The sequence below is a fragment of the beta proteobacterium MWH-UniP1 genome, assembly GCA_036362785.1.
Classification (GTDB): Bacteria; Pseudomonadota; Gammaproteobacteria; order Burkholderiales; family Burkholderiaceae_A; genus Lacustribacter.
In genome coordinates, this window is record CP143625.1 from 229,045 (window position 1) to 286,081 (window position 57,037).

The window sequence follows — 57,037 nt, forward strand, 5'->3', positions numbered from 1 at the left end:
TGGGTTCTTAATCACAAACTGTGAACCCTCAAGATCCTCTTTATAGTCGATTTCGGCGCCCACCAAGTACTGGTAACTCATGCTGTCAATCAGCAGAGTCACGCCATTTTTCTCCATGCTCGTGTCGTCTTCGTTGACGGCTTCATCAAAAGTAAAGCCGTACTGAAAACCACTGCAACCACCACCCTGAACGAACACGCGCAGTTTAAGCTCGGGGTTGCCCTCTTCATCAATAAGAGCTTTGACTTTGGCTGCCGCATTATCGGTAAAGTTAAGCGGGGCAGGCATTTCTAAATCAGCATTCTCAACGGCAGCATTCATATTCAATTCCTTTCATTTACGGCAAAACTGGTACCTGGGTTAGACCAGCAGTTTCAGGCAGGCCAAACATAATGTTCATAACTTGCACCCCCTGGCCAGAGGCCCCTTTAGCCAAATTATCCTCTACCACCAGCACCACGAGAAGATCACTCTCGGGCGGGCGATGCACCGCAATACGCACAAAATTAGACGCCCTGACCGACCGTGTCTCTGGGTGAGAACCCCGTGGAAGCACGTCTACAAAGGGTTCTGCGGCGTAGCGCTCGTCAAAAAGCTTCTGAAAATCAAAGTCCTTGGCGTGGCCTAATACCCTTGCATAGAGTGTGGAATGGATGCCCCGGATCATCGGCGTCAGGTGGGGCACAAAGACCAGTTTCAAGTCGTTGGCACCCTGCGCCTTGCCGGCAGTAGAGGCAATCGCCTTAAGCCCCTGGGTGATTTCTGGCCAGTGGCGGTGGCCGGTAACGGAATAGGCTTTGAAGTTATCCCCCGCTTCCGCCAAAAGAATGCCGACCTCGGCCTTACGGCCCGCACCGCTAACCCCAGATTTGCAGTCGGCAATCAGAGATGAGGTGTCCACCAGGCCACCATGCTCCAGAACCGGCAGAAAACCCAGCTGTACGCTGGTGGGGTAACAGCCGGGCAGACCGATCAGTCGGGCGACACGAATTGCCTCGCGATTGACCTCTGGCAGGCCGTAAACAGCTTCTGAAAGCAGATCAGTGCATGTGTGCGGGGTCTTGTACCAGCGCTCGAATTCAGCGGGGTCTTTGAGCCGAAAGTCTGCGGCCAGATCAATCACCTTGACGCCAGATTCCAGCAGGCCTCTTGCCTGCTCCATGGCAACCCCATGGGGTGTTGCAAAGAAGACGACATCACACTTTTGCAGGGGCGCATTGGCTGGGTCTGTAAATTGCAGATCGACCCTGCCGCGCAGAGACGGAAACATGTCGGCAACGGCCATGCCAGCTTCTTTTCGGCTCGTAATTGCTGTGATCTCTGCGTGGGGGTGCTGGGCCAACAGCCGAAGCAATTCAACCCCCGTGTAGCCAGTGCCCCCGACAATGCCAACTTTGATCATTTCAGAATCCTTAAAAGAAAAACCCCTCGGAGATTATCTCTCGGAGGGGTCTCGGTTTGGGAGTGGAAAAGAACCCCCAAAATTTCCAACAATTAACGCTTCGAGAACTGCTTGCGCTTACGGGCTTTATGCAGACCGACTTTTTTGCGCTCGACCTCTCGGGCGTCACGCGTGACCAAGCCAGCTTTCGACAGAGCGGCTTTCAGCGTTTCATCGTAGTCGATCAGAGCACGGGTCAGACCGTGGCGAACTGCGCCCGCTTGGCCAGACTCGCCACCACCGTTGACGTTTACTTTCACGTCAAACGTGCTGTTGTGGTTGGTCAAAACCAAAGGCTGCATCACGATCATGCGGCCAGTTTCGCGGGAAAAGTATTGATCCAAGGGCTTGCCGTTGACAACGATGTTGCCCTTACCGCTTTTAATGAAAACACGGGCTACCGAGCTTTTGCGCCGTCCCGTTCCGTAGTTGTATTCGCCGACCATGGTGCTTAAACCTTTTTTGTTGAGCTTTTCATTAATGTGCCGTTGATGGCACGAATCAGTTAATCATAAGGGCTTTGGGCTGCTGTGCGCTGTGGGGATGTGCATCACCCGCATAAATCTTTAACTTCTTGATCATGGCGTAGCCCAGTGGGCCTTTGGGCAGCATACCTTTCACTGCAATCTCTAGTGCACGGCCAGGAAACTTGCCCTGCATCTTGCTGAATGTCGTTTCTGAAATACCGCCGGGGTAGCCGGAGTGGCGGAAGTACTTCTTGTCATCCGCCTTGTTGCCAGTGACACGGATTTTTTCAGCGTTCACGACAACAATGAAGTCGCCCGTGTCTACGTGGGGCGTGAATTCTGGCTTGTGCTTGCCGCGCAGGCGGTGAGCAATCTCAGCCGCCAGGCGGCCCAATACAGCATTCGTGCCGTCGACGACGTACCAGTCGTGTTGTGCTGTTTCAGCTTTTGCGGAAAACGTCTTCATATTCTCAATCTCTTTGGTCAATTTTGCCCGCTGGACAAACCGCCAGCGACCGAACGGAATTAGGGAAAGCCTTCTAGGATAACGGGTTTCAGCCAAATCAGCAAGGCAAAAAAAAGCCCCAAGCCACAGGGGCTTGGGGTGTAATCCACCAAAGGAGGAGGGTGGAGGAGACAGATTGTAGAGTAACCCGAATTTTGGTGCGGCGCAACTATTTATGAACCAAAAGTCATTAGAAAGTCAGGGGAGATGATTTGGTCTTTTTAGGGTTGGGGCAGCAAAACCACTTTAATAGCATGGTTTTTTAACGGAACCGATTTTGGGCGGTGAGTCCCTTTGCGGACTGCTCAACAGTGTGTCTTAAAAGGACTTGTCAGAAACTGCTGGGCCAGATACGCGAGCTATGAAACACGTGAAGGATCTGGACTTCTTGACCTTTCACGCGATAGGGAATGATGTAGGGGTACTTGACCAAGACCAACTCGCGGGTGCCGTGTACTCGGCCCGTGCGACCGGTCTGCGGGTATTGCGCCAGCTGCTCTGCGCTGGCTATCGCATGGCGGAAAAACTCTCGTGCCGCCTTGGGGTTGTCTTGAGCGATATAGTCGTGGGCTGCGATCAAGGCTTTGGTCGCCCTGGTAAGCCATCTAACCCGCATACTTCTTCACGATCTTGGCAAACTCCGCATCGCTTACAAAGTCGCCCGCGTCGGCTTCCTTGATGGCTTGTTTAATTTCCTTGATCTGCCAGGCCTCTACTTCAAGATAGCGCTCAATCGCTTCAGCTGCAAGAAAAGACTTTGAGCGCTTGGTGGCCTCGGCTAGCTTATCCAGTTTGGCCTTGGTTTTGGTATCGACCCGTAAAGTAAGCACAGCGCTTTCCATGAGCTGCTCCTTCGTAAGATGCAGATGTATACATTGTATAAATTTTGGGCCAAAACGCAACCGCTCGTTTTTCATTAAAAGGATTTGTTGCACGTGGGCCCGTTAAGCGGAGCGCACTTTAATAACCGCTTCGGGGTTGTGTTGAGTCACGTTGAACAGCAACAGCACTGGACTGTGGGGTGAGGTCACACAAACAAAAACCCCCGCTTTGTGAGCGGGGGTTCTCGCGGTTTCTAACTCTTTCAACAGTCTGGTGACTGTCGGGGGAGATTAGAAGCTGTGGGTCAAACCGACGCGAGCTGTGGTCCGCTTGATATCGTCAGTCGCAGGGGACTCGTCCTTGTCCGAGCCGTACAATGCCCAAGCAGAAGTACGCTTGCTAAATGCATAGTCGGCAATTACCTGGAAGCCAGGACGATCAAACGAGGCTGCACCACCAGCTGATGGCTCAGTCTTAGCTGAGGAGTAACCTGCCTTGACCGTGAAGGCTGATGTAACAGGAACTGCTACGCCAAACTCGGTGTAGCTGGACTTTGACTCGGCTCCAGTGAGACCAATCTTGCGCTGGCCAATCAAACCAGTGACTTTTGCTACTTTGAAGTCATAGCTAGCACCGATAGCGGCTGTATCGTAGCGGTATTTGCCAGGGCCGGTTTCTACGCCAAAAAGAGACACTCCTTCGGATTTTGAAACGCCGGTACCGGAATCAATATCCCCACTACCGAAATGAACTCCCACCGAGAGTGGGCCGGCAACGTAGTTGATGTTTGCTTGGGCCATTGATACGTCATAAAACTCCACTGCATCTGTTGCAGCAGCCTCGTAGGAAGCCTTGGAAGCTGAGTAAGCAACGGAGGCGGCGATACCACTAAACGACGGGGTGGTATAGGCGATCTGGTTAGCACGGGTCAAGCGACTGACTTTATGGCCCTCGTAGCCAGCGGAGTTATCTGTCAACAGGGAATAAGTATCGTTAAAGTCCGTGTCGAGGGTTTTCTTGTAACCAATTAAGGCTTGACCGAAATTGCCGCTCAAGGTCATAAACGCTTGACGAGTGGCTGCACCGAAGACAGCCGAATCGGCCGAGGTAGTAGAAGTAGAACCTTCTCCCGTTCCTGTGACTTTATGGCCATTGGTCTTATCGATTGCTGTACCGTTCGTCAGGTTCAGGCCGGACTCAAGCACAAAACCGGCCTTCAGACCACCACCCAGATCCTCGGTGCCACGGAAACCGAGACGGCTCGAGCTATTTGCGCTGTCAGCCAATCCCGTGCTTTTAACGTTGCTGGTTGCGGTTGCCGAGCCCTTCGTTTCATTTACGCCGTAGGACGCGTCAAGTACACCATAAATGCTAACGTTTTGAGCCATCGCAGGCACTGCAACAGCAGCAGCTACGGCAGCAGCAATAAGATGCTTCTTCATTAATAGTTCTCCTAAAGGGGAACTACGATTTCAAAACCTTTTTCGACCGTATCGTAATGGCTCCAACACCGCAGCAGCATTGGGTTTCAGCGTGTTGCACACCGCGTAGTGTGCGAGAAAAAATCGTGAAGATTTGTTGAAAATATTTTCGATGTTTGACGCTGCGTTTACGGTGCACTGACGCAATGAGATTGGCATTGATACAATTTCAGTTTTTGTTATCTCGCTTTTATATAGCGGTGTGCGACATTACGCTGTGCAGATGCTGTGTGCTGCAAACGACGAAAACTTTTACGCGATACGCTGCCGAACGCTGCCACGGTTAGATACGATGACGCAGATTCCTGGCTATCCCACGAAGTTGAAAATCTTTCAAACCAATGCATCACGATTTTGGCAAGTGCGTTGCTTCTTTCCGCCTAAAGCCATTATTCGCAGTCTGCGAACTACAAGTAAGCGTGAGGCGATTGCAAAAGCCAAACTCTTTTATGACACTGAGTTGGTAAAGCGTGGCTTGTTGGCAAGCGATATCAGTAAACGCTTAACGCACAGCGTGGAAGAAGTGGCAGCACTGTTATTTGATAGTGAGGCTGCACGGCTAAAACGAGACGAGATCACCAAGCAGTCGTATGTGATGCTGACTTGCCGAATACGCAAGCAGGTGTTGCCATTTTTCCGCAATGTTGCGGTTGAAGATATTGACTACACGCAAGTGGCAAAATTCTTGGCACATCTAAGCCAGCATGACTATAGACCCATGACGATCAAGCAATACATGTCTGCACTGCGTAGGGTCTTGACATGTGCACACGATCACGGCTGGGTAGAACGATTGCCAAAGTTTCCACAGCTCAAAATACATAGCTCGGCCCGCGGCTCGTTTGCTGTAGCGGAGTATCGACAATTACTGCGTACAGCCAAACAGCTTCGGCAAATCAATCCCAAACCCATTACGCTTACCCATCGCAGTACACGCGGGGGGATTTATACGGATACGGAAGGGTTGCCGTGGGAGTTTGCGTGGCTAATTGGTTTTATGGTCAATAGCTTTGTGCGTCCAGTCGATGTCAAAGTCATCCAGCACAAGCATGTGCAGGTGATACGGGGTGAGCACTGCTACTTGCGATTGGTGCTGCCTGAAACCAAACGCCATAAAAGCCAAGTTATTACACTGCCAGCAGCCCTGCACATTTATGAGCAGTTAAAGCAGCACTTTGAGCGGCAGGGATTGGCAGGCGAAGAAGACTATTTGTTTTTACCCCAAGTGCAAGATCGTGCCGCGGCGATGTGGCTGCTTGAGCGGTATTTTGGAAGACTCCTGGATGCAACGGGCTTGCGTTTTAGTGGGCCGGGGGGACGCAGAACGCTGTATAGCCTTCGCCACTCTGCCATCACTTTTAGGCTGCTGTATGGCAAGGGCATTGACTTGCTGACCCTGGCACGCAATGCCCGCACCAGCTTAGAGATGGTGGATAAGTTCTATGCAAGCGAGCTCAGTGCCGAGATGAATGTTGCCATGCTGCACAGCAGGCGGTAATGCACAGGGAGAAGGGGGTATTTTTACCGTATTCCCCATACGCCAACCCCGTCTCGCTATGCCAGCTCCTCAACCCCCCAAACTCACGCTCAAAAAACCCTAATTTAAGGTTTTAGGCGGCGATGGAAAGTTTCTGGGCGGCTTTGGCACGGCGTTGGCGTTCCCGTTCTGCTGCCAGCTGCCGCCTTGCTTGCTCCACTTGTGCTTGCAGGGTACGCAGGCGGGCTTCCTGGGGGTTAAGCGGCTTGGCTGGGGGCATAGCAGGCTTGAATTCAAAAAATCTCATCGTCTTGTATTTAAGCTGCCACCCACCCCCATTGCATTGACTACTTGCGAAAGCCTGAACGCAGGGCCCCACTTGCCAGCTCAATTTGGCTATCGAGCTCGCCAGCTTCCACAGCCGTCTTAACAACCGTCAATGCATCAATTAGCTCGGCTGCGCTGCCCACCTCGATTGCGGACTTATTTTTCGCCAGCTCAATCAGTTTGCTGCCATAACGCACATTGACACAGACCTTGCCGTTTTCCGCCACGAACCACCACGGCTTTATGCGCTTGGCGACTTCCACGGTGGTACGCACGCCATCGGCATCGCGAATGCTTTTAAGTTTCTTGCTGACAAAAGTGCTGCCCGTTTGTTGTGCCCTTGCAAGTTCAATTTGCTCCCATAGCCGCTTTGACAGCTTGTTGCGTTGGGCCACGATGGCAGGTTGGTTAATGGGCTTTTTTGCCGCAGTTAATTTGAGACTGGCTAATGCTGACATGTGTTTGCTCCTTTAAGTAATGGTTGGAAGCTTTAATTTGCGATCAGTAGCCAGATCTGGGCAAATAGTTTCGCGGCTCTTGCCTTACCCACGATAAGAATTGAAAGCGATTTTTCTGCAGCTCTTATCTCGTCAAGTTTTTTACGCTACACAATATCCAAAAAATATGTCAGCATCTCCCGCCATGAGCGGCCAAGAAAAAGACCTGCTACAAAAACTCCAAGACAAGCTTCTCAAGCTCGTCATGATTGCCCATAGCCATATGCTTACTGAAGAAGACGAGCTAGTCTATATGCCGGCGATTCAAGGCGGAGTTAGTCTGGTGCAATTTGATGACGCGCTTCTTTTAAAGCTTGTTGATCTCTCCGCATCCGATTCTGGGGGCACTTATTTTTTGAAATTTGAGGCGTTAGGCTCTCTTGCTAACGCACTGCAAGCGGGTGGGTTGGCGACAGTGTTTGATGCGTGGCTTATTAATGCAAAATTTAAAAGGATTTTTGTGATCGACGAACACTGCGATCTAGAAAAGATATTTTGGCAGGTTGTGACAAAACCAGCGCAGGCGCAAACGCCCCCGACAGTCGATCAATTAATGTTGGCACATGAAAGCTTAGACAAACTTTTGGTCTTTTATGCAATGAAATTTTCAAACTCGTAATTGGTGGCTTTAGGCAAACGCCTGAAATTCCAAGAATATTTCTCCTTAAGCCGCAAGATCATAAATAAACATGCGAGTTGCTATGGAGTTGCTAATGAGTGGCAAGTCGCCGGGTTAGAAACAAGTCACTCGTTACTAGTTACTTGCTGCGACAAATGGCAACGAGCTACCTAAAGTGGCGTTCGTTACAAGCAACCGAAACAAGTGACTTTTTCTCCTGGCCTGCGACTGCAAAAGCAACACTTGCGACTGGCGACTAACAACAAGGAGAAACACAAAATGAAAAGCAATCAAAAGCACAGCATGGCTGTGCGCTTATACGACAACCCAAAGTTCGGCAAAACATTTGGGAAGGGTCTTTATCACAACACACTTTTTAATGGCACAGTGGATTTGCCAGTGCTGGGTCTAAAGTATTTAATCGATTTGGTCCAATACGAGCAGTGGCAGCACACCGCCAAAAGCGATCAGGATATGGAGATGCTGGCCACAGCGATTGACTACCTGAAAGCCCAAGACATCGATATTGAGTCTGGGGCTAATCGCACCAATATCTTGTGCAGTTGGATAAAGCGGTTTGACAGCAATATGTTGAAACCCAAAGTCCCGGGATTTGCATTACTGGATTTGCAGAAGTGCAAGATCACGGTCGTCGTAACGGACGAACAACATGGCATCGCGTTTGGCGAGCGGCTTTGTATGCGCAGCTGCAAGGATCCGAGCAATGGGCAGCGCAGCCCTAACTACTTTGCCAGCAACTACGACGCAGACACGCGACTGCCACTAGCAGCATAAGTGCACTGTGTAGGCGCGAGGGTGGTGGTCAAAAATCACCACCCAGAAAATCCAAGTACTCCACAGCTGAAAAATGCAGCAGCACCCAAAAACCCAGCAAGTTGGCGGGTTATGTGCGCGAGCTACGCAAAGCGGGTGTGGGCAGCACTAGCCCAGCAGCAAAACCCCCTCAAAAAAGCCCTACAGCAGCTTTTTGGCTGGCTCCGAATGCTCTGGGTGCTGGGCTGTGCTGTCGTGCGCTTGTAGGGCTGATTTGCTGTGTGGCGTAAATGCCATGCAGTGCAGCGAACACATAAGGAAATACATAAACCCTTTTCGATTCCAGCTAAGTGCTTGATTTTTGGAAGGATCTGCAGCGGCCATTTTTAGGTAGGAATTTGCGAGAAATGAAAACACACTTGCAAGTGTCAATTATTTGCACACAAAGGAGCACAGCACCATGGCACAAGCCAAAACACTTACCCAAGCTGAACTTGATCAAGTACTGCGCCACTGCGCACGCACCCGCTACAAAGCACGAAATAGGGCGATGGTGGTTACGAGTTTTTGGAGTGGGATGCGGGTAGGGGAGATCGCGGCACTAAGAGTGGGTGATGTCGCGAACACGGACGGCACGATCAAGAGCGAAGTACGGCTTTTGGCGCAGCAAACGAAGGGGCACTATGGCAGGGTGGTATTTTTAAATGACAAACTTAGGGCAGAGCTTGCAGCTTATCTGCGCACTGTTCGGGTGAAAAATCTCCAGCAGCCACTTTTTTACACCGAAAAGGCGGCAGGGTTTTCAGCCAACACGCTAACGCAGTGGTTCTATTGGACCTACAAAAAAGCTGGCATTAGTGGTGCCAGCAGCCACAGCGGCAGGCGCACTTTCATCACCAACTTAGCCAGCAAAGGCATTGGGGTGCGGGTGTTGGCAAGTTTGGCAGGGCACCGATCGATTGCCGTCACGCAGGCATATATCGATGTGAACGATGACATGAAGCGGCAGGCGGTGGAGCTGGTTTGACTCACTATCAAGCCAATAATCGTCTAAGCCGTTCGATTTTATCTGCATGTTTTATCTGGTCAAATAGTCCGCCATGATCTCGATATATGCTCATGTCTTCCTGAAGTGATTTTTTTAATCGAGGATTTAGAGATGTACAAGCTTTTAGTTTAGCCTCAGCTGCGATCTGTTTGTCTGGCCCGACACTCTCTAATGCCTCGATAATCACAGCCAGAGTAAAAGCATTCTGGGCATTTAACATCGCCTCATATTGCGCATTCGGCGCGAGAAAAAGGCTTTGTCTCATAATTTCGATTGTCTCATCTGCTGCTATGAATATAGCATCTATAAATGTCGATAAGTCCTCTGGGCTATTGCTCTCCGCTTGTGCAATTATCCCCATCGCCATGGTTTTCATATATTCCATGCGTTGTGTAATCGCTTTATCGATCATTGCGGCTGCCTGGGCTTTGTCCATCCTGTATCTCCTTTTACTTAAAACCCTAATTTAAGGTTTTAGCCCTCGTAACGAGACGCTGCCACGGCATCCAGCAAACTGCTGTGTTCATCAAGCAGTGCACGCCAGTCTTTTGCGGCAAATAGCTGCTCAATCAAATCCAAAAGCTGTGCGTATTGCCTCGGCAACTGATCACGATGCCCACCAAAGGCCAGAGCGTTTGCTCGTCGTGCCGCGTCCAGTATCACCCAGGTATTATGATTTACCAGTAGCTGTGAGCTAATCGTATCTAATCGCCTCCCCGCAAATGGGTCAGGGTCAACAGCGAGATGATGCATCATGAGTTTTTGCCCGATTGGCGATTGCAGGTTTGCAGGTATAGGATTGTTTGCGTCTGTATGATACTGGTGCAAAGTCATCGTCTGGAATCGATAAGACCAATCCTGGGCTGAAGGCCCAAGATTGATAGGCAAAATATATGCATCCTTATTTCCTGCTTGACGCGTCGGTGTGGCACTGTCACAGCTGACTTGCAACAGCGAATTTGTTTTTCTCAATTCACGCTGTATGGCTGTCAGCACGATGTCCCAAGTGGGCTGCGACATTCCAAGCACATGCAACCAATCCATCCCTTTTTCAAATGCAGCCTCATCACGCATCATCAGCACGGTGGCTAATACATTTTTCACACCGCCACGCCAACCTGCAGCACCTGCCAAAGCCCAACCACCACCGCGGAACCACTTCACACTGTCCCACCAACGCTGGATATTTTGTGCATTGGTGCCTTGGATGACATTAAGCCATTTTGTTCTGCCGCGACGCTCTGCGTCGATAATACGCAGATTCTCTACCGTCATATCGATTAGCTGTTGTTCATTACAGCGATGAAAAGGTGAGGCCTTTCCAGATGCGGTCATTGCCCATAGCGGCATGTCAATCGTCATGGCGTAGTCACAATAACGCTCAAGCCAATCGATAATCCAAATCTTTGCGTCGTAATTTTCAGCCCACGCACGAACGGCGGCGGCACCGTCCATATTTGCCGTAAGTCCCTTTACGCCTTGCAGCGTGCCTGTGCCAATCTGGAAACCTCCGCTGTCACCCACCAATACAAACTCGCCAGCTGTTTTATTAAAGATGCTGCCCCGTGTATCAACACCCACACGATAACCGCCCACGGAATGCAGCAAGCACTTATGCGTCCATAGTTTGCTATTGCCACTCCAAAATGCGAGATCGGCAAGCGTTAAGCCTGCGGGCAGTGCACGGTCTGCGGGTGTTGGCAAGTCTGCTACGCGGATGTAGTTCTCGTTTAATGCGGGCAGATACACTGCCGTATCATGGGGCACACTCAGTGCAAATTGATCTGCTGTCATTTGCGCAGCCGCTTCATGTTTTCCAGTAGCTGCTGATTTTCAGCTTCGGTGGGGTCAGGCACCAAATCGTCGGGATCTTTGCTGGTTTCCAAACCTTCTGTTTGCACAGGGTTATAGGGTTCAAAGCATTGCGTGTGTCTCGTACCAGCATCATCTGCAGTGGGGATCCAGCACTCAAAGCTGTTGGCATCCGTTTCAAACTGCAGCCGTAATGCACCACTGTCTATCGCTAAATCAATATCACCCATGATGTTGAGGTCTGCTATCTGCCGCAGTGTGAACATGAGATCGGCTGAGCGTACCGTTACACACATAAACTGATTAAATTGCTTGACAGGCAAGGCAAGAGTGCGTGTTTGGCTGTAGCCCACGCCCGTGTCAAGATCAAAGCCAATGATCAATGCATTTTTATCTAAGCCCAAGCTCATGGTGCGGTTGAGATCACGATTGGCTTTATCGCCACGATTCTTCACCCATTTATCCACGAACTCGGTAGTCGTCTCACGCAGCCAATCCAGGCTAATCTGTGCCGCCCACTGTGCTGAAAATGCATCACTGCGATTGGTGACTTGCCACACTGGCGTGCCCATCGATTCGTAAAACGGGATAAAGCTCAACGGCGGGTGACTGAGATTTTTAGTCACGGCAAGTATTTGATTAGCGGTGACACCGTCTTTGCCATCCAATATCAGTTTGGTGTCTAACTTTACATACTGGGCCGCGATAAATCCGGCTGGCACACGATGGAACTTTTGATCGGAAGATGCACGGAATAAATTAAAAGCGGATTGATGCAACAATCGCCGCTCGATCGATTGCCGTGCACTCTCCATCAAGAACATGTCACCCTTGCGTTTATCCATCACGGCTTTTTTGGGGCGAGAAGTCAGCACCACGCTGCTATCAACGCCTGTGAGACTGAGCAGAAAGTCTGCGGTGTCAGCCCTGTATATCAAACGGCGATGTGCCAGCATAGCTTTGGGTTTTGCAGCCCACGGATCTTTTATGCGGCTTTTCTCTGCGAGCTTGTCGTAGGCATGTGCGATTGAGCGTGGCACATTGAGAACATGCAAAGGCTCTAACACACTGCGGACAGTGATCGGCTGTGCGGTAAAGTCATCGCGATAGGTTTTTATTAACGCTTCATCGATCAGTGTGTTGTCGTTGCTGGTGCCCACCAATGTGACTTTGCCGCTGTGTTTGTGCATGACCACCACGCTGTAGCCTGCATCCGAAGTGTGTAGTGCGGGCATATTGATGCTGGGGCGATGTTGGCTTTGGGCGTAAAACTTGCGAGCTTCATCGCGTAGCACGGGGATCAGTTCCGCTTCGTTTAGATCAAATAACAGCAGCGGTGCATCTTCGATCAGTTCCTCATCATCAGTCTGCGTGCCGTGATAGCCCGCCAATCCTGCTTTGCCACCATTAAGCTTTACGAAATGACAGATGGCTTCAACTGGCTCCGTCGCGTAATGATCGGGATATTTTTCAAACTCGTCATGGATACGACGCAAAGCTTTTGCCCATAAATCCAAGTCAGTGTCTTGTATTCGGTTGTCGTGCACCAGCCGCAGCAGTGGGCGGAAATTTACGCCGCGAGTTTTGTTGAAAGTGATGTGGTTATGCTGATAGCAGGCTTCCAGATAGCCAGGCACCGAGGCAGCTTCTCGCCACCATAAGTAAGCGTGGGCCATGATGCGGCGTTCATGCTCGCGGGTGAGTTTTTCTAAGACTGCAAAGTTGGCGACATCAAGTTGTAGTTCCGCCAGCCGTGTGTCCAGATTGAGTGTCTGTGCCATGGCCCAAAATCCTTAATTTAGGGTTTTTGGCAAGCATAACGCAGCTATATGGGATAGGTGGTTCGCACTGCCACCAAACCCCAGAAACCCAAGACGCCCGCGGAGCAGCGTGTGTCGGCGTTGAAGACACAGCTGGATCAGGCTCGCGTGGCGGCTCGGAGGCAGCGGCTAGCTGCGAGGCAGGCACGGTTGAACCAAGAACGGGCGGCTTTAACTAAAAACATTGGTCAATAAAAAACCCCCGCCTTGTGAGCGGGGGGTTTTTGTGGTTTCTAACTCTTAGACAGCGTGATCGCTGTGGGGGAGATTAGAAGGTGTGGACAATGCCGAGTGCAGTTTGGCTGTACTTGTCTTCCTTAGCATCAGCATGGGTACCCTTATCGAGCTTGGTCTCACCGGTGATCAGGTAAGCAGATGTGCGCTTGCTAAATGCATAGCTCGCACCAAGCGAGTAGCCGCTGACATTGCGGCTTTCGGTGGTTCCCGCGGCAGCCGCAAGCTTGTTCTTGCCGTCAGAGTACTGGCCCATCAAAGTGATTGCACCGAGAGGTAAACGGAGACCGACGCTCATTGCGTCTGCTTCGCCTTCACCCTTGGCAATTGCCTCGAGGTCATTGTCCAGTTCTTTCTTGCCGTATTGGAGGAACGCCTGCGCCACGCCAAAATTGTAAGAGCCACCGATCACGGTTGTCTTGACTTTTCCATCGAAAGCGGCGACAGCCTCAGATGCCACTAACGATGAGCCGGCTGTCAAATAATTGCCTATGCTTAGCGCCTCGTTCTTCTGCTTGACATCCTGGTAGGCAGCGCCAATTGACAGGGGGCCATCTGCGTACTGCAGCGCAGCAATGTAGCCAGACTGAGCTTTTGCGGATTTGTCGTTACTACTTCCCAAATTGGCATCGTCGTTTTTAGAGATTCCAACCGTGCCCTTTAGTCCCTTGACCAGAGTCTGGGACACTTGGATACCAGTGCGGCGGTTGCTGGAGAATTGGCTGTCGTTGTTTAGGACATTACCAACCATGTTCGAACCGGCCATGGCGTCATAGGCAATCGTGAAATCACGGATCGGGGTCGAGCCAAAACCAACACGAACATCGGTTCCTGTGGGGAAGGACAGGGTTGCGAAGATCCCGCGATCACCAACCACTGCGTTGTCGAGTGTGGTGCCGTTTCCGTTGTTGGTACCGTTGGCGTTCTGGGGGTTTTTCTCCAAGCCACTACGCATGTTGGTGCTGATGCCGGTCTCAACCGTAAAAGACGCCTTGAGACCACCGCCGAGATCCTCCGTGCCGCTGATACCCCAACGGCTTGAAGAGTTGGAACTAAAGCCAACAGCAGACTTCTTTGCGACCTTCACGCCTGCAGTTTCACGCTCAATCGTGCCGTAGCCAGCGTCCAACAAGCCGTAGAAAGTAACATTCTGAGCCATCGCGGGCACTGCAACAGCAGCAGCCACGGCGGCAGCAATAAGATGCTTCTTCATTAATAGTTCTCCTAAGAGGTTGTTTTACGATCGGCCGACCATTGGCCGACCGCAACAGTCAGGACTTCCTGACCGCTGGAGAGGATTGTTAATGAGTCGCCAGGATTACTCAATTCTTACGACTCGAAAAAGACAGTTTTTTGAGTAAATCGTTGCTTAAATGACACATTGGTCTCAGGGGGCTTGCAAGGCTAAAATTAGGACTGAAGCCCAATTTATATGTAAGTACTCGCTTACAAGAAACCAACGCAAGAATCAGTTGACCTCTTTAGCCCTTTTCAAACGCCTGCTTTCCTACTCCTTTCGGTATTGGACGGGCTTCCTTGTGGCCGTAATCGGCATGACCATCACAGCAGCTACCGAGACGGCTTTCCCGGCCTTGATGAAGCAATTAATGGACAAGGGCTTTCAGGGAGCAGAATCCTTCGAGGTCTGGTGGGTTCCGGTCGCAGTCTTATTCATCTTTATCGGGCGCGGAGTGGCCACATTTCTGGCTTCTTACAGCATGGAGTGGGTATCAAATAACGTGCTGCGCGACCTGCGCCAGGCAATGTTTGAAAAACTAATTCTCTTGCCGTCTCGCACTTTCGACGCCAGTTCATCTGGCCAGCTGATTTCGAAAATGATCTCCGAGGCACAGCAGGTGCTCTTCGCCGCGACCAATGTCGTGACTGTGCTGATTCGAGACAGCCTAGTTTTGGTCGGTTTGCTCGGCTGGCTTTTCTGGATTAATTGGAAGTTAACGTTAGTGGTCGTCTGCCTAATGCCTTTTTTGGCAGTGGTCACTCGAAAATTCTCAAAAAGGATGCGGACTGTCAGCCGTAACTATCTCGCTTCGGTCGGCGACATGACGGTAACCGTTGAGGAAGCCATATCTGGAAACCGCGTGATCAAGGTTTTCGGGGGCGAACCTTATGAAAAAAAACGTTTCGCAAACGCAAATGCTGCATTTCGGGGTCAGGCAATGCGCTACGCCGTAGCAGCAGCGCTGCAAACACCGATTAGCCAATTTATATCAGCAATTGGCGTTACTGTCGTGATCACCATCGCTCTGATTCAAACCCGATCCGGTGAGGCCACGATTGGTGACTTTGTTTCTTTCATTACGGCAATGCTTTTGATGTTTAGCCCCTTGAAGCACCTTTCTGAGATCAACGCCCTGCTACAGAAAGGCCTTGCCGCGGCTGAGGGTGTCTTCAAAATGATCGACGAAAATGGGGAAAAAGAAACCGGGCATCTTGATATAGGCCGTGTGGAAGGCGCAGTGGAATATCGCAATATCACCCTGCGGTATCCAACCCGCGAGACAGATGCCTTAAGCGATATCAACTTGAAAATAGAGGCCGGAAAAACCTATGCTTTTGTTGGTCCGTCTGGTGGTGGCAAAACATCCTTGGTGAATTTATTGCCGCGCCTCTATGATTTTGATAGTGGAGACATCCTCATCGATCGCGTCTCAATCCGGGACTTCACGTTAACGTCGTTAAGGCGACAGATCGCACTCGTCTCTCAAGATGTTGTACTTTTCAATGACAGCATTGCAAGAAACATTGCCTATGGATTGAGCAGTGTTGACGAACAAAAAATTTGGGATGCAGTAAAAGCCGCGGCACTTAAAGAGTTCATAGACTCACTGCCCGACGGCCTAAATACTATTGTTGGTGATCGTGGAGTGCGCATCTCTGGCGGGCAGCGCCAACGCATAGCAATCGCCCGCGCATTCCTAAAAGATGCACCAATATTAATCTTAGACGAAGCAACTTCCGCACTTGACACCCAATCCGAGGCAAGCGTTCAGAGCGCTATCGACCGCCTAAGGAGTGGCAGAACAACACTGGTCGTGGCACATCGACTTTCCACTATTGTCAATGCCGACCAAATTGTTGTATTGAGCAACGGAAAAATTGTGCAACAAGGAAATCACAGTCAGTTAATCGCTCGGCCTGGCGTGTATCAATCACTTTATGCCAAGGCCCCCACAGCATGAAACTCTGGTTTGAGCGCGGTGCCTGGGCTTCCAAGTACGCAAAAAAAGCTGCTGCCGAACTGGCACCTGAGCAAGTCCGCCGTATCGCGGTGATACGCCACGCTGCTCTGGGCGACATGGTGTTAGTCCGCCCATTTTTAATTGAAGCAAGAAGATTTTTTCCTAATGCGGAAATAGTCCTGAGTGTCGTTTCCAATTACACCTACGGTGCACCCGATGACCTGGTTGACTCTGTCCATGTGTTGCACGGGAATGACAAGAAAAATGTGTCGGCGTGGCAGCGCTTAGCCAATGCTCGAGCGCTGGGGACAGTTGACATTCTTTTTGATTTGGCCGACACCACGCGGTCGCGTTATTTAACCCTGGTCACCTCCGCGAAGCTAAAAATCGGATTTCCGTATCGCTGGTATCTAAGAAACCTTCTTTTTGATGCAGCAGTCTTTCGGTCAGATTTCACTTTTGAGGCAGAGGTAATGCTGGACACACTCAAGCTTTTGGGCGCAAATCCGGCCGTTCCATTGCGTTTCAACTGGTCGGTTCCAACCCGAGAACAGCACGGTGAGACACGATCTGAACAAATTCTTTATTTTCCGTTCGCATCTGTTCAGAGCAAGTGTTGGCCGAGGGAGCGATTTGCTGCCCTGATTGATCTCATGGCAACCGAATTTAAGCAATACACGCACGTTATTCTTGGCGGTATCAGTGACAACGAGGACCCTACCATTTTTGGTGATTTGGCTACAAAGCACACCAACGTAACTTTGCAGCAGGCCATGAATTTGGATGCCACCATCCATCTTTTAATGGATTCCAAATTGGTCGTCGCCAACGATACTGGTGTAAGAAACTTAGCGATTGCAATAAATACGCCCACTTTGGGCATATTTTTTTCAACTGTGCCACATCGTTATTGGCCCCGTTGGGGAGGATTACACGATTCGGTATTCGTGGCTGATGGAACTGCGCCTTCAGTCGAAGATGTAGCCAGCCGAGCGAAGACACTTTTGAATTCTGTTTCTCGTTCTATGGGCTTTGCCCGCTAGCTATCATACTGCTCTGATGGGGTGACCAATGCAAAACTTGATTCATCTGGCACGGTATAAATTTTTTCCATTAACTACGGAGCGCCTTGCTGGACTATTGCTTTTTTTGTTTCCGATCTGCGCCGTTTCGGTTCGCCATTGGGTCAGCGCAATTTTTTTACTGTTTGCCTTGCTAGCCATATTTAATTTGAGGTCCCTGATTCGCAGTTCAAACCTCTCGAAACATGAGGTTTGGTTGCTGGTGCTGATGGCCATTTTTTTTGTTGTCTATCTGATCTCATCTTTTGTAAATGGCTGGAGCGATCGTAGTATTCGATTGTGGGAGCGTGAACTGCGGTTTTTGTTATTCGTCCCTGTTTACCTTCTGGTGCGACAGCGACCCAACCCGCTGGCCGCCTTGGGCTGTGGGGCAGCAATCGCAGTCTTTCTTACCGCCGTGATAGCGCCTGTTCAGGCTTATCTTTTGGGCTATGGACGTGATCTTGGTGTTTATGGGCCGCTTTTTACTGGGCCGATCACCGCCCTGTTTCTAATTGTCGCGATTGCTTGGGCTCATGCTGAGGTGCCGGTTCGATTCCGTAGAGCATTGGTTGCAGCCCTGTTTATTGCAACGCTAATCGTGGCGGTGTTGACAAGTAGAAGCTCGATCCTTGGGACATCCCTGATCCTTCTTGGCTATTACCTCTTCACAAGCCGAGATTATCGATATCTGCTTGCCTTTGTGTTTCTTGGTGTGGCGATTGTTGGGGCGCACGAAGTTACAGAAGTCTCTACTGCGCCAAGGCTTGGCACAGCGTTTCAAGAGGCAAAGAACTACATTACTTTTCAGATAAATCACCCTGGTGAGATAAACCCGCACGCAGTAACTTCCGTCGGGACTCGGCTTGAAATGTTGAGATCGCTGCAGTTTTTTCTGCGTGATTATCCAGTTTGGGGGGCTGGTGGGTACAACTATCACGAAGTGATTTCAGGATATATCAGCAAGGGGCTGGTTGCTGAAAGCGTAGCGTTTCACGCACATCCCCACAATGTTTTCGCCCAGGTTTTGGTCTCGAAAGGTATTGTGGGCTTAATTATTTTTTTGGGAATTATTTTTATGTCAGCGTTCCTCTTAAGGCGGGCTGAGACCGACGGTGCAGGAACTTCGCGCCTAACTTTTGGGCTACTGTTTTTGGCTGCCCTGATTCTTATGAGCTTTACAGAGTCAGCTCTAGTACTCAAGGGGAACTTTATTGCTTGTGGGTTATTGCTTTTGTGTGTGTTTCTCGCTGACCGACAGCGCAGGGAAACTTTTTTGAATAAAAAACAAGCTTAGCCATGAAAGCTGGCCTGACTAACCGAGACGGTCCGCCAGTGAAGAGGATAGGTGTGGTATTGCTCGGAATCTTGGGAGACGTCTTGACGCGGACGCCAACCGTACGAGAGATTCGAAAACTTTATCCTCATGCTCATATCCAGTGTTTTGTAGATCCCATAGGGTACGAAGGTCTGCAAAATAGCCCAGATATTGACTCTTTTAAAATTGTTTATCGATCCAGAATCCAGAGATATCGTTACCTTAAAAGTAAACTTGACACTTTGGCATACCTTGTGACACACAAGTTTGACCTTTTTATTGACCTTTACGGAAACTCCTGGTCGAGGCTGATGGCAAAATTTGCTCGCGCTAGGACAGAAATTATCGTTGCAGACGGTGCCGTGCAAGTTCGGGGGGTAAAAGAAAAGAGAGATGCGCTCAAGTTCACTAATGTCCACCACCTTTCTAATAACAGCCTTCAGATACTTAGGTATTTTGACACCGAACAAATTTCTTTAGATCCACGGCCTGTAGTGGATTTAAAGAGCAAAGCGATGACTGTCGCCGAGAGAACTTATATCGATTGTTTAATCGAGAAGCACAAAAGAGTCTTTGTTATCTCTGCGGGGTCCGGGGATATAAAAAAAATGATTCCTGTTGGTCTGTGTGTCAGCATTGCCCGGTCGATCTCTCAGAGTGATGGGGCTCATCCATTGCTCCTGTTTAACCCGGGTTCGAGAGATATTCAATGCGAGATAGCACTGGCGCTCGACAAAGCTGGGCTAAGCTATAGCAGGCTTCAGAGGTTAAGTATTCCTGCAGTGGTTTATCTGCTAAGACAGTCAGCTTTTGTTGTGGTCTCTGACTCAGGAATTTTGCATCTCAGCGTTGCAGTGGGCTCACCATTTTTGGGTGTTTTTACACACACGCCACCTGAAGAGGTTATTCCCCAGTCTGGTATTTTTGAGACGTGTTTTAAGCCGCATCCTGATGCAATACCTTACGGAACGCGCGGCCTTGTCTATGGCGATCAATCAATTTCCGAGCAAGATGTACTACCGAAATTGGATATGCTGCTTCAGAAGATTAAGCGGCGTTGAGCCATCGCTGATAGCAATCCTCAGGTTCGATGGGGTAAAGGCCACTAACAAGATCGGTTAATTCCAAAAAATGTAAAAAGCTCACTTGTTTGTTTTTTGTTAAACGAGAGGCGGAAATAAGGGTCGAGTAAAGCCATGGTTTCGAAGTTTTTTACCCCGTGTACTTCCCCCATAATCCACTGACAGTTTTTAAGCATTGTTTCAGGGATAGATGAAAGGATTGAGAATTCCGAACCTTCCGTATCGATTTTTATTAAATCTACCGATGAGATTTTCATTGCTTCTATAAATTCGCTTGCATCGCGGATTTCGATCTTGGTGGACGGGCTGGTTTGTGTGCCAAGATTGTCTTGGTCATCTCTTAATTGGTGCAGAGAAAATCCCCCTAGATTTTTTACGTCACTGTTTGGGAATATTTCAAATTGACCAGATGAGTTGCTTAATCCAAAGTTGAAAGTCTCGATATTTTTGAAATCAGATGTGTTTCTCCTTAACAAATCAAAGTTTTCTGGCATCGGTTCGAAGCAATAGATCTTTGCCTTTGGATATTTTTGAGCGAGCCAAATCGCTGTGATTCCAATATTCGCGCCAATATCAAAGATCGTTGTGGGCGAAACCTGTTCGGCAACATAATATTCAGCGTCTTGGCTTTTCCGGATTAAAATTTCATATATCAGCCCACGATCACTTGTCCCGGGGCGATAATGAACGCTGTGCCCATTCCACTGAAATGTATAGAGTTCATCCCCACGCCGTTTCGGCGAATAGTTTTTCGCACGGACAAAATCGAGGGATTTGCTTCGTATTAGTACTTTTAGATCGTGTAGAAATGACATTTGTGATCCACTTTTAGGAGGGGGCTTGGCTACCAAACCTAACAATTACGGAGTTAGATACCCGACAATCGTATTTTTTCTGCGTTCGGTGATCAAGGTTATCGGAAATCTATCTAAACTTTTTTCTTACGTCATACATTTTTTTGCGCCTAGGCTACGGTTGTACCTTCCAAGCACTTCTTTACCATTTTTATCCAAAACCTCAAATTCTGGGGTAAGTAAAATTATTTGGCAGACAAATTTCACGGGCCGGGTGACCTTGCCTGTTTATCTGAATTATCTTTTTAATCGTTGTATGGCGCCATCTTTCGCTTATCGGTTCATGGTAACGGAGGATCGTGATCGGTTCATCAAATCTAACTTTGATCAAACCATTTACGACACGTACACCAAAATTCAAATTGGTGCCGCTCAGGCTGATTTTTGGCGTCTTCTAGTGCTCTACAAGTACGGTGGTGTCTATATGGATATTGATGCCCACTTGGTTTGGCCGCTATCTTGGATTTTAAAAGATGCGGACAAAGAGCTTTATTTGAAAATCAAAACGGGCGAGATTAGCAACTACTTTATTGCGAGTGCGCCCGGAAACCCCAATCTGTTGGATGTGATCAATCAGGTCTGTCACAACATTAATCACAGCACCTCAACGAATGTCTATGACTTGACGGGCCCGGGGGTGTTTAACAAGGTCTTCAAAGATCGAGATGTACCAACGCGTTACTATCTTTACACCTGCAACCAAGGTAACTTCACAAACGAGTACTTTCAGTACATTGATAAACTGCAGGGTAAGTGGACGAAAGAACAGCAGAAAGTGGATGTTATCCGGCGGGATTAGCCAGCATTTCTTTTAATCTGTAGAACGCATCTAACGTTTTAATGTTGCCACCACGGTGATCCACTAGCCCATATCCGGGTGCGACCAATTGGTGCCAGTAGACACGAGCCACCACACCGGATTGTTGGGCAATCCGAAGGTAATTCAACATATAGCGCTGGTATTGCTCTTGTGAGACACACTCGGTTTCACTGGTGGGCGCATAGGGCGCAGTGCCTTTTAGTGGCCAGTTAACCTCGGTAATGTAGGCTCCCTTGGTTTTAACCTTCTTGGACAGTACGCTCAAGCTGCTCAGCAAGCGCATCTTCCGGTCTGTATCAAAAAAACCATATTGCTTGTTGGTGGGTGAACCCATGCGATCAACATACAGCAGCGCTGATAGGCGGTCGAATACCACCCCGGACTGATTAAATAGCGCACGAATTGTGAAGTGGTATTCGAAGTCGATGACGGCCGGACCGATCAATCGATAGGTAGAGAATTCGGTATCGCGAATCGCCTGCACAGTCTTGAAAAAGGCAAGGTACTCCTGAACTGAAAAGAAACCCCATTTCATGCGATTAATCGCGTTACCCACTTGAAATTCATCTGAAATGCCAGAAAATGCAGCGAAAATATGGCGAATATTTTTTTGAAGCAAGTCCGGATTTTCAATATGCTCGCGGTCTTGCAAAATATTAATCAGCACGGTCTTGTTGCGCTGCTTGAATTCAGAGGCAAATTCAAGGTAGGCAGTTATGTTGCCAATATCCCAGAGCGGAACCCGGATCAGCACATGCTTCACGCCAAGCTCGTCAATTAAATCAGCCTGGGAACCGCCTTTATCAAGATTGACCCCCATACCAACGAGGTCCCGCATCGCAACAGCCGGTTCTTTTGGCTTGCTCAATGCCATATGAACAAGCCCCGCGGGAAATACCGCTGCAGATGTTGCCAGCATTTTTAGGAAATCCGGCAGGTATCGCAGTCGCATGCGCCGCTTAAAAGCGTTGTCACGAATGATCTTGGGCTGATCAGAGAACTCATCCCACTCAAACGGGGGCATCACGATAGCAGCTCCAGCATGGCAGCTTCGATTGTGTTGTAAGTATCTGCAGAGTAATCGGCACTCAGCATAAAGTTGCGCTGTCTTTGCGGCTCACTAATCGTGGCCCATCTGCGGCTGCTGGCAAAGACACTAGCGCCAAAAAAAGAAAGGGTTGGGGTGTTGACTGCGCCTGCAAGATGCATCGGGCCGGTTGAGGTACTGATAAAAAGCCGACTCTCGGCAAGAATTTGGCAAAATTCCATCAGGCTAAGCTTGCTTTGCAATAGCGTTGCGGGGAAGTCCAAGTGGCTTTGAATCCAGTCATGGCTTGCCTGGTCATCGGGCCCAAAGGTGAACATGACTTCCATTCCAGGGATTTCGGCTGCCCGCCTGCCAAGCCGAAGATAGTCTTCTAGCCGGATATTACCGTCACTGCTCCCCCCAAACCCGGGGTGTAACACCACTCGGTTTTTGGGGCTAAGATTTTCAAACTGGATAAGCGGTGGGGCAAATTCGAACTTCTGGTTTGGGAATAGCCCAGCGCCAAGATCGATGTTGTAGCGCCACTCTGTTTTTTCGACATGGCTGCGCCGCTGTGTAACGGTAGCGTTGAAAAACAGCTGCGCAAACTTTGTGGCGGGGGCAACGCGCTTCGGAATGCCGGCCCGCCAAAGTAACCAACCCAACCGACTATCAATAAAGCAGCTAATGCTTGCATCAAACTTTTGCTGCTTAATCTGCCGAAGCGTCTTGTCAAAATCGGCATCCAACAGAATTACATCATCAATAAAGTCAAGTTCTTTAGCAAACTCAAAGTTTACTTTGGAAACAAGCACCGCAAGATAAATATCCGGGAATGCTTCTTTAATTGCTTTGCACAGGGGAAGTGCCAGCACGAAATCCCCGATTTTATCGTGGCGAGTGATCAGTAGCCGTTGAACTGTCGGGGTCATTGGTTATCTCGCTGTCTGAGGGCAATAGAATTATTTTGGCCAGCACAGTTTGTTAATCATCGGCCAGTTCCCGGTTGGCTTCATAAAGTTTCATGTACTTGTAGAAGTTTGTCGCCATATGCGAAAAGGCAATGATCAAACCCACGTGGCCGTCTAAAAATCCGCGTTTTAACACATAGGTTCTAAAAAACGAATAAAAACCGTTAAGAATCGCTTTGGCGGGGCTCGAAGACTTTATGCCACGGTGACTCTGCGCAAATAGGGTGGAGTAACGGTCCACTTTGACGATGAAGTCAGAGATGCTGTGGTAGCTATAGTGCAACATGCTGCCACCTTGAAGCTCTGCGAGCTTTAGCCCGACGTCGATCAGATTTTCATGGACATGGTTGTCTGTAAACCGGGTGTTACCACGGTGGTACAGCCTCCGAATTTTCTGGTTGTTCCAGCCGCAATGTTTGACCTGATAGTTTTTATAAAAAGCTTTGAAATTTACGACATAGATGGTTGAAGGGTCTAATGTCGACTGGTGCACAGCGGTGGCTAGTTCCGGCTCGATCGCCTCGTCTGAGTCGATGATGAGCACCCAATCGTGCTTGGCGAGACTTGCGGCTTTGTTTTTGGTTGGCCCAAAGCCTTCGAATTCGCCCTCTATCAATCGGACATTGGGGAATCGCCGTGCGATTTCGGCGGTTTGATCGGTCGAGCCATTATCAAACACCACGACATCATCGAAGCTAGCAAGGCTTGACAGGCTTTGCTCAATAGTCGCTGCCCCATTTTTCACGATCATGACTGCGGAGATTAAATTGGCCATTGTGTCACTGACTATCCGGTTCAGTAGGGCTTAGTGGAGATGCAGCAGGGTCTTGATCCGCTCTTTGCGGTTAGCCCGCTGTTTATGGGCATTGGAAGAGGATATCGCTTTTTCGATTAGTGTCGTAGCAGCTTCGCCACTTGCTGTCGCGTAGGCAGAAATAATGATGTTTAAATCGTCATCGTCTGCCCACAGCATTTTAAAGTTTTCCATCCGGGCGTCCAAAGATAGCGGCCTAAATTCCATTCGGTTCACATCTACCAGGCAAAATTGCCACTGACCTGCGCCATTTTGCTTCCCGCTGGCCGTACCGCTTGATTTTGAAAACAGAATATTTCCTGGCGAGAAATCTCGGTGATAAACCTGGTGCTGATGAAGCTTCCAGGCAAATCTGCCAAAGGCTTTAAGAATCTCCCGCCGATTAGGGTGGTTTGGGTTAGTGAGTGGGTCCCGAATGGTCTGTGCATTTGGCCAGGCATGGCTGACATAAAAGCTTTCATACAGCCCTCCCGATCGGTGATGCTCAATAAACCCTACAGGGCTTGGCGTGGGAAGATCAAGTGATTGCAGCCTTACCGCGTTGTTGAATGATTTTTGTGCTTTGGACTGCCGAAAGCGCCCGTAGATTAATCGACGCAACGCGTCTGGAACACCAAAAGATTTGACAATTAAAACGTCACCGTCAACAGTAAATTCTTTTAGTTCGTTTCGGGCGTGGTAGATTGTGCTGCCTTGCTGCGCAAATGTAGTGTTCAGCGCCAACAAGAAATCGACAAATCTTTCCTGACCTGGGGCAATCTGCCAGACGGTATTATCGGCGCCAGACATAGTTGCCCCGAATCTTGCGCCATAAGCCAAATACCGTTGTTCTTGGAAAGACATTAATCCTGCGGATCTGGAATGCGTCTTGGTGCATGGCCCTTGGGCCGCTATCCGTTGCTACTGCGAACTGGTAGCCAGCCGCCATTACCTGGCGTTTGGCGCTGTCGTTTAAGTTTCCAAAGGGATACGCAAATGACAGTATGGGGTGGCCCAGGATTTCTTCTAGTACTCGTTTGTTTTCGACAATCTCTTTGCACTGCTCAGCTTCTGGAAGTTCATCAAGCTTGGCGTGGGACAGGGTGTGGCCACCAATCTCAACCCGGCCTGAGGCATCTAGGGCACGAATTTCATCGGCTGTCAGCAGCGGGACCTTGGTGTCTGGGTTGGTGGGGTGCTCTGTGTCCCAACGATTATGAGTTTCATTGCTGACTACATAGACCGTGGCCTTCATGTCGTACTTTTCAAGTAAGGGCAACATGCGGGTGAGATTGTCCCGATAGCCGTCGTCTGCTGTGATCATTAAGAACTTCTTTCCTGGTGTCAGACGGTGTATGAACCCCTTTTGGGCAAGGTCTTTAAACGTCAAGGTTTCAAATCCAAGGCGCTTGATCAGTTGCAAATGCTTTTCAAACATCTCGACAGTGATCCACGTTCCGTGTACACCCTTTTCTGCTGGGTCTCCGATAAACCGGTGGTACATCAAAATTGGCATCTCACGCTGTAGAGTCTCAACGACTGCGTCTTGGTAGATGAATTCCAATTGACCAACAACCTGGGCCAATCCGTAGTACTTGACGGCCAAGTGACGCAGATCTGGCGCGATCGGATTGTTTATAAAAGCAGCAATCTGATTGCCCACTTGCCTGAAGTCAATGTCTAACTCCTGGGGCCCAACATCACCAAAGTTGCTGGCCATTGCAAGCTCAAGATTGTCTTTTGTAACCAGCCCTATCGATTTTGCTTCCCCGATGGCAAATACAGGGGTTCCCACCATCAAGCTCTCTACTGCAACGCGGCCGGCGCCAATGACCAAGTCGCTATTGGCCATAATTTTCGCAACATTGTCTGTATAGCCGGGGAAGCTGACCCAAGACTTAAATTTTTCAAATCTTTCCGGAATAGCGCTACCGGTGATGATCTGAACCTCGGCACGATTTTTTAGCTCGGTCTTAGAGAGGATTTCGTCTAATAAACGAAAGCAGAGATCGCCTTTTGGGCCGCTAAGCCTGCCGATAATGGATACCAAGAACTTCCGATTTTCAGACGTTTGCTCCGGCGCTGCTAATGCGGATTGGTGGGGTCGAGCGTGCTGGACAAATAGTGCGGGGTCAACGGCATTGGGCAGTACCGAAACTTTATTTGGAGCCACACCTAAGGCAGAAATAATTTGATCTCGGATGTCCTCACAAACTGCGATCGCTCGATAGCCCAGCGCATGAAAGGCCTTGCGAGATGCATGAACGGGCTGGCGCCCGTGCACGGTGGTGACCATGGGCGTGTTCGTGATTTTGCAGGCCACATAGCAGCTCCAGCCTGAAGCCCTAGAATGGGCATGCACCAATTGAATCTGATGCTTCTTAATTAGGTAAATGAGTTTCGCGACATGCCACAGCCGCCTTGGTAGGCTGCGCTTGTTAAAAGTGAGCGGAATAAAGCGGCCGGTGACCGGTTTGGTTAGTGTGTCAGAGACATAGAAAATGGCATGGCCCCGCCGAGAGAGCTCGTTGCCAATGGTCGTGGCATAAACCTCGGCGCCAGTAACTTCCAGCTGGGATAGGGCCATTAGGATATTCATAAACTCCAAATCTTACCCCGATGAATTCTTTCGGAGCCTGACAGTATTCAGGATAAGTAATATACTTGTCCCAAATGAGTATCGGCCCTTCTTTGAGATCTTTCGTGTGATTGTTGACGCAGTAACCCGGTTTTTGCCGCTGATTGGATATTCCTTCCTCTTGAGTGGGTTCATCGTTGTGACGCAGCGCATTCACGCGAAATGGACTCATGATCCGGTCAACGGGTGTCAAAAAGTTCATGAGCAACCCGTCCCACGAATTGGTGGTGTGGCGGTCTATGGTGGTGCGGTGCTGGCCTACTATTTCTCTGCGCTGGATCTGCAGGTTCAATCCCTCTTAAAAGTTCTGATCGTCGCAGGCTTTGCTGCTTTTGCAATTGGCCTTGCCGAAGATCTAAGCAAGCGGGTGTCGGTGCTGACACGCCTGTTGGTCACCATGTCGGCGGGGCTTTATGCGGTCGTTTTGTCGAATTACTCCATCCAGTCGCTTGGCCTGGGGGGCTGGGAGCGTTCCCTGCTGGACTGGCGTCTTTTTTCGATCGCTTTTACGGCTTTTGCAGTTGCGGGGGTGGTCAACGCGACCAACATCATTGACGGAGCAAATGGCCTAGCGTCCGGAGTGGTGCTGGTGATGCTAGCCGCCTTTGCTTTTATCTCTGTTGGCGTAGGTGACACCACTTTGGCGCTGCTTTGCGGGCTGATGGCAGCGCTTACCGTTGGTTTTTTTGTCTGGAATTGGCCATTCGGAAAAATATTTCTGGGGGATGGCGGCGCGTATTTCCTGGGGTTTGTTGTCGCCTGGATTGCCGTGATGTTGCCCGTAAGAAATCCGTCGATCTCCCCGTGGGCGAGTCTATTGATTCTTGCTTACCCAGTCATTGAGACGATTTTTTCAATGACCCGTCGCCGGCACAGGTCCCATCACCCGGGTCTTCCAGATCGGCTGCACCTGCACAGTTTGATATGTGCCCGCGTCGTCCGCAGGCTAGTGCCCAGGTCTTGTAACGCCGTCTGCCGAAATTCCGTTTCGGGTCTTTTGTGTGTGCTGTTCGCCCTGCCGCCAGCAGCCTGGGCGTATCTTGTCCCAACGAACACCCCGTATTTGATCGCTGGGTTTGCCGTAACAGCCGTGGGCTACTGGCTGGTCTATCGGCGACTAACCCGATTTCACTGGGGTTGATTCGGGTTAGGAATTCACTTTGTTTCGGTTCTCGTAGGCATTGACCACAAAAACCCCCAACACCCCAACAAACCCACCGGCCAGTAGTGCTACCAAGGTCACCAGATTTGTCTTTGGATAGACCGGGCTGTCAGACGCATAAATCGGGGTGACTGGGCCAGTCTTGAAGTTGCTTTGCTCAAGTAGATTTGCTTCGGCCTGATTCACTTTTGCAACCAGTTCTAAGCGGCGATCATTGAGCTGCTGCTGGGCCTGATTGAAAATAATGTAGCTCAGGGGGTCGGCTTTGCCGTTGGCGGTTTGTTGGCCCTGTTTGTTTAGCTGAGCAATGGCTTGCGTAACCAAGCCAAGCTCTCTATTGGCCTGATTGATGGCTTTCGATAGCGCCCGCTCAATCGGCTCTGCCAGCACTGCATGGTCTTCTTGGAGCAATCGAATCACAGCCTCTGTGACTTGCCGGGCCTGCTCGGGGGTGGCGGCGCGTACATCAAGTTTCACTAGCTTCGTGTTTTTTACAGCAGTGGCCTGTAGTGATGCGCCATTGCCCACTGTGCTTTTTAAGCGTTGGGCAAAGCCGCTGCTGTTGGCCCGCTCTGCAAGGGTTTGGGGCGACTCGACATCAGAACCAGAACCAGAACCAGAACCAAAGGGAATGTTGCCCAGCCGACCAATCTGGATCAGGGTACTGGCTTGATACTGGTTTGGAACAAATTGGCACGCGATAAAGGCTACTGCCGCACTGGCCAAGGCCAAGCCGGCAATCCAGAGCCAGCGCTTGCGAAGTATCTCAACCAAATCAAAAAGCGAAATCTCATCATCAAAATCTTGCACATCCGGTTTCATTGATTTCCCCAAACCATTTGATGGTTATCGATATAAATTTTGGCTCTGAATATACCCGATCACCGACTTGGGTACCCAGTCTTGGATAGAGTGCTGCTGGCGGACTGCATCTCGGATCGAAGTCGATGAGACAGGGTCTTGGGTAAACCGTATCCAGTGAATCACGCCCCCGGCAGCCTGAATGCGCTGCGCTGTCTCGCCGCCTTGTGCTTCTGGCCGCGCGCATACGGCTAACTCTACATTCTTCACCAACCACTCCCAGCGGGACCAGGTCTGGAAGTCTTGCAGCTGGTCTTCGCCCAGGATCCAAATCAGTGTTCGCCCGGGCTGCTCGGCCTGAATCGCGGCCACCGTGTCGGCTGTATAGCTGGGCTTGCCGGTTTTTGCAGCCGCGATGATCTCTCGGTCATCGGCCTGCATGCGGGGGTCATCCAGTTCGCCAAGCGCGCGATTGACCATGGCCAAACGGTGCTGGGCAGGCGCCACGGCTGATTTATGGACTGGATCGCCGGTCACAATCCAGCGAATCTCGTGTAACCCAAGCTGGTCGGCAACTGCGAGTGCTACGCGTAAATGGGCGCGGTGCACCGGATCAAAACGCCCGCCGAAAAGACCAAGCGGGCCGGGATTGGAATCTGACTGCTTGCCACGCGTCTCTGGCGTTAACACCGAGGATGCTGGCTCGCTAATTCGCTTAGACGTAGGCTGAGTCAAACCCCGGCCTTTTGCGCCATGCCCAGCCAATCACGCGGTTTGATCGCCTGATAGATTTTCGCCTCTGGGCTATTTGGTTCGGGCGACCAGTTGTAACGCCAAGTCACGATGGGCGGCATCGACATTAAGATGCTTTCAGACCTGCCGCCACTTTGCAGACCAAAGTGGGTGCCGCGGTCAAAGACCAGATTAAATTCCACATAACGGCCACGGCGATACGCTTGAAAGTCCCGTTCGCGTTCGCCATAGGGGGTGTCTTTGCGGCGCTCGACAATCGGCGTGTAGGCCTTCAAAAATGCATCGCCTGTGGCTTTCATCATGGCAAAGCTTTTCTCAAAGCCAAGTTCAGAAAAATCGTCAAAAAATACGCCGCCAATGCCGCGGGCTTCCTCGCGATGTTTTAGATAGAAGTATTCATCACACCATTTCTTAAACCGTGGGTAGTACTCTGAGCCGAATGGTGCCAGCGCATCTGCACAGGTCTGATGGAAATGCACGGCGTCTTCATCAAAGGGGTAGTAAGGGGTTAGATCCATGCCACCGCCAAACCACCAGACATCTTCTTCACCGGCTTTCACACCCTTGGCCACAAAGGACCGCACATTCATGTGCACAGTGGGGATATAGGGGTTGCGGGGATGAAAGACGAGCGACACACCGATTGCTTCAAAGCCACGGCTCTGAAGTTCTGGCCGGTTTTGCGTGGCCGATGGCGGCAGCTTATCGCCGCGCACATGGGAAAATCCCACACCAGCGCGCTCGAAGATATTGCCGTTTTCTAGAATTCTGGATCGGCCATTACCTTTAAGCGGAGAGTCTTCCGGCTTTTGCCAGGCATCTTCTAAAAAGGGTTTGCCGTCGACGTCAGCAATCTTCGTGGTGATTCGGTCTTGTAGACCGAGAAAATAATCCCGCAGGGCACTGACAGATACGCCGGACATTCAAGTCTCCTAGTTAACGCCGAATCGCCCGATAACCAATATCGCGGCGTGCCTGCATGCCATTAAATTTCACTTCGTCCACCGCTTGATAGGCACGCTTCTGTGCCATTAGTACCGTGCCGCCCAGTGCGGTCACGCAGAGTACCCGGCCACCACTGGTGACTAAGCTGCCATCCTTAATCGACGTGCTCGCATGGAAGGTGACGCAGTCATCACTGTCTTGGGGAAGTGCATTGATGGCATCGCCTGTGCGAACTGTATCGGGGTAGCCATGGGCAGCGCAGACCACGCCAAGTGCCGTGCGGGAGTCCCAATCGGCCTCAGTCGCATCAAGTTTCCGCGCAATTGCGGCTTCCAACAGTATTGTGAAATCACTCTTCAGTCGCATCAGAATCGGCTGGGTTTCGGGGTCGCCCATGCGGCAGTTAAATTCCAACACCTTGATCTCGCCATTGGGTTTGATCATCAGGCCGGCATAAAGAAACCCGGTATAGGGCGTGCCCTTTGCGGCCATGCCTTTGAGGACTGGATTGATCACTTCCCGCAAGACTTTCGCGTGAATCTCTGGCGTCACCACTGGGGCTGGGGAGTAAGCACCCATGCCACCGGTGTTCGGGCCCTGGTCTTGATCGAGCAATCGCTTATGGTCTTGGCTAGTGGCCATGGGCAGTGCGGATTTGCCGTCGCACATAACGATGAAACTTGCCTCTTCACCATCTAGAAATTCTTCAATCACCACGCGTGCGCCGGCGTCCCCAAACTTATTGTCCAAGAGCATCATGTCAACCGCATCGTGGGCTTCTTTTGCGCTCATGGCCACGACCACGCCTTTGCCCGCTGCCAGGCCATCGGCCTTGATCACAATCGGTGCGCCCTTCGCATCAATATAGGCATGGGCCTTTTGCGGGTCTGCGAAGGTCTCGAATTCCGCGGTGGGAATGCCATGCTCTTGCATAAAGCGTTTGGCAAAGTCTTTGGAGGACTCCAATTGTGCCGCAGCGGCAACGGGGCCAAAGATGGCAAGGTTTTCTTTGCGGAAAGTATCGACAATGCCTGCGGCTAGTGGCGCTTCTGGCCCAACAACAGTAAGCGCAATATTGTTTTGTTTAACAAAATCTGCAACGGATTGTGGATGCTTAACGGGATCAAGCGCTAAATTTTCTAATCTGGCGTCACGCGCTGTGCCGCCATTGCCGGGGGCCACATAGACTTTTGTCACGCGCGGGGACTTGGCCAAGCACCAGGCCATGGCGTGTTCACGGCCACCGCCGCCAATCACTAAGACTTTCATGAAATCACCGCGTTCGTGTAGACCTCTTGCACGTCATCTAGATTTTCAAGAGCGTCTAAAAGTTTTTGCATCTTGGCGCCATCATCACCGGCAAGCTCGGTGTCGGTGGATGCCCGCATGGTGACCTCCGCCACTTCGGGCTTAAGACCTGCGGCCTCTAATGCTTTTTTAACGGATTCAAAATCTGCGGGGGCGCAGATGACTTCCACTGCACCATCGTCATCGGTCACCACATCCTCTGCACCGGCCTCAAGTGCTGCTTCCATGACCTTGTCTTCCGAGGTGCCGGGGGCAAAGACAAACTGGCCGCAGTGTTTGAACATGAAGGCTACTGAGCCATCGGTTCCAAGATTGCCGCCGTGTTTGGAAAATGCGTGCCGAACTTCGGCCACGGTGCGGGTACGGTTGTCGGTCAAACAGTCCACGATCACGGCTGCGCCACCAATGCCATAGCCTTCGTAGCGGATCTCTTCGTAGTCCACGCCTTCCATGGCGCCGGTGCCGCGTTTGATCGCATCCATGACCTTGTCTTTGGTCATGTTGGCGTCGCTGGCTTTGTCCATGGCCAGCCGAAGCCGGGGGTTGCTGGCTGGGTCCCCACCGCCCATTTTGGCGGCGACCGTGATTTCTTTGATTAGTCGGGTAAAGATTCGGCCCCGTTTTTCATCCTGGCGACCTTTGCGGTGCTGGATATTGGCCCACTTGGAATGACCTGCCATAACGTGCTGACTGCCTTTTATGCTGAATTTGCGGGGTAAAACCCCAAGGGCTGCATTTTACTGGAGGCCCAGATTAGCGTCTTGTGAGGCGCTCCGGCTGGATATTTCGAGTAGTTGTGGGCGACCCTAGGCGTCTCTTGCCGTCTTGGGGGTTGGGCGGAGATTTCTTAAGTGGGCAAATCGATCACAAGATAGAGCATCGAAAATGATGATTTGATGCGTTGATGATAAAGTGAGTAAAGTGATGGGAAATGTAATGGGGGATTAACGCGATGCGAACCACAGTGGATTTAGATCCGGACGTTTTGCAGGCGGTCAAAGACCTGGCCCGCGCCCGTGGGCAGACCTTTGGGCGTGTGCTGTCTGATGTCGCCCGAAAGGGCATGGTGGGCCCCGTGGGGGGTACGGGTGCCTTTGGGGCATTGACCGCCCGGGATTCGGCCACCGAAGACGTCTTCACCAAGCTTGGCTTCGATCCGCTGCCAACAGGTGGGAAGCTCGTTGGCAATACCCTGGTCGACGAAATTCGGGACGAAGAGGGGCTGTGATCGTGTCCAAACGCGCCCTGCTCGATGTCAACGTGTTGATCGCGCTCTTGGATGCCAATCATATTCATCACACGACAGCGAAACAGTGGTTAACTGAAAACGCGGCTGCCGGTTGGGCATCCTGCCCAATCACACAAAATGGTTGTGTGCGCATTCTGTCTGCCCCGAAGTACCCCAATGCCACCACGGTGCAAGATGCGATTCGTCGGCTGAGCCAGGCCACGTCCATGCCGGCACATGTGTTTTGGCCCGATGCTTTTAGTTTGTTTGAGCCGGGGCTGATCAATTGGCAAAAGGCGCTGAGCTCGCGAACGATCACGGACGCTTATCTGCTGGCCCTTGCAGTGAAAAATCAAGGCCGACTGGTCACATTTGATCGTGGCATTACGGCCGAATTTGTCGATGGGGCCAGCCCGGCCAATTTAGTGGTGCTGGCGCCGTAGTGTTTAACGCTTGTAGCGCTTGGGCACAAAGGGAAGCTTGGTGATTTCAACGGCAAGCTTCTTATCCCGAACGATAGCAAACAGGGGTTCATTTACCGCTTTGCTGTCGATCAGGGCCAGCAAGATGGGGTGGCCAAGGCTGGGGGACACGGTGCCGCTGGTCACTTCACCAACTTCAGTCCCATCGGCTTTGACAATCTTGGCATGCGAGCGAATGGGCACGGGCTCACGCGAAATCATGCCCACCAATTTGCGCGGGGCACCGTTGGCCAAATGCCCAAGCACCGTATCGGCGCCCGGAAAGCTACCAGTCTTGGTGGGCTGAGTTGTGGTGCCATCGGCATTGGTTTTGGGAAGTCGGCGCGATGGCGCAATGCCAAAGGCCAGCGACCCCTCAATGGGCGAGACGGTTGGCGAAATATCGTTGCCGTGCAGCGGCAGGCCAGCCTCTAAACGAAGCGTATCGCGGGCACCAAGACCAACGGGCTGCACTCGGGAATCTTTCATCAGTTCACGAACAATTCGCAGCGCGTCTTTGGCGGGAAGCGAAATCTCATAGCCGTCTTCACCCGTATAGCCCGATCGGGTGGTGAAGCAGGTGACCCCGCAGAGCGACAAATCGGCGGCTTGCATGAAGGTCATATCAGCCGCCTTGGGATCGAGCTTGGCTAAGACACTCTCGGCATCGGGCCCCTGTAGCGCAACCAGTGCCGCATCGACCCACTCGAATTTCAGCTGTGGCGCGAGTTTTTGCAGCAACGCTAAGTCCGCATCACGGTTGCCGGCATTGACCACCATGCGCACTTCTGGCGTTCCAGCGGGAAGATCCGCCAAGCCACTGGCTGAGCCGGGCTTGACGGTCGAGCCATCACGCCAGACCAGCATCAGGTCGTCTTCAATGCCGCCTTGGGGGTTCAACAACAACGAGTAGCGCTGAACATCATTGGGCCAGCCATCAAAATCGCATGGAAGAGCCGCCTCTAATGCCTTGCGCAGCGCTGTGCCGCTGGCGTCACCAGGGCAGGTGATACGCAGCTGCCCCATATGCGAGACATCAAATAGACCGGCGTGGGTGCGGGTGTGCAGATGCTCGGCCTTGAGCCCCATGGGGTATTGAATGGGCATGTTGTAGCCGGCAAAGGGGCCGAACTTCGCACCGAGTTCTTGGTGCAGGGATTCCAGGGGAATAGTTTTCATGTGGCAATGATCGTTTTTATAAATTTAAGTGAGAGCCCCTGTGCCGAGTGGATCGGCGCAGGGGCATGATCGAGGTAAGACGTTTTAAGCGTATACAGAAGTGAGTTGATGCCTTTTTAGGCGTACTCGGAAACCGGTGGACAGGTGCAGACCAGATTGCGATCACCGGCCGCGTTGTCAATCCGTTTCACGCTGGGCCAGAACTTTGCACCACGCACCCATGCCAACGGGAATGCCGCTACTTCACGGGAATAGCCGTGGGCCCACTCACCGGCAATCTCTTGCGAGGTATGGGGTGCGCATTTCAGTGGGTTATCCATTGCATCAAACTCACCACTCTTCACCTTTTGTAATTCCCCGTGAATCGCAATCATGGCATCACAGAAGCGATCGAGTTCTGCCTTTGATTCGGATTCGGTGGGCTCCACCATTAACGTATCCACCACAGGGAAGGACAGCGTTGGCGCATGGAAACCGTAGTCCATCAGGCGCTTGGCAATGTCTTCTGCAGTGATGCCGTATTCCGCTTTGAAATTACGCAGATCCAAAATGCACTCATGCGCGATACGGCCGTTCTCGCCTTTGTACAAAATCGAGTAGTACTTCTCTAAACGCGCCGCCACATAGTTGGCATTCAGGATCGCCAATTCGGTGGCCTTACGAATGCCGCTGGCACCCATCATGCGGATATACATCCAGGAAATGGTCGTGATCAATGCGCTACCAAAGGGCGCGGCTGACACGCTATTCGCGATCTGGTTGAGCGCAGCCTTGCTGCTATCACCGCCACTTAAGTTGCGATTACCTGCCTGATACGGATCAACAGACAAATACGGCGCCAAATGCTTCGCTACGGCAATCGGGCCCATACCGGGGCCACCACCACCGTGGGGGATACAGAAGGTCTTGTGCAGATTCATGTGGCAGACATCGGCACCGATATCGCCTGGTCGTGTGAGTCCCGCCTGGGCATTCAGGTTAGCGCCGTCCATATAAACCTGGCCACCTGCATCGTGAACCATTTTGCAGATATCTTTGATCGCAGACTCAAACACGCCATGGGTCGATGGATAGGTCACCATCAGCGCACTTAACTGGTCTTTGTGGGCCTCGATCTTGGCTTTGAGATCCGCCACATCCACGTTGCCCTGGCTATCGCAGGCCACCACCACAATCTTCATGCCCATCATCTGGGCACTCGCTGGATTGGTGCCATGGGCAGAAGACGGAATCAGGCAAACATCGCGATGGCCCTGGCCCTGGGATTGCTGATAGAAACGAATGGCTAAGAGACCAGCGTACTCGCCTTGCGCGCCGGAGTTGGGCTGGAAAGACACGGCATCAAAGCCAGTGATTTCAGCCAACCACTTGCCCAGTTGCGAGAGCATCTCGGCATAGCCCTTGGCTTGATTGCTGGGTGCAAAGGGGTGCAGTGCTGCGAACTCGGGCCAGGTCACGGGCGCCATCTCGGCCGCCGCATTGAGCTTCATAGTGCAAGAGCCCAGCGGAATCATGGAGTGCACCAGTGAAACGTCTTTGTTCTCTAAACGCTTCATGTAGCGCACAAAGTCGGTCTCACTGTGATAGCTATTAAACACGGGGTGTGTGAGCACAGGGTCGTTACGTAGCAGACCTGCAGGAACTGATTCTGGCTGGGTCGTCAGCTTTAATGCTTTCAGCGCATCTACCGTGGTGGTGTTGCCGGTGAGCACATAGACCAAGTCGGTCACATCACACAGGCTGGTGGTCTCGTCACAAGCCAGACCCACATCACCGTGATCAAAGTAGCGCAGATTGATCTTGCGCTCAGTTGCGCGCGACTGCACACCCGCCAGACCACCTTTCACCGCAGCAATCGTGTTCGTGGCAAAAGTGACAGTGTCAAAAAATTGTTGTTGAACTGGCGATAAGCCAGACGCTTTCACAACCAGTCGGGCCATGGCATTGGCACGCAACGCAATCCGGTGCAGGCCCTGTGGGCCGTGATAGACCGCAAAGAAAGACGCCATATTGGCGAGCAGTGCCTGGGCTGTACAGATGTTGCTGGTCGCCTTGTCTCGGCGAATGTGCTGCTCGCGGGTCTGCAGCGACATGCGATAGGCGGGCTTGCCGATAGCATCCACCGACACGCCAATAATGCGGCCGGGCATCATGCGCACCAGATCCTCTTTCACCGCCATAAAGGCAGCGTGTGGGCCGCCATAGCCCATGGGAATACCAAAGCGCTGGGCGGAGCCAATCGCTACGTCGGCACCCATGCTGCCCGGGGATTTCACGAGCATGAGTGAGAGCAGATCGGCACCAACACAGAGTCGTGCACCCTGGGCATGCAGCGCGTCAGCCAGAGCCGTGACATCGCGTAACTCGCCACGGGTATCGGGCGTTTGCACGTGGGCACCATAAAACTCTTTGTTGGGTGCAAAGGTGTTGGCATCACCAATCACCACGTCAATGCCCATCCACTCGGCGCGGGTGTGCATGACCGCAATCACCTGTGGGTGGACCCACTGATCGATAAAAAACTTGTTCGCGTTAGCGACTTTCGAAGCCCGCTTCATCGTGGCCATGGCTTCGGCAGCGGCAGTGGCTTCGTCTAAGAGCGATGCATTCGATGTGTGCATGCCGGTCAGATCGACCACCATCTGTTGGAAGTTCATCAATGCTTCCAAGCGGCCCTGGGCCACTTCGGCCTGATAGGGCGTATACGCTGTATACCAGCCGGGGTTTTCTAAAACGTTGCGGCGAATGGGCTCGGGCGTAAACGTGCCGTGATAGCCTGCACCGATGTAAGAGCGCCAGATTTCATTTTGATTGGCAAGACCTTTTAGCTCGGCAAGTGCATCGGCCTCGGTTGCAGGCTCGGGCAGATTAAGCAGATTGCTTTTCAGAATTGATGCCGGCACCGTTTCCTTAATCAGTTGCTCGCGGGATGCCGCACCGATTTTTTCCAGCATCTGGGCTTCAGTCGCCTGATTGGGGCCCAGGTGACGGCCGTGGAATTCATCATGGCCAAACAGGCTATCAATATTGTCAATGGGTTCGTAAGCGTGCATGGCCGCTCCTAGTGGGAAACGTGTTGTTTATTAAAAAGTCGGTCGCAAAAATTCAGGTGTTGCGCAACCCAAGGGGTTGCGCTGGCCTCAGGCGCTTACGCTGCGCCGTGTTCTTTTTTGTACTGGTCTACGGTCAGCAGTGACTTCTCGGCACCTGCGGTGGCGGGCTTCAGCTTAAATAGCCAGCCGGACTCATAAGGCGACTCGTTCACTGACTGTGGCGCACCGGAGAGCGCGTCATTGACCGCAACGACTTCACCAGCAACAGGGGAGTAAACATCGGATGCAGCCTTGGTGGATTCCACCACAGCGCAAGACTCGGCAGCGGCCAGGCTGCGGCCCACGGCGGGCAGGTCCACATAGACTAGTTCGCCAAGTGAGTCCTGGGCCAGATCGGTAATGCCCACGGTCAGGGTGCCATCGGCTTCAGTACGGACCCATTCATGAGAAGCGGTGTAATGCAAATCGTTGGGGAAATTCACGGTCAAGTCTCCAGTTACGCAGGGCGCATCAAATTCGGTTCAAGGGGAGTTCATCAAGCATTTAGTGCGCGGATCTTGCGGTCGGCTTTTCGTGCGAGCCGGCACAGATTCCTTGCGGTCATGCTTGCCCCCTCTGTCCTTGGTGCCTGAGACATTAACCTTCGGCGGGCCCTTTGATTTCAAGGGTCTCTCTCCAGAGAGCCTGACAAGCGCGCAGTCCTTTTGCCTGAGAGTTTTTGGGGCTTTACACCTTCGGCGTTGCAGGGGAAACCCGCTGCAATCTCTCCTGCGCGCAAGAGTAGACTGTCGCCAAGTTTCCGGGGGCATGCGCAGGCTGTCAAGTCAGAACCAACGACAATACCCACCGTAAACTGGCGCCCCGGTCTTGGTCCGGATTTGACCAGCAGGCCTTGGGCGAAGCTAAAGTAAAACCTTAAGAATAAAAATTACGTACTTTGGAGCAATTGCAATGTCGCAGACGGTAAAAGCTATTCGTGTAGATGCCTTTGGGGGCCCAGAAGTCTTAAAAATGATCGATCTCACCCTGCCCGAGTTGGGCGAGGGACAGGCCTTGGTCGAGCACAAGGCCTGTGGCCTGAATTACATCGACATCTATCACCGCACGGGTGTCTACCCCAATGCCCTGCCGTATTACCCCGGCATGGAGGGCTCCGGCATTGTGAAGGCTGTGGGCAAGGGGGTGAAGCACGTGAAAGTCGGCGACCGCGTGGCCTATGTGGCCACGCCCCCGGGCTCGTATTCTGAAGCTCGAGTGGTCAATGCCCAGCGGCTGATCAAGATCCCCAAGGCGATTTCTTTTGAAACGGGCGCCGCCATGATGCTAAAAGGCATGACGGCGTCTTACCTGCTCAAACGCACAGCCAACCTTCAAAAGGGCCACACCATTTTGTTCCACGCGGCGGCAGGCGGCGTGGGCTTAATCGCCATTCAGATTGCCAAGCTGATGGGCGTGACCGTGATTGGCACGGTGGGCTCGGATGAAAAAGCAAAACTTGCGAAGAAATGGGGCTGTGACCACACGATTGTCTATACCCGCGAGAACTTTGCGGAAGAGGTAAAGAAAATCACCAAGGGCCGCGGTGTAGATGTGGTCTATGACTCGGTCGGCAAAGACACTTTCCAGGGCTCTCTGGATTCGCTGCGTAAATACGGGTTGATGGTGAGCTATGGCAATGCTTCGGGCAAGGTCGCGCCGTTTACAACGGATGCCATGCGCGGGTCGCTGTTCATTACCCGGCCATCGCTCTTCCCATATATCGAGACACGCGAAGAGTTAGAACTCACCGCGAACGATTTGGTGAAGATGGTGGCGAGCAAAAAGCTGATTATTCCCGTGGAGCGGACGTATAAGCTTTCCGATGTGCAGCAGGCCCATCGTGATCTCGAGGGCCGCAAGACCACGGGTTGTTCGGTGTTGATTCCTTAAGCGTGGTAGCCGGTCACCCGATCAATTTCGTTTTTCGACCCGAGAAATACCGCCACCCGCTGGTGCAATTTCTCGGGCTGAATTTCTAGAATCCGCTTTCGGCCATTCGTTGACGCGCCGCCTGCCTGCTCCACCAGCAGGCTCATTGGGTTGGCTTCGTACATCAGGCGAAGCTTGCCGGGCTTATCAGGCTCACGGGCATCGCGTGGATACATAAAGGTGCCACCGCGTGTCAGCACGCGGTGGACATCCGCCACCATGCTGGCAATCCAGCGCATGTTGAAGTCCTTACCCAGCGGCCCCGTCTTGCCCGCCAGCATTTCATCAATGTAGCGTTTGACAGGCGGCTCCCAATGCCGCGCGTTAGATGCATTGATCGCGAACTCTTTGGTGTCTTGCGGGATCTGCATCCGCTCGGTGGTGCACCACCATTTGTGCTTATCCAGGGTAAAGGCGGTGGTGCCGTTCCCTAAGCTGATCACAAGCTGGGTCGATGGGCCATAGGCCACATAACCCGCAGCGATCTGCTGCGTGCCCGGCTGCAGGAATGCGTTCTGAATTACGGCCGCATCGGAACTTGCCGTAATGCTTGCGGGTTTTTTCAGAATCGAAAAAATGGTGCCAATCGACACATTGACATCAATGTTCGATGAACCATCTAGCGGATCAAAGAGCAGGAGATAGTCGTTGATGGCATTCGAATTGACTACCGGTGTCTCCATCTCTTCCGAGGCCACGGCAAACACACCGGCTTTTTCGCCGGCAGCAAGCAAGATGTCGTTGGCAATTACATCCAGTTTCTTTTGATGCTCGCCCTGCACGTTGTCGCTGCCGGCCTCGCCTAGAATGCCGGCCAGCGCGCCACGGCGGACTTCCTGGCTAATGGTGTCGCAGGCGGCAAGCACGCGGGTGATCACGTTGCAGAGTTCGGCGGGCGCTTTGGCCTGGGCCAGGTAATCAGAAATGTCGCTTGGCATGGCTATGCTCTATTCCGGGGTGATTTGAGAAATGATTCACAATTATCCCCATTATGAAATCCAACCCAGTAAGTCGCCAATTTGCCAGTACCGCCCGGCTGTTTTCTCAGCAGGCTTATGCGAGTCTTCGCGCTGCTCACATTGGGGTGGTGGGTGTGGGTGGGGTGGGTTCCTGGGCGGCCGAGGCCCTGTGCCGCTCTGGCGTGGGTCGACTGACCCTGGTGGATATGGACCACGTGGCCGAATCCAATCTGAATCGGCAGATTCAGGCCCTGCACTCGGGGTTAGGGGCTTCGAAAGTCCAGGCGCTCAAAGAGCGATTTGCTGATATCGCGCCCGACTGTATGGTGGCGACAGTTGATGATTTTGTAACCCCGGAGAACGTGGCTTCAATATTGAAGTCAGATGGCCCAGACATCTGGATTGACGCGACCGATGACCTTGCCGCCAAGCGGGCCATGGTTCTGTGGATGAAGGACCAAAAGCGTTTGAAGGATTTGGTGGTGAGCGGTGCGGCAGGCGGGAAGACTGACCCGACCCGTATTCAGGTGGCAGATTTATCAGAGACCGTGCAAGACGCCTTGCTCTCCAGTCTGCGGTATGACCTGCGCAAGCAGCACGGTTTTCCGCGGGAGGGCCGCATGCGCATCCAGGCGGTGTTTTCTTCGCAGCCCACGATTAAGTCGGAAGACTGCGACCCAGCCGCAAAGCTCGCCTGTGCGGGCTATGGGTCTTTGGTCACCATTACCGCCACGATGGGTATGGTTGCTGCGAACTTGGCCATGCAGTTGGCGTCCAAGTGAACAAGCCCGCATGCAATTTAAGACCCTCAGGCCAACAAAAGTCTAATTCTTGCTGTTCTTGAAGTAGTGCCCGATTCCGAATTACGTATTTCAAAAGGTAAACCCATGAGCGTCCGTGATGCACTGAACCCCGCCCTGACCACACCGGTTGTGATCCGTCGGCACGACTACCAGCCCCCAACCCATCGCGTTGATTCGGTCAGGCTTGATTTCAAATTGGGGTTGGAAGCCACTCGGGTCGTGAATGAATTTACGTTTGCGCGCACGGGCAATCAAAGCGCTTTGCGCCTGTATGGTGACGAGCTGACCTTTGTCAGTGTTGCGGTTGATGGCCGCACACTCGCGCCAACCGAATTTGATGTGTCGCCCCAACACTTAGAAATTTTTAATCTGCCAGAGTCGGGCCTGCTGCGTGTCGAGACCCTGATCAATCCCACAGCCAATACCGCCTTAATGGGGCTTTATGCATCCCGTGGTGGGCTCTTTACCCAGTGTGAGTCTGAGGGTTTTCGCCGCATTACGTACTTCTTAGATCGGCCCGATGTCATGGCCACTTACCGGGTGGTGTTGCGGGGTTCGAAAGAAGACTTCCCGGTCATGCTGTCCAACGGCAATTTGGTTTCAGAAAAAGATTTGGGCAATGGCCTGCACGAGGCCCATTGGCACGACCCCTTTCCGAAACCCAGTTATCTGTTTGCCTTGGTCGCCGCCAAGCTTGACCGAATTGAAGAGACTGTTACAACGGCAAGCGGCAAACAGGCATTGCTTCAGGTCTACACCCGTAAAGAAGACCTATCTCAAGCTGACTTTGCCATGCAGTCGCTCAAGCGCGCTATTTTCTGGGATGAGCAGCGATATGGACTCGAGCTTGATCTTGAGCGTTTCATGATCGTGGCCGTGCCGGATTTCAACTCTGGCGCGATGGAAAACAAGGGGCTGAATCTTTTTAACACCAAGTTTGTGTTGGCAGATCCGCAGTTGGCGACCGACGTGGACTATGACGGCATTGAGTCCGTGGTTGCCCATGAGTATTTCCACAACTGGACTGGCAATCGCATCACCTGCCGGGATTGGTTTCAGTTGACCTTAAAAGAGGGCCTAACGGTATTTCGGGATTCAGAGTTTTCATCTGATATGGCCGCCCAGGGGCTCTCACCCAAAGAGGCTGCCTCTGCACGGTCGGTGCGCCGAATCGATTCAGTCCGTGTGCTGCGGGCTGCGCAATTTCCGGAAGATGCTGGTCCCATGTCTCACCCGATTCGACCGGATAGCTATCAAGAAATTCGTAATTTCTACACGGCGACGGTCTATGAAAAGGGTGCCGAAGTCATTCGCATGCTTCAGACCCTGCTGTCGGTGGATGGTTTTCGCCGTGGCATGGATTTGTATTTCGCAAGGCATGATGGCCAGGCCGTGACGTGTGACGATTTTGTAGCTGCGATGTTTGATGCCAATCCTGAGCAGTCGGCAGCGTTAGTCGGTAACAGCGCAAAAGCAGCCGAACTGTTTATGCGCTGGTATGACACGTCAGGCACACCTCAAGTCCAGGTGTCAGACACCTGGGATGAGCAGTCTGGTGTTTATCAATTGCACTTCACACAGCGCATCTCAAAAACCAGCCCATCACAAAAACCGCTAATGATCCCGATTGCGCTGGGGTTGGTAGACCCAAGCGGCAACGAGATTTCATTTGCAAACGCGCAAGGATCCGCTGTGGTGTCCGCAACGGCGATAGGCAGGGTGTCAGACACCGCAGGCAAGGTGTCTGACACCCTGCCTGAAACCTCGGAAGACGAGGCCCGGATGGGCGCTGCAAAATTGCAAGGCAATCTGTTTGTATTGATGGGGGAAACTGCAAGTCTGCAGGTGCCATCAGCAAGCGGGCGGCCCACGCCGTCTCTGTTGCGCGACTTCTCGGCCCCTGTCGCGCTGAATTACGACTATTCGGAAGGTCAGCTCTTGCATCTGCTGGCCCATGATGCAGACCCTTTTAATCGTTGGGAGGCAGGGCAACGGCTGATGTTGGGCGAGATTTTGAAAAGTGCGGCTGTATCAGTAGCGGTGTCAGGCACGGTGTCAGACACCTCTGGGGGGAATGCCCTGGAGGGTGTCTCAGGGGAATCGCTTGCGCCAATTTTGAATGCCTTTAAATCAATCGTTGCCGATTCAACGCTGGACAATGCTTATAAGGCGGCGATGTTGACGTTGCCCTCTGAGCAATACATTGCGGAGCAGGTTGATGTGATTGAACCCCAGGCAATTCGCAATGCGCGCAATAGTCTGCGTTTGGCCTTAGCCAAGCACCTCAAGCTTGAGCTCCAGGCAATTGATCAGGCATTGCGCACACCGCCGGGCTCGACCTATTCGCCCGACCCCATCTCAACAGGCCGTCGATCCCTTGCCAATCTGGCCCAGCACTGGCTTGCGGTATCCGGCGAACTCACGGCAAAGGATTTGTTAGCTCGTTATCAGTCCGTCACCAACATGACCGATCGTATGGCGGTATTGCAGGCACTCGTAGAAGTGGGCGGTCCAGAGTCGGAAGAAGCGTTGGGGCTTTATTTAGAGCAGTTCAAAGAACACGCGTTAGCTTTGGACAAATGGTTCACGGTGCAGGTCACCATGACATCTGACACGGCGTTAGACGTGGTGAATCGCCTGCTCACCCATCCACAGTTTGATGCGGCCAATCCCAATCGTGTCCGCTCGGTATTGGGGGCATTTTTCCACCAAAATCTGGCGGGTTTTCACCGTGCCGATGGCCGGGGCTATGCGCTTTGGGCTGAGCAGGTGATTGCGATTGATCGGAAGAACTCTCAATTGGCATCTCGCATGGCCCGCGCACTGGATCGCTGGTCTCGATTCGAACCCGTTCGCAAAGCCGCTATGAAGCAGGCCCTTGAGCAAGTCGCGGCAGATGAGAAACTCTCACCCGATGTGCGCGAGGTGGTCTCGAAGGCGCTTTCCTAGATGACGACCTGGATCATCTTCTGTCGCGTTGTCGACCACTTTGGTGATGCCGGGTTTTGTTGGCGCTTGTCCGTGGCTTTGCGCCAACTTGGCATTGATCGTGTGATTCTGGTGATTGATCGATTAAATGTCTTGGATGATCTGCGGGGTAGTCAGCGTGTTGATGGCGTGATGGTCATGCCCTGGAATGTGGTGGAAGAGCGGTGGGCCCAGCATGGTGTGCCCCCCGAGCATCAGGCGGATGTGGTGATCGAGGCCTTTGCCTGCAATCCACCGATTGCTTACCTGCAGTCACTCAAACCTAATGCGCAATGGTTAACGCTGGATTATTTGGCAACAGAACCCTGGGCGGATTCCGTCCATGGTCAGCTGTCCCCATCGCCCGCGTTAAATCACCCTGCAGCCAAGACCCGCCGCTGGGCCGTACCTGGTTTTTCTGCAGGAACCGGCGGACTCTTGCACGGCAGTTGGCGCCATATCTTGCCCACTGAGCGCCGGGCCTGGCGGGCACGACTGGCCGGCCAGCCCATTGAAGACGATGTCTTCTTGGTGTTGGCTTTCGGCTATCAAGATGCACCATGGTCAGAGTTAGAAAAGCTGCTCGCAGAGCAACTGCCCACAGGTTTTTCGAGTTATCGATTCTGGCGACCCAAGGGCATTGAATACGCTCAGTTGGCGTTTGACCAGATCTTGCAGTCCTGTGACCTGAACTTCGTTCGGGGTGAAGACTCGTTTGTGCGGGCCCACTGGGCATCGGCTGGCCCGTGGCAGGTCCCCTTTGTCTGGCAGCCCTATCGCCAAGAGGACAAGGCCCATGGCCATAAGCTGGCGGGCTGGCTCAATCAGATGGTCTGCAGCCCCGCCTTAAAGCCATTGGAAGCCATGCATTGGGCTTGGAACGGCATTCGGCCAACCGATGCCTACGAGACCCTGACACTGGCCCAGGCCTGGCGGGGGCTTGCAGGTCAGCTCGACAAGGTCTCAGACGGCCTTCACCATGCCTGCTTGGGGTTGGCTGGGCGGCCCAGCTTAGAGGAACATCTGATCGGCATGGCTAACTCGTCCGATTTGACCAAAAAAACTTGATAAAGTAAGGAAAAATCCTTACAATCTGTGCTGCAAACAGGAGACATCCCATGCCCGCGATCGAAGAAGTGGCCACCATCACGTCAAAAGGTCAAATCACCTTACCCAAAGCCATCCGCCAAGCATTGGGTGTGGACTATGGTGGCAAGGTTGCCTTCGCCCTCCAGGGCTCGCGGGTGATCGTTACCCGGGCCCAGGATTCAGCGCATGAAGACCCCGCCATTGGTAGTTTCTTGGCACTATTAGAGTCGGATATCCGGGCGGGCAAGCGCGTCACGACCCTGCCAGATGACCTGGTAAATGCCATGCTGGCGACCTTAAAACAACCCGCAGACTTGACCAGTGAGATTGAAGGCGACGTGGCACTGTGATTCAACGACATGGGTGGACGCTGCTCTTTCACGAGTGTTTGGTGGAGCAGCTCCGCAGGCTTCATGCTGCCGTTACGCGTGTTCAGCAAAAAGACCCGAGTGGCTTTGAGTCAAATGCCAATACTCGGCTGTTTGCTGCGCTGTCAAAGTTGATTTTTGAGACGGTGCCCAGCGATCCAAATCGCGAGGAATATCGTCAGGGCAACACTAAGGTAACTGCCTTTCGCCACTGGCGGCGGGCGAAAGTTGGGCGTCGATTTAGGTTATTTTTTCGATTTGATTCGAAAGCCAAGATCATCGTATTTGCCTGGGTTAACGACGAAAACGGCCTGCGCTCTTCGGGGAGCAAAACCGACCCCTACGTTGTTTTTCAAAGGATGCTTGAGCGGGGGCACCCCCCGGACGATTGGTCTAAGTTGGTCTTGGAAAGCCAAGAAGACTGGCAATAAGCCAAAAAACCGGGCCTGAAACGGCTAGAATTAAGGGTTTCGCGCAAGCCCGCTCCAGTAAGGTGACAATTTCGAATCTGAGTCGGCAGCCTGGCATTGGCAGGGCCAGCACGCGCCCCTTCAAAAATCTTTTGGAACAAGTTTTATGAAAATCGCACAAGAACTCCGCGTTGGCAACGTCGTTATGGTCGGCGCCGACCCCATGGTCGTTTTAAAGACCGAATACAACAAGTCTGGCCGTAATGCCGCCGTTGTGAAATTGAAGATGAAAAATTTGCTCTCCGGCTCTGGCCAAGAGACGGTTTATAAAGCCGATGAAAAATTCGACACCGTGGTGCTGGACCGCAAGGAAGTCACGTACTCCTATTTTGCAGACCCCATGTATGTCTTCATGGATGCCGATTACAACCAGTACGAAGTCGAAGCCGAGTCCATGGGCGATGCACTGAACTACGTGGAAGAGGGCATGGCCTGTGAAGCAGTCTTTTACGAGGGCCGCGCCATCTCGGTGGAACTGCCCACCACGGTTGTGCGTGAAGTGGCTTACACCGAGCCTGCTGTGAAGGGTGATACTTCTGGCAAGGTCATGAAGCCAGCACGTATTGCGCCCACGAATTTTGAAATCTCCGTGCCCGCGTTTGTGGACATTGGCGACAAAATCGAAATCGATACCCGCACCGCTGAATACCGTAACCGGGTGAAGTAATTCCAAGGCCCGTTACAACGGGCCTTGATGTAGTTCTTCATAACAGAGGCGCTCCTGTCCGATGGCAAACGATAGTTTTCTAAAAGAAGTCGAAGCCGTTGTTGGAGCGGCCTATGTCAAGACCAAACCGGCGGATGTAGAAAATTATTCCGTCGATTGGAAAAAGCGCTATTTCGGTAAACCTCTAGCGGTCGTATTACCTGCCAACACCGAGCAGGTGGCCGCTGTTGTTCAGCTCGCTAACCAATATCAAGTTGGCCTGGTTCCCCAGGGCGGTAATACCGGCTTGACTGGTGCCGGTGTGCCCGATGACTCCGGCACTCAGGTGGTGCTGTCTTTGTCACGCCTGAAAGCCATTCGCGCTAAAGATACAGAAAACAAAACACTCACGTTAGAAGTCGGCATCACCTTGCAGCAGGTTCAAGAGATCGCCGATAGCATGGGCCTGTTGTTTCCCTTAAGTCTGGGTGCCGAAGGCACCGCAACGATCGGTGGAAATCTCTCGACCAATGCGGGCGGTACTGGCGTGCTTCGTTATGGTAACGCCCGCGATCTCTGCCTGGGAGTTGAGGTGGTCACTGCAACTGGCGAAGTCTGGAACGGTCTGCGGGCCCTGCGCAAAGACAACACTGGCTATGACTTGCGCGATCTGTTTGTGGGTAGCGAAGGCACGCTTGGCATTATTACCGCTGCTGTCTTAAAGCTGTTTCCGAAGCCGGCCGGAGTCATGACTGCACTGGCCCAGGTGAGTGGCCCGAAAGACGCATTACGGCTTTTGCAGATTGCACAAAAGCGGTGTGACGCAGCACTGACTGGCTTTGAGTTCATGGCAAGCACAAGCACTCAGTTTGTCACGACCTATTACCCCGATGTCGCCCGGTTTGCCTTCCCAATTATTGGTGGTGGCGACAGCGGCGTTCCGCTATCAGACTGTGTGCTTCTGGAGATCTCCCATCCAGAGTCTGAGCAGGCGGCGACACAAATGTTAGAGGCGGTGATGGAGCAGGCGATTGAAGAAAGCATTGTGAGTGATGCCATCGTTGCCCAATCGCAAAGCCAGGCCAAAGCCATGTGGCATATGCGGGAGACGATCACACTCGGTGCAGCTGAGGATGGCGCGCAAGCGAAGCATGATATTGCAGTGCCAATTTCATCGATTTTGGACTTTATCGAGCAGATGGATGCCGAGCTTTTGGCTGCTTATCCCGGTGTTCGTATCAGCAACTTTGGCCACTTTGGTGATGGCAACCTGCATTACAACATCGCCCCACCGGCAGCTTTAGCGGTGGGTAAAACACGGGCAGAGCGTCACGCGGCGTTCAACGATTACTTGGCCAAGTTTGAGGACGATATTCACAAGCGGGTCCATGATCGTGTGGCAAGCCTCAATGGTTCAATTAGCGCGGAACATGGCCTGGGTGTAATGCGCCGGGACGAGGCCAAGCGTTATAAAAGCCCGATAGAGCTGCAATTGATGAAGACCATCAAGCAGGCGCTCGACCCCAAGGGGATTCTGAATCCGGGGAAAGTGCTTTAGGGTGTTGACGCGCCTCTCATAATAGCTAAAATGGCTAATTATGACCAAACGGAGGGCGGTCCCATGAGAGTTACGGCAACAGAAGCAAAAAATCGTTTCGGAGCGATTTGTGCTCAAGCAAAGGCTGAGCCCGTCTTTGTAGAAAAAGACGGAAGGGTGGACACGGTTGTGCTATCCGTTGAGGCATTTGAGCAGCTGCGCGCCCAAAGTGAGCAGAAGTCTATCGAGGCCCGCCGTTCAGAGTTCGAGAAAAAACACGCCAAATGGTTTTCTCAGCAGGTGAAAGACATCGAGACCTATGGTGTCTGGTCTGATGGACTTCGCGTTTGGTAGGGGTTTATGCAGTACGACGTTTACCCCAATCCAAGTTCTGGAACGCGTGAGATTTATCCATATGTTGTGGACGTTCAAAGTGATCTGTTAAGTAATTTTCAAACACGACTAGTGATTCCGCTGAGATTACACGAGTCAGATCTGGACGATTTACCGAATCGAATGTCACCAGTTTTTGTAATCAAAAATACCAGGGTATTTTTAACCCCAAATTTGGCAACTGCAATTCATAAAAAAAATCTCAAAAAGTCTGTTGCGAATCTGCGTTCTCAATCACACGAAATTACCTCCGCTATCGACTCCGTTATTTCCGGTGTCTGACATCTTTGGGCGAGGAAAGAAAAATTTATGGCCGCATCATCAATCATCCCAGTGATTCTCTCCGGCGGTTCAGGATCCCGGCTCTGGCCACTATCGCGTGCGCTTCGCCCAAAGCAATTTCTTGGCCTGACCGATGAGCTCACACTCTTTCAGTTAACGCTTGAGCGGCTGCGCGGCTTGGTGGACCCCCTGCAACCCATCGTGGTTGCGAATGATGATCACCGGTTCTTGGTCGCGGAGCAGTGCTTAGAGCACGGTGTGAAGCCCAGCGCATTAATTCTGGAGCCAATCGCCCGCAATACGGCACCAGCAATCGCGGCGGCTGCGTTAGCAGCCAAGGCACACGCAGGGGCTCAGAACGCAGACCCAGTGTTACTCGTGCTGCCATCCGACCATGTCTTTAAAAACAATCAAGCCTTTCAGCAAGCAGTTCGCGTTGGTGAGCAGGCGGCCCTTGCGGGCGCGATGGTCACGTTTGGTATTGTGCCAACCGCGCCAGAGACCGGTTATGGCTATGTGAAAGCATCCGCCAGTCAGACTGCGGCGCACGTGACACCCGGCAGCCAAGCCGTGGAAGCCTTTGTAGAAAAACCAAATCTCGAGACCGCGAAAAAGTATTTAGCCAGCGGTAATTATTTTTGGAACAGCGGCATGTTTATGTTCCGGGCATCTACCTATCTCGCTGAGTTGAAGAGCCACAACCCCGCCATGTATGCCGCCTGCGAGCAGGCCTTAGCCCTTGCAAAGAAAGATTTGGATTTCGTTCGGCTAGACAAAGACACATTTGCCCAGAGCCCGTCTGACTCCATTGACTATGCCGTGATGGAGAAAACCAAAAAGGCAGTGGTCGTGCCGCTTGATGCGGGCTGGAGCGATGTCGGTGCCTGGTCCGCCGTATGGGAAGTGTTACCCCAGGATGCAAACGGTAACCCGGTGCGTGGCGATGTCATGGTTGAGGGCTCTAAGAACTGTTATGTCCATGCCGATTACCGGTTGGTGTCATTGCTGGGTGTGGAAAATGTGGTGGTGATTGAGACATCTGATGCGGTCTTGGTCGCCCATAAAGACAAGGCTCAGGATGTGAAAAAGCTTGTCGATCGGCTAAAAGCAGAGGGCCGCAGCGAAGTCCAAATGCACCGCGAAGTCTTTCGCCCCTGGGGCTCTTACGACTCGGTTGATAATGGCCACCGTTATCAGGTCAAACGCATTACGGTGAAACCCGGTGCCAAACTGTCACTGCAGATGCATCATCACCGCGCTGAGCACTGGGTGGTGGTCAGTGGTACAGCGAAAGTCCGCCTTGGTGATAAAGATGTGTTGCTCAGCGAAAACCAATCGATTTATATTCCGATCGGTGAAGTCCACTCGCTTGAAAACCCGGGCAAGGTTAACCTAGAACTGATCGAAGTTCAGTCGGGCTCTTACCTGGGTGAAGACGACATTGTTCGGCTGGAAGACAAGTACGGCCGGGCTTAATCTACGCCAAATAAATCACGGGTGTAGACCTTAGCGGTTACATCCCGAATGTCTGCCGTGATTCGGTTGGCCACGATCAAATCTGCCTGCGCCTTAAATTGTTCCAAATCATTGACAACACGAGAGCGATAAAAATCGGGCTCTTGTAAGACGGGCTCGTACACAATTACCTCGATGCCTTTGGCCTTGAGCCGCTTCATAATCCCTTGCACACTGCTGGCCCGATAGTTATCGCTACCGGCCTTCATCACCAGGCGATAAATACCCACTACCTGGGGGTTGTGTTTCAGGATGTCAAAGGCAATCACATCTTTGCGGGTGCTATTGGCATCCACAATCGCCGAAATTAAATTGTTGGGGACTTGATCAAAGTTGGCCAACAGTTGCTTGGTGTCTTTGGGAAGACAGTAACCTCCGTAGCCAAAAGATGGATTGTTGTAGTGCTGGCCAATTCGTGGGTCAAGACACACACCATCAATAATCTGCCGGGAGTCGAGCCCATGAGACATGGCATAGCTATCGAGTTCATTGAAGTAGGCCACACGCATGGCCAGATATGTATTCGCAAATAGCTTAATGGCCTCTGCTTCGGTGCTGCCCGTGAGCAAAACGGGAATGTCTTTCTTAAGGGCGCCCTGCACTAGCAAATCTGCGACCATTTGGCCGCGCGGGGAATTTTCCCCCACCACGACACGGGATGGGTGCAGATTGTCGTAGAGCGCCCGGCCTTCCCGAAGAAACTCTGGTGAAAAGATCAGATTTTGGGTGCCGTATTTTTCTCGCATCCGGCTGGTAAAACCAACCGGTATAGTCGATTTGATCACCATAAGTGCTGCTGGATTGGCCTTCATCACCGCTTCAATGACGGACTCGACGGTTTTGGTATTGAAGTAGTTGGTCTGCGGATCGTAATCGGTTGGCGTGGCAATAATGACCAGTTCTGCGTTGGCGTAGGCAGCATGGGCATCCAGTGTTGCCGATAGATTCAAGGGTTTATTGGCCAGATAGTCTTCTAGCTCTGCGTCTTCGATGGGGCTTTCTCGCCGATTAATCATGTCCACCTTCTCTGGCACGATATCGACTGCGACAACATGGTGATTTTGGGCAAGGAGCACTGCGTTGCTCATGCCGACATAACCGGTTCCTGCGATAGCGATATTCATAGTTTTAAATATGGTGAAAAGTTGAACTTATCATTTTTGAGTGAAGCGGATATTACAGGCCCAACGTCCGTGGGTTAGGGGCAACAATTAAAGACTCTGGCTGCTTTGGCGGTTGGTTTAGTCAGTCAAACAGTTTGGCCGACTTGAGCGTTGGCGCCGCCTGGTCCTTGGGAGATAACTGAAGGGTACCAAGTACCTCTTTAGGCCACTCGATACCAATCGTTGGGTCGTTCCAGGCCACGCTGGCTTCCGACTCCGGTGCATAGAAATCCGTCGTTTTGTAAAGAAAATCGGTGCTGTCTTCCAGCGTGACAAAGCCGTGGCCAAACCCCGGTGGAATCCAGAGCATTTCCCCGCCAGTGGCAGTCAATGTGTGGCCAACCCATTTGCCAAAAGTGGGGGATGATCGGCGCAGATCCACTGCCACATCAAAGGCAGAGCCATTGGCGACCCGCACCAGCTTTCCCTGGACATGGGGCGCTAATTGGTAGTGAATACCGCGCAGTACACCCTTGCTGGAGCGCGAGTGATTGTCTTGCACGAATATCGGATTTAAGCCGGTGGACTGGGCAAAAGTTTTTGCGTTAAAGCTTTCCACAAAAAAACCACGGGCATCGCCAAAGACTTTGTTTGTGATGAGTAGCACATCCTTAAACGGTTCAAGTGGTGTGACGTTTAGTACGGCAGAGCTCATCGCTGATTTGTCTTTGTTTAAGTCTAAATTACGGCTGTATTTGTTTTGGTAATTCGGCGCTTTTCAGAATACCCGGTCATTCAAAATATCTAGTAAATATTTTCCATAGCCGCTCTTGGCTAGGGGTGCAGCAAGTTTTTCGAGATCTTCGCTCGTGATCCATTTCTGGCGCCAGGCAATTTCCTCTGGGCAGGCCACTTTTAATCCCTGGCGTTTTTCAATCGTCTGAATGAATTGGCTGGCTTCCAATAACGACTCGTGCGTGCCGGTATCCAGCCAGGCATGGCCGCGGCCCATGACCACGACATCAAGCTTGCCAGCTTCCAAGTAACGCCGATTGACATCGGTGATCTCGAGCTCGCCGCGGGCGGAGGGCTTTAGGCTCTTTGCGATTTCCACGACTTGTGGGTCGTAGAAATAAAGCCCAGTTACAGCGTAGCGCGACTTGGGCTTACTTGGTTTTTCTTCCAAAGAGATGGCGCGGCCAGCAGCATCAAACTCCACCACACCGTAACGCTCTGGGTCATGCACAGGATAGGCAAATACCGTTGCGCCGGTGGTCTTCTTGTCAGCCTGGGTGAGTGATTGCGCAAAGTCGTGGCCATAAAAGACGTTATCGCCAAGTACGAGTGCACTTGGATCTTGACCCACGAATTTCTCGCCGATGATAAAAGCTTGGGCCAAGCCGTCGGGTGATGGTTGAACCGCGTACTGAATCTCAATTCCCCACTGTTTACCGTTGCCCAGTAACTGCTCGAACCGCGGTGTGTCTTGGGGCGTGGAGATCAACAGAATCTCTCGAATACCGGCCAGCATCAGCGTGCTCAGTGGATAAAACACCATTGGCTTATCGTAGATTGGCAGCAGCTGCTTTGAGACCGCTAGCGTTGCCGGGTGCAGTCGGGTACCAGAGCCGCCTGCCAAAATGATGCCTTTGCGTTTCATAGTCTTAAGATTAAATTTATCTAGTTTCCGGGCGCAATTTCCAGCTTCTGTTTTTCTGTCTCGATCAGCACCTGGCCAACCGTCATGATCACATCGTCTTGCCAGTCGGGCGATGTTGTTTTAAGCACGGTCTGAAGCTTGCGGGTATCCAACCGAGAGTTCAGTGGCCGGCGGGCAGCCGTGGGGTAGTTCGCTGTTGTGATGGGTGTGATTTTCTTGCAAGTGTTTGCTGCGCCATGGGCCTTGGCGGTGTTAATCACGAGTCTTGCGTATTCAAACCAGTTGGTCTCTCCGCTTGGGGCGCAGTGGTAGATGCCCCAGGGGGGAAGACTGTTTGACCCAGAACCAAAACCAGGTGTGGCTAGATTGATCAAATCAAGCGTGGTCGCAGCCAAATAGTCGACATGGGTGGGCACCCCCCACTGATCGCTCACCACCTGAATCTCTTCCTTGGTGTCAGCAAGCCGCAGCATGGTCTTTAAAAAGTTATTGCCGCGGCTGCTATAGACCCAACTGGTCCGCAGAATAAGGTGTCTGACACCGCTGGTGGTGATCGCGGCCTCACCGGCGAGCTTGGTCTTGCCATAGACCGACAGTGGTGCGCATGCGTCGGTCTCTTTCCAGGGCGTTGTGCCTGACCCATCAAAGACATAGTCGGTGGAGTAGTGCACCAAGAGTGAATCGATCTTGGCAGCGATCTGGGCGATTACCCCCACGGCCCTTGCGTTAACGGCTTCGGCCTGTGCAGGCTCGGACTCTGCCTTATCCACAGCAGTGTAGGCCGCCGCATTGATGATGATCTCTGGCCGCAGGTCCATCAGGGTCTGGGTGATGCCCGCTGTGTCGGTAATGTCGCCACAGTAATCAGCGCTGTCACGGCTTAAAAATACGTGCTCCGGCGCTTCCCCGATTTGTTCTTGTAATGCCTGGCCAAGCTGCCCCTGGCTACCAAAGACCACAATCATTGTTGTTGGGCTCGCTGTTGATCAACTGCGCTGGTTCCGGGCGCTGGTTCCTGCGGCGCCAATGTGCCAGCTGCTTTGGGGCGCTGTGTTTGTGGCGATTGTGAGTGGCTGTATTGCTTCGCAATCCAATCCCGATAGGCGCCACTTTGCACATGCTGGACCCAGTCTTGATGGTTTAAATACCAATCCACCGTCTTGGCAATGCCGCTGGTAAAGGTCTCGGCAGGTTTCCAGCCCAGTTCACGGGAGATTTTCTCGGCATTGATGGCATAGCGCCGATCATGGCCGGGCCGATCTTTTACATAAGTGATCAGCATTTCGTGCTTGCCGCCAGCACGCTTTGCGGTCTCGGGGGATTTTTGATCCAACAGGGCGCAGATCGTTTTGACAATCTCAATGTTCGGCATTTCATTCCAGCCGCCAACGTTATAGACCTGGCCCACTTCACCGTTGGCGAGTACCGTGCGAATGGCGCTGCAGTGGTCTTTCACAAACAACCAGTCGCGGACATTCATGCCATCGCCATAAATCGGTAGCGGCTTTCCAGCCAGTGCATTGGCAATTACCAGCGGAATGAGTTTTTCTGGAAACTGATAGGGCCCGTAGTTGTTCGAGCAGTTGGTGGTGAGCACTGGCAGCCCATAAGTGTGGTGCCAGGCACGCACCAAATGATCACTTGCTGCTTTGCTTGCGGAATAAGGGCTATTGGGCTGATACGGTGTGGTCTCGGTAAAGGCGGGGTCTCGGGGGCCAAGCGACCCGTAGACTTCGTCGGTGCTGACATGCAGAAAACGAAACGCCTTGGCGTGTTGCTCGGGCAGGCCTTGCCAATAGGCCCGGGTACATTCCAACAAATTAAACGTGCCCTGAATATTGGTTTGAATAAAATCCGCAGGCCCGTGGATGGAGCGATCCACATGGGACTCGGCTGCGAAGTTGACGATCGCCCGCGGCTTGTGGGTGCTCAATAAAGTAGCGACAAGCGCCTGGTCACCGATATTGCCGTGAATAAATTGATGCAGCGGCTGGTTGGCCAGACTTGCCAGGTTTTCTTGGTTGCCCGCATAGGTAAGGGCATCCAGATTAATCACGCCCTCATGGGCAGTGTATGGATTAGCGAACCAATCCAACACAAAATTTGCGCCGATAAAGCCGGCCCCGCCAGTCACTAAAATCATCACTAAAGGATATACGAAAAAAGGGGCCGATCGGTGTCGGCCCCTGTTTCAGGCGGATTTGGTTTTCTTACTAAATTGCGAAGTCGGTGATTTTTTTGCCTGCTTTGATATAGGCCGCCAACCACTTGGGCTGCTTACCGCGGCCAGTCCAGGTCATGCCAGTTGCTGAATCACGATACTTGGGGGCGACCACGCTGCGTTTGTCAGCGCCTTTCTTGGCTTTTTTAGCGCCCGCTTTGGCTGCTGCAGGGCGGCCCGGTTTGCGGCCGCGCTTAGCACCTGCTTTTGCTACAGCGGGGCGGCCGGGTTTGCGGCCACGTTTGCTGCCTTTGCCAATCAAGCTGGTGAGCCCCAGGTCTTCTGCGGTGAGACCGAAGGTCTTGATCGCGTGTTTGATATTGGCGATGGTTTCGGCGATTTCACGCTTGCGGGCGGCTTCCGCTTCTTTTTGCAGCTTTTCGATTTGGGCTTGGAGTTGGGTATACGAGGACATGAGAGTTTTTCCTTGGTTGGCGTAAAAATATTCTTATTTTCAGACGCCATCCTAGTATAAACAATAATTCATAGAGCAGCCAAAGAACAATCTGAGTTTGCTAGTCTGTCCAAAAGTAACTCGCAAAAAAAACGCACGCTAAAAATAGATGAGCGAACCATCTTCCTTTGTAGTAGCTTAAAAAACAAGGCCACCACTCCTCTTTGTTCGTGTTGTCAAGACTACGTCCAAGTGCTGGATCCGCATAAAACGCTTGAATTAGAGTGCCGAAACCATGAATAAGCATGTAGAGCTGAGAGAGAGTTAACCTGTAATCTGGAATAAGGCTCGCAAAATAAAAAGCAATAAAAAATCCTGAGGCCAAAAATAGATTAAGAAAAAATCCCACCCAGAAATATTTACTCTTGTTAACAACGAGGACCCCTTCCAAACCTGACTTTCTGCTGGGCGACACTCTTGCGTATCTTAAAATGGTGAGCCAAACATGTTTTGAAGTCTGAGACAATGTTATCGCCGAGTCCAGCCAGGATAAAATTTGAAATCGCAATAAATAAAGCAAGCCGAGCAAGATACAAACCCCTGCCTGAGCTAGTGTCACCATGAGCAGGTAATTTTTCGTCGAGAAAACTGATTCTGTTATGTAGCCAAGGATCGGCGCAAAAA

At 52.0% G+C, this 57,037-nt stretch carries 57 protein-coding genes and 1 riboswitch (2 of these 58 running past the window's edge); of the genes, 22 read left to right on the top strand and 35 right to left on the bottom strand.

Translation table 11 applies throughout. The features are described 5' to 3' along the window. From erpA to AOB54_01240, 7 genes are all read right to left on the bottom strand, one after another. Window positions 1-321, bottom strand: the 5' portion of a protein-coding gene (gene erpA / locus AOB54_01210; GenBank protein WVN42026.1) for an iron-sulfur cluster insertion protein ErpA. It extends 45 nt beyond the left edge of the window; the window shows 321 of its 366 coding nt (coding positions 1-321); its start codon is at window positions 319-321; the stop codon falls past the left edge of the window. 16 nt (window positions 322-337) lie between these two features. Beyond that, complete coding sequence (argC, locus tag AOB54_01215) at window positions 338-1,402, bottom strand: N-acetyl-gamma-glutamyl-phosphate reductase (GenBank protein WVN42027.1); 1,065 nt, start codon at window positions 1,400-1,402, stop codon at window positions 338-340. A 92-nt stretch (window positions 1,403-1,494) separates the two neighbouring features. After that, complete coding sequence (gene rpsI / locus AOB54_01220) at window positions 1,495-1,887, bottom strand: 30S ribosomal protein S9 (protein WVN42028.1); 393 nt, start codon at window positions 1,885-1,887, stop codon at window positions 1,495-1,497. 55 nt (window positions 1,888-1,942) lie between these two features. Continuing rightward, the gene (rplM, locus tag AOB54_01225) at window positions 1,943-2,374 is read right to left on the bottom strand and encodes a 50S ribosomal protein L13 (GenBank protein WVN42029.1); all 432 of its coding nucleotides are present in this window, start codon (window positions 2,372-2,374) and stop codon (window positions 1,943-1,945) included. A 370-nt stretch (window positions 2,375-2,744) separates the two neighbouring features. Next, the gene (locus AOB54_01230) at window positions 2,745-3,029 is read right to left on the bottom strand and encodes a type II toxin-antitoxin system RelE/ParE family toxin (GenBank protein ID WVN42030.1); all 285 of its coding nucleotides are present in this window, start codon (window positions 3,027-3,029) and stop codon (window positions 2,745-2,747) included. Beyond that, on the bottom strand, window positions 3,019-3,255 hold the full coding sequence (locus AOB54_01235) for a ribbon-helix-helix protein, CopG family (GenBank protein ID WVN42031.1): 237 nt from the start codon (window positions 3,253-3,255) through the stop codon (window positions 3,019-3,021). The genes AOB54_01230 and AOB54_01235 overlap by 11 nt, the downstream gene beginning before the upstream one ends. A gap of 270 nt (window positions 3,256-3,525) precedes the next feature. After that, window positions 3,526-4,677 (bottom strand): porin, encoded by a 1,152-nt coding sequence (locus AOB54_01240; protein ID WVN42032.1) that lies wholly within the window; start codon window positions 4,675-4,677, stop codon window positions 3,526-3,528. Between the two features lie 241 nt (window positions 4,678-4,918). Here AOB54_01240 and AOB54_01245 point away from each other — a divergent pair, with 241 nt between their 5' ends. Further along, a complete protein-coding gene (locus AOB54_01245; GenBank protein ID WVN42033.1) occupies window positions 4,919-6,214 on the top strand; it encodes a phage integrase SAM-like domain-containing protein in 1,296 nt (431 codons plus the stop codon). 112 nt (window positions 6,215-6,326) lie between these two features. On the opposite strand, the gene AOB54_01250 is transcribed toward AOB54_01245, so the two are convergent. Beyond that, the gene (locus tag AOB54_01250; protein WVN42034.1) at window positions 6,327-6,473 is read right to left on the bottom strand and encodes a hypothetical protein; all 147 of its coding nucleotides are present in this window, start codon (window positions 6,471-6,473) and stop codon (window positions 6,327-6,329) included. 67 nt (window positions 6,474-6,540) lie between these two features. After that, window positions 6,541-6,978: a DUF6641 family protein gene (locus tag AOB54_01255; protein WVN42035.1), complete on the bottom strand. Its 438-nt coding sequence runs from the start codon at window positions 6,976-6,978 to the stop codon at window positions 6,541-6,543. A gap of 100 nt (window positions 6,979-7,078) precedes the next feature. Between AOB54_01255 and AOB54_01260 the strand changes: the two genes are divergently transcribed. From AOB54_01260 to AOB54_01270, 3 genes are all read left to right on the top strand, one after another. Continuing rightward, the gene (locus AOB54_01260) at window positions 7,079-7,636 is read left to right on the top strand and encodes a hypothetical protein (protein WVN42036.1); all 558 of its coding nucleotides are present in this window, start codon (window positions 7,079-7,081) and stop codon (window positions 7,634-7,636) included. A gap of 279 nt (window positions 7,637-7,915) precedes the next feature. After that, window positions 7,916-8,431 carry a hypothetical protein gene (locus AOB54_01265; GenBank protein WVN42037.1) on the top strand — a complete coding sequence of 172 codons (516 nt, stop codon included), beginning with the start codon at window positions 7,916-7,918 and terminating at the stop codon, window positions 8,429-8,431. Between the two features lie 439 nt (window positions 8,432-8,870). After that, window positions 8,871-9,437: a site-specific integrase gene (locus AOB54_01270; protein WVN42038.1), complete on the top strand. Its 567-nt coding sequence runs from the start codon at window positions 8,871-8,873 to the stop codon at window positions 9,435-9,437. Window positions 9,438-9,444: 7 nt separating this feature from the next. Here the strand turns inward: AOB54_01270 and AOB54_01275 are convergent, their stop codons facing one another. The 4 genes from AOB54_01275 to AOB54_01290 all read right to left on the bottom strand — a co-directional run bounded on the left by AOB54_01275 (window position 9,445) and on the right by AOB54_01290 (window position 14,537). Continuing rightward, entirely contained in the window at window positions 9,445-9,894 is a 450-nt protein-coding gene (locus AOB54_01275; protein WVN42039.1) for a hypothetical protein, read from the bottom strand. Between the two features lie 38 nt (window positions 9,895-9,932). Then, window positions 9,933-11,252 (bottom strand): hypothetical protein, encoded by a 1,320-nt coding sequence (locus tag AOB54_01280; GenBank protein WVN42040.1) that lies wholly within the window; start codon window positions 11,250-11,252, stop codon window positions 9,933-9,935. Further along, window positions 11,249-13,051 carry a hypothetical protein gene (locus tag AOB54_01285; GenBank protein ID WVN42041.1) on the bottom strand — a complete coding sequence of 601 codons (1,803 nt, stop codon included), beginning with the start codon at window positions 13,049-13,051 and terminating at the stop codon, window positions 11,249-11,251. The genes AOB54_01280 and AOB54_01285 overlap by 4 nt, the downstream gene beginning before the upstream one ends. Window positions 13,052-13,358: 307 nt before the next feature. Beyond that, complete coding sequence (locus tag AOB54_01290) at window positions 13,359-14,537, bottom strand: porin (protein ID WVN42042.1); 1,179 nt, start codon at window positions 14,535-14,537, stop codon at window positions 13,359-13,361. Window positions 14,538-14,796: 259 nt separating this feature from the next. Between AOB54_01290 and msbA the strand changes: the two genes are divergently transcribed. The 4 genes from msbA to AOB54_01310 are packed head-to-tail and all read left to right on the top strand — an operon-like array spanning window position 14,797 to window position 19,964. After that, window positions 14,797-16,524, top strand: coding sequence for a lipid A export permease/ATP-binding protein MsbA (gene msbA, locus AOB54_01295; protein WVN42043.1), 1,728 nt, complete (start codon window positions 14,797-14,799; stop codon window positions 16,522-16,524). Continuing rightward, entirely contained in the window at window positions 16,521-17,567 is a 1,047-nt protein-coding gene (locus AOB54_01300; GenBank protein WVN42044.1) for a glycosyltransferase family 9 protein, read from the top strand. The genes msbA and AOB54_01300 overlap by 4 nt, the downstream gene beginning before the upstream one ends. Before the next feature lie 28 nt (window positions 17,568-17,595). Further along, window positions 17,596-18,882, top strand: a complete 1,287-nt coding sequence (locus AOB54_01305; GenBank protein WVN42045.1) for an O-antigen ligase family protein — start codon at window positions 17,596-17,598, stop codon at window positions 18,880-18,882. Window positions 18,883-18,884: 2 nt separating this feature from the next. Beyond that, a complete protein-coding gene (locus tag AOB54_01310) occupies window positions 18,885-19,964 on the top strand; it encodes a glycosyltransferase family 9 protein (protein WVN42046.1) in 1,080 nt (359 codons plus the stop codon). 44 nt (window positions 19,965-20,008) lie between these two features. Here AOB54_01310 and AOB54_01315 read toward each other — a convergent pair whose 3' ends face one another. Continuing rightward, complete coding sequence (locus tag AOB54_01315) at window positions 20,009-20,800, bottom strand: FkbM family methyltransferase (protein WVN42047.1); 792 nt, start codon at window positions 20,798-20,800, stop codon at window positions 20,009-20,011. A 25-nt stretch (window positions 20,801-20,825) separates the two neighbouring features. Between AOB54_01315 and AOB54_01320 the strand changes: the two genes are divergently transcribed. Next, complete coding sequence (locus tag AOB54_01320; protein WVN42048.1) at window positions 20,826-21,638, top strand: glycosyltransferase; 813 nt, start codon at window positions 20,826-20,828, stop codon at window positions 21,636-21,638. On the opposite strand, the gene AOB54_01325 is transcribed toward AOB54_01320, so the two are convergent. The 5 genes from AOB54_01325 to AOB54_01345 all read right to left on the bottom strand — a co-directional run bounded on the left by AOB54_01325 (window position 21,622) and on the right by AOB54_01345 (window position 27,049). Then, the gene (locus AOB54_01325) at window positions 21,622-22,611 is read right to left on the bottom strand and encodes a hypothetical protein (protein ID WVN42049.1); all 990 of its coding nucleotides are present in this window, start codon (window positions 22,609-22,611) and stop codon (window positions 21,622-21,624) included. The two genes, AOB54_01320 and AOB54_01325, sit on opposite strands and share 17 nt — an antisense overlap. A 71-nt stretch (window positions 22,612-22,682) precedes the next feature. Continuing rightward, entirely contained in the window at window positions 22,683-23,618 is a 936-nt protein-coding gene (locus AOB54_01330) for a glycosyltransferase family 9 protein (protein ID WVN42050.1), read from the bottom strand. A gap of 52 nt (window positions 23,619-23,670) precedes the next feature. Further along, window positions 23,671-24,432: a glycosyltransferase family 2 protein gene (locus tag AOB54_01335; GenBank protein ID WVN42051.1), complete on the bottom strand. Its 762-nt coding sequence runs from the start codon at window positions 24,430-24,432 to the stop codon at window positions 23,671-23,673. 30 nt (window positions 24,433-24,462) lie between these two features. Next, entirely contained in the window at window positions 24,463-25,260 is a 798-nt protein-coding gene (locus AOB54_01340) for a lipopolysaccharide kinase InaA family protein (protein WVN42052.1), read from the bottom strand. Continuing rightward, a complete protein-coding gene (locus AOB54_01345) occupies window positions 25,244-27,049 on the bottom strand; it encodes a polysaccharide deacetylase family protein (GenBank protein WVN42053.1) in 1,806 nt (601 codons plus the stop codon). The genes AOB54_01340 and AOB54_01345 overlap by 17 nt, the downstream gene beginning before the upstream one ends. A gap of 106 nt (window positions 27,050-27,155) precedes the next feature. Here AOB54_01345 and AOB54_01350 point away from each other — a divergent pair, with 106 nt between their 5' ends. After that, window positions 27,156-28,229 (top strand): glycosyltransferase, encoded by a 1,074-nt coding sequence (locus tag AOB54_01350; GenBank protein ID WVN42054.1) that lies wholly within the window; start codon window positions 27,156-27,158, stop codon window positions 28,227-28,229. A gap of 6 nt (window positions 28,230-28,235) precedes the next feature. On the opposite strand, the gene AOB54_01355 is transcribed toward AOB54_01350, so the two are convergent. Genes AOB54_01355 through AOB54_01375 form a run of 5 tightly spaced genes read right to left on the bottom strand, consistent with a single transcriptional unit; the run spans window position 28,236 to window position 32,737 of the window. Beyond that, complete coding sequence (locus AOB54_01355) at window positions 28,236-29,072, bottom strand: Wzz/FepE/Etk N-terminal domain-containing protein (GenBank protein WVN42055.1); 837 nt, start codon at window positions 29,070-29,072, stop codon at window positions 28,236-28,238. A 24-nt stretch (window positions 29,073-29,096) separates the two neighbouring features. Further along, on the bottom strand, window positions 29,097-29,786 hold the full coding sequence (gene nadD, locus AOB54_01360; protein ID WVN42056.1) for a nicotinate (nicotinamide) nucleotide adenylyltransferase: 690 nt from the start codon (window positions 29,784-29,786) through the stop codon (window positions 29,097-29,099). After that, the gene (gene hemF / locus AOB54_01365) at window positions 29,783-30,727 is read right to left on the bottom strand and encodes an oxygen-dependent coproporphyrinogen oxidase (protein WVN42057.1); all 945 of its coding nucleotides are present in this window, start codon (window positions 30,725-30,727) and stop codon (window positions 29,783-29,785) included. Before hemF ends, nadD begins: the two co-directional genes overlap by 4 nt. Window positions 30,728-30,740: 13 nt before the next feature. Then, on the bottom strand, window positions 30,741-32,018 hold the full coding sequence (gene purD, locus AOB54_01370) for a phosphoribosylamine--glycine ligase (GenBank protein WVN42058.1): 1,278 nt from the start codon (window positions 32,016-32,018) through the stop codon (window positions 30,741-30,743). After that, the gene (locus AOB54_01375) at window positions 32,015-32,737 is read right to left on the bottom strand and encodes a YebC/PmpR family DNA-binding transcriptional regulator (protein ID WVN42059.1); all 723 of its coding nucleotides are present in this window, start codon (window positions 32,735-32,737) and stop codon (window positions 32,015-32,017) included. The genes purD and AOB54_01375 overlap by 4 nt, the downstream gene beginning before the upstream one ends. A gap of 272 nt (window positions 32,738-33,009) precedes the next feature. On the opposite strand from AOB54_01375, the gene AOB54_01380 reads away from it, so the two are divergent. Both AOB54_01380 and AOB54_01385 read left to right on the top strand, forming a co-directional pair. Next, window positions 33,010-33,285 carry an antitoxin gene (locus tag AOB54_01380; GenBank protein ID WVN42060.1) on the top strand — a complete coding sequence of 92 codons (276 nt, stop codon included), beginning with the start codon at window positions 33,010-33,012 and terminating at the stop codon, window positions 33,283-33,285. Between the two features lie 2 nt (window positions 33,286-33,287). Further along, window positions 33,288-33,728 carry a TA system VapC family ribonuclease toxin gene (locus tag AOB54_01385; protein ID WVN42061.1) on the top strand — a complete coding sequence of 147 codons (441 nt, stop codon included), beginning with the start codon at window positions 33,288-33,290 and terminating at the stop codon, window positions 33,726-33,728. A 3-nt stretch (window positions 33,729-33,731) separates the two neighbouring features. On the opposite strand, the gene gcvT is transcribed toward AOB54_01385, so the two are convergent. The 3 genes from gcvT to gcvH form a co-directional block, all read right to left on the bottom strand. After that, a complete protein-coding gene (gene gcvT / locus AOB54_01390; protein WVN42062.1) occupies window positions 33,732-34,925 on the bottom strand; it encodes a glycine cleavage system aminomethyltransferase GcvT in 1,194 nt (397 codons plus the stop codon). Window positions 34,926-35,041: 116 nt separating this feature from the next. After that, window positions 35,042-37,978, bottom strand: a complete 2,937-nt coding sequence (gcvP, locus tag AOB54_01395) for an aminomethyl-transferring glycine dehydrogenase (GenBank protein ID WVN42063.1) — start codon at window positions 37,976-37,978, stop codon at window positions 35,042-35,044. A gap of 95 nt (window positions 37,979-38,073) precedes the next feature. Continuing rightward, complete coding sequence (gene gcvH / locus AOB54_01400) at window positions 38,074-38,460, bottom strand: glycine cleavage system protein GcvH (GenBank protein ID WVN42064.1); 387 nt, start codon at window positions 38,458-38,460, stop codon at window positions 38,074-38,076. 204 nt (window positions 38,461-38,664) lie between these two features. After that, window positions 38,665-38,759: riboswitch (glycine riboswitch) on the bottom strand. Between the two features lie 170 nt (window positions 38,760-38,929). Here gcvH and AOB54_01405 point away from each other — a divergent pair. Beyond that, the gene (locus tag AOB54_01405) at window positions 38,930-39,907 is read left to right on the top strand and encodes a quinone oxidoreductase (GenBank protein ID WVN42065.1); all 978 of its coding nucleotides are present in this window, start codon (window positions 38,930-38,932) and stop codon (window positions 39,905-39,907) included. On the opposite strand, the gene AOB54_01410 is transcribed toward AOB54_01405, so the two are convergent. Further along, window positions 39,904-40,884, bottom strand: a complete 981-nt coding sequence (locus tag AOB54_01410; protein WVN42066.1) for a class 1 fructose-bisphosphatase — start codon at window positions 40,882-40,884, stop codon at window positions 39,904-39,906. The two genes, AOB54_01405 and AOB54_01410, sit on opposite strands and share 4 nt — an antisense overlap. Before the next feature lie 53 nt (window positions 40,885-40,937). On the opposite strand from AOB54_01410, the gene AOB54_01415 reads away from it, so the two are divergent. From AOB54_01415 to AOB54_01455, 9 genes are all read left to right on the top strand, one after another. Continuing rightward, window positions 40,938-41,687 (top strand): tRNA threonylcarbamoyladenosine dehydratase, encoded by a 750-nt coding sequence (locus AOB54_01415; protein WVN42067.1) that lies wholly within the window; start codon window positions 40,938-40,940, stop codon window positions 41,685-41,687. A gap of 105 nt (window positions 41,688-41,792) precedes the next feature. Beyond that, on the top strand, window positions 41,793-44,657 hold the full coding sequence (gene pepN / locus AOB54_01420; protein ID WVN42068.1) for an aminopeptidase N: 2,865 nt from the start codon (window positions 41,793-41,795) through the stop codon (window positions 44,655-44,657). Further along, a complete protein-coding gene (gene earP, locus AOB54_01425; GenBank protein ID WVN42069.1) occupies window positions 44,658-45,743 on the top strand; it encodes an elongation factor P maturation arginine rhamnosyltransferase EarP in 1,086 nt (361 codons plus the stop codon). Between the two features lie 50 nt (window positions 45,744-45,793). Next, the gene (locus tag AOB54_01430) at window positions 45,794-46,114 is read left to right on the top strand and encodes a type II toxin-antitoxin system PrlF family antitoxin (protein ID WVN42070.1); all 321 of its coding nucleotides are present in this window, start codon (window positions 45,794-45,796) and stop codon (window positions 46,112-46,114) included. Then, window positions 46,114-46,563: a type II toxin-antitoxin system YhaV family toxin gene (locus tag AOB54_01435; GenBank protein ID WVN42732.1), complete on the top strand. Its 450-nt coding sequence runs from the start codon at window positions 46,114-46,116 to the stop codon at window positions 46,561-46,563. Before AOB54_01430 ends, AOB54_01435 begins: the two co-directional genes overlap by 1 nt. A 145-nt stretch (window positions 46,564-46,708) precedes the next feature. After that, a complete protein-coding gene (efp, locus tag AOB54_01440; GenBank protein WVN42071.1) occupies window positions 46,709-47,269 on the top strand; it encodes an elongation factor P in 561 nt (186 codons plus the stop codon). Between the two features lie 61 nt (window positions 47,270-47,330). Beyond that, window positions 47,331-48,806, top strand: coding sequence for an FAD-binding oxidoreductase (locus tag AOB54_01445; GenBank protein WVN42072.1), 1,476 nt, complete (start codon window positions 47,331-47,333; stop codon window positions 48,804-48,806). A gap of 63 nt (window positions 48,807-48,869) precedes the next feature. Beyond that, complete coding sequence (locus AOB54_01450; protein ID WVN42073.1) at window positions 48,870-49,139, top strand: type II toxin-antitoxin system Phd/YefM family antitoxin; 270 nt, start codon at window positions 48,870-48,872, stop codon at window positions 49,137-49,139. A 348-nt stretch (window positions 49,140-49,487) separates the two neighbouring features. Continuing rightward, window positions 49,488-50,936: a mannose-1-phosphate guanylyltransferase/mannose-6-phosphate isomerase gene (locus AOB54_01455; GenBank protein WVN42074.1), complete on the top strand. Its 1,449-nt coding sequence runs from the start codon at window positions 49,488-49,490 to the stop codon at window positions 50,934-50,936. Here AOB54_01455 and AOB54_01460 read toward each other — a convergent pair. The 7 genes from AOB54_01460 to AOB54_01490 form a co-directional block, all read right to left on the bottom strand. Further along, window positions 50,933-52,099 carry a nucleotide sugar dehydrogenase gene (locus tag AOB54_01460; GenBank protein ID WVN42075.1) on the bottom strand — a complete coding sequence of 389 codons (1,167 nt, stop codon included), beginning with the start codon at window positions 52,097-52,099 and terminating at the stop codon, window positions 50,933-50,935. The two genes, AOB54_01455 and AOB54_01460, sit on opposite strands and share 4 nt — an antisense overlap. Before the next feature lie 121 nt (window positions 52,100-52,220). Continuing rightward, window positions 52,221-52,793: a dTDP-4-dehydrorhamnose 3,5-epimerase gene (gene rfbC, locus AOB54_01465; protein WVN42076.1), complete on the bottom strand. Its 573-nt coding sequence runs from the start codon at window positions 52,791-52,793 to the stop codon at window positions 52,221-52,223. A gap of 63 nt (window positions 52,794-52,856) precedes the next feature. After that, window positions 52,857-53,738 (bottom strand): glucose-1-phosphate thymidylyltransferase RfbA, encoded by an 882-nt coding sequence (gene rfbA, locus AOB54_01470; GenBank protein ID WVN42077.1) that lies wholly within the window; start codon window positions 53,736-53,738, stop codon window positions 52,857-52,859. Between the two features lie 20 nt (window positions 53,739-53,758). Further along, window positions 53,759-54,703, bottom strand: a complete 945-nt coding sequence (rfbD, locus tag AOB54_01475; protein ID WVN42078.1) for a dTDP-4-dehydrorhamnose reductase — start codon at window positions 54,701-54,703, stop codon at window positions 53,759-53,761. Then, window positions 54,700-55,881, bottom strand: a complete 1,182-nt coding sequence (gene rfbB, locus AOB54_01480; GenBank protein WVN42079.1) for a dTDP-glucose 4,6-dehydratase — start codon at window positions 55,879-55,881, stop codon at window positions 54,700-54,702. Before rfbB ends, rfbD begins: the two co-directional genes overlap by 4 nt. Window positions 55,882-55,951: 70 nt before the next feature. After that, on the bottom strand, window positions 55,952-56,374 hold the full coding sequence (locus AOB54_01485; protein ID WVN42080.1) for an H-NS histone family protein: 423 nt from the start codon (window positions 56,372-56,374) through the stop codon (window positions 55,952-55,954). A gap of 100 nt (window positions 56,375-56,474) precedes the next feature. After that, window positions 56,475-57,037, bottom strand: the 3' portion of a protein-coding gene (locus AOB54_01490) for a hypothetical protein (protein ID WVN42081.1). 169 nt of this gene lie beyond the right edge of the window; 563 of the gene's 732 nt are visible here — the last part of the coding sequence; its start codon lies beyond the right edge, outside the window; it ends in the stop codon at window positions 56,475-56,477.

Excerpts from the sequence above, each read along its gene's own strand:
- argC (WVN42027.1), bottom strand. The coding sequence starts at position 1,402 with ATGATCAAAGTTGGCATTGTCGGGGGCACTGGCTACACGGGGGTTGAA.
- rpsI (WVN42028.1), bottom strand. The coding sequence starts at position 1,887 with ATGGTCGGCGAATACAACTACGGAACGGGACGGCGCAAAAGCTCGGTA.
- rplM (WVN42029.1), bottom strand. The coding sequence starts at position 2,374 with ATGAAGACGTTTTCCGCAAAAGCTGAAACAGCACAACACGACTGGTAC.
- AOB54_01230 (WVN42030.1), bottom strand. The coding sequence starts at position 3,029 with ATGCGGGTTAGATGGCTTACCAGGGCGACCAAAGCCTTGATCGCAGCC.
- AOB54_01235 (WVN42031.1), bottom strand. The coding sequence starts at position 3,255 with ATGGAAAGCGCTGTGCTTACTTTACGGGTCGATACCAAAACCAAGGCC.
- AOB54_01240 (WVN42032.1), bottom strand. The coding sequence starts at position 4,677 with ATGAAGAAGCATCTTATTGCTGCTGCCGTAGCTGCTGCTGTTGCAGTG.
- AOB54_01250 (WVN42034.1), bottom strand. The coding sequence starts at position 6,473 with ATGCCCCCAGCCAAGCCGCTTAACCCCCAGGAAGCCCGCCTGCGTACC.
- AOB54_01255 (WVN42035.1), bottom strand. The coding sequence starts at position 6,978 with ATGTCAGCATTAGCCAGTCTCAAATTAACTGCGGCAAAAAAGCCCATT.
- AOB54_01265 (WVN42037.1), top strand. The coding sequence starts at position 7,916 with ATGAAAAGCAATCAAAAGCACAGCATGGCTGTGCGCTTATACGACAAC.
- AOB54_01270 (WVN42038.1), top strand. The coding sequence starts at position 8,871 with ATGGCACAAGCCAAAACACTTACCCAAGCTGAACTTGATCAAGTACTG.
- AOB54_01275 (WVN42039.1), bottom strand. The coding sequence starts at position 9,894 with ATGGACAAAGCCCAGGCAGCCGCAATGATCGATAAAGCGATTACACAA.
- AOB54_01280 (WVN42040.1), bottom strand. The coding sequence starts at position 11,252 with ATGACAGCAGATCAATTTGCACTGAGTGTGCCCCATGATACGGCAGTG.
- AOB54_01285 (WVN42041.1), bottom strand. The coding sequence starts at position 13,051 with ATGGCACAGACACTCAATCTGGACACACGGCTGGCGGAACTACAACTT.
- AOB54_01290 (WVN42042.1), bottom strand. The coding sequence starts at position 14,537 with ATGAAGAAGCATCTTATTGCTGCCGCCGTGGCTGCTGCTGTTGCAGTG.
- AOB54_01300 (WVN42044.1), top strand. The coding sequence starts at position 16,521 with ATGAAACTCTGGTTTGAGCGCGGTGCCTGGGCTTCCAAGTACGCAAAA.
- AOB54_01305 (WVN42045.1), top strand. The coding sequence starts at position 17,596 with ATGCAAAACTTGATTCATCTGGCACGGTATAAATTTTTTCCATTAACT.
- AOB54_01310 (WVN42046.1), top strand. The coding sequence starts at position 18,885 with ATGAAAGCTGGCCTGACTAACCGAGACGGTCCGCCAGTGAAGAGGATA.
- AOB54_01315 (WVN42047.1), bottom strand. The coding sequence starts at position 20,800 with ATGTCATTTCTACACGATCTAAAAGTACTAATACGAAGCAAATCCCTC.
- AOB54_01325 (WVN42049.1), bottom strand. The coding sequence starts at position 22,611 with ATGCGACTGCGATACCTGCCGGATTTCCTAAAAATGCTGGCAACATCT.
- AOB54_01330 (WVN42050.1), bottom strand. The coding sequence starts at position 23,618 with ATGACCCCGACAGTTCAACGGCTACTGATCACTCGCCACGATAAAATC.
- AOB54_01335 (WVN42051.1), bottom strand. The coding sequence starts at position 24,432 with ATGGCCAATTTAATCTCCGCAGTCATGATCGTGAAAAATGGGGCAGCG.
- AOB54_01340 (WVN42052.1), bottom strand. The coding sequence starts at position 25,260 with ATGTCTGGCGCCGATAATACCGTCTGGCAGATTGCCCCAGGTCAGGAA.
- AOB54_01345 (WVN42053.1), bottom strand. The coding sequence starts at position 27,049 with ATGAATATCCTAATGGCCCTATCCCAGCTGGAAGTTACTGGCGCCGAG.
- AOB54_01355 (WVN42055.1), bottom strand. The coding sequence starts at position 29,072 with ATGAAACCGGATGTGCAAGATTTTGATGATGAGATTTCGCTTTTTGAT.
- hemF (WVN42057.1), bottom strand. The coding sequence starts at position 30,727 with ATGTCCGGCGTATCTGTCAGTGCCCTGCGGGATTATTTTCTCGGTCTA.
- purD (WVN42058.1), bottom strand. The coding sequence starts at position 32,018 with ATGAAAGTCTTAGTGATTGGCGGCGGTGGCCGTGAACACGCCATGGCC.
- AOB54_01375 (WVN42059.1), bottom strand. The coding sequence starts at position 32,737 with ATGGCAGGTCATTCCAAGTGGGCCAATATCCAGCACCGCAAAGGTCGC.
- AOB54_01380 (WVN42060.1), top strand. The coding sequence starts at position 33,010 with ATGCGAACCACAGTGGATTTAGATCCGGACGTTTTGCAGGCGGTCAAA.
- gcvT (WVN42062.1), bottom strand. The coding sequence starts at position 34,925 with ATGAAAACTATTCCCCTGGAATCCCTGCACCAAGAACTCGGTGCGAAG.
- gcvP (WVN42063.1), bottom strand. The coding sequence starts at position 37,978 with ATGCACGCTTACGAACCCATTGACAATATTGATAGCCTGTTTGGCCAT.
- AOB54_01405 (WVN42065.1), top strand. The coding sequence starts at position 38,930 with ATGTCGCAGACGGTAAAAGCTATTCGTGTAGATGCCTTTGGGGGCCCA.
- AOB54_01410 (WVN42066.1), bottom strand. The coding sequence starts at position 40,884 with ATGCCAAGCGACATTTCTGATTACCTGGCCCAGGCCAAAGCGCCCGCC.
- AOB54_01415 (WVN42067.1), top strand. The coding sequence starts at position 40,938 with ATGAAATCCAACCCAGTAAGTCGCCAATTTGCCAGTACCGCCCGGCTG.
- pepN (WVN42068.1), top strand. The coding sequence starts at position 41,793 with ATGAGCGTCCGTGATGCACTGAACCCCGCCCTGACCACACCGGTTGTG.
- earP (WVN42069.1), top strand. The coding sequence starts at position 44,658 with ATGACGACCTGGATCATCTTCTGTCGCGTTGTCGACCACTTTGGTGAT.
- AOB54_01430 (WVN42070.1), top strand. The coding sequence starts at position 45,794 with ATGCCCGCGATCGAAGAAGTGGCCACCATCACGTCAAAAGGTCAAATC.
- efp (WVN42071.1), top strand. The coding sequence starts at position 46,709 with ATGAAAATCGCACAAGAACTCCGCGTTGGCAACGTCGTTATGGTCGGC.
- AOB54_01445 (WVN42072.1), top strand. The coding sequence starts at position 47,331 with ATGGCAAACGATAGTTTTCTAAAAGAAGTCGAAGCCGTTGTTGGAGCG.
- AOB54_01450 (WVN42073.1), top strand. The coding sequence starts at position 48,870 with ATGAGAGTTACGGCAACAGAAGCAAAAAATCGTTTCGGAGCGATTTGT.
- AOB54_01455 (WVN42074.1), top strand. The coding sequence starts at position 49,488 with ATGGCCGCATCATCAATCATCCCAGTGATTCTCTCCGGCGGTTCAGGA.
- AOB54_01460 (WVN42075.1), bottom strand. The coding sequence starts at position 52,099 with ATGAATATCGCTATCGCAGGAACCGGTTATGTCGGCATGAGCAACGCA.
- rfbC (WVN42076.1), bottom strand. The coding sequence starts at position 52,793 with ATGAGCTCTGCCGTACTAAACGTCACACCACTTGAACCGTTTAAGGAT.
- rfbA (WVN42077.1), bottom strand. The coding sequence starts at position 53,738 with ATGAAACGCAAAGGCATCATTTTGGCAGGCGGCTCTGGTACCCGACTG.
- rfbD (WVN42078.1), bottom strand. The coding sequence starts at position 54,703 with ATGATTGTGGTCTTTGGTAGCCAGGGGCAGCTTGGCCAGGCATTACAA.
- rfbB (WVN42079.1), bottom strand. The coding sequence starts at position 55,881 with ATGATTTTAGTGACTGGCGGGGCCGGCTTTATCGGCGCAAATTTTGTG.
- AOB54_01485 (WVN42080.1), bottom strand. The coding sequence starts at position 56,374 with ATGTCCTCGTATACCCAACTCCAAGCCCAAATCGAAAAGCTGCAAAAA.